The sequence below is a fragment of the Novosphingobium sp. GW835-FHT14H07 genome, from assembly GCF_058793515.1.
In genome coordinates, this window is the sequence record NZ_JBXAFX010000013.1 from 1 (window position 1) to 54,531 (window position 54,531).

The following is a 54,531-nucleotide window of genomic DNA, read 5'->3' on the forward strand; positions in this document are numbered from 1 at the left end:
CATCCGAACCCTACCGAAGATCGGCGATGGCCACCTCATCCAAGGCAGCTTCCTACACCACCCCGCGGGGCACTACCCCTGCTGACTCTGAACGCGCTGAGCCAACCCAAAAAATCGGGCGGCTTATTTGGCCTGCTGTCCAACCATACCTCAAATAGCAATGCTCAGGACTAGGGAGGAAATTAGAGCGAATTTTATCCGGCCGAAATACCGCAGCATTTTTTATCGGGTCGAAATAGCGACGAATTAAGTCGTCTTCCTGAAAATTCGGGCGCGCCATAACTGGCTGTCCCATGAAGTCCGTTGCACCTCCGCGCGGGCCAATTGGGACCAAATCCATGCAGTCCATCAAGCACGATCCCCCGAAGATCGGTTATAGCATTCGGGAAGCTTGCCATGCGTCCAGCCTTGGCCGGACGACTCTCTACAATCACATTTCAGCTGGTCGCCTTCGCGCTGTTCGTGTCGGTGGCAGAACGATCATTCCGGCAGAGGCATTGCACGCCCTGATCGCGGGGGAGGCCTGAGCCATGCCCCAGAAAAGCAAAACCCCGGCTGGCACCGGGGCTTCGCGCGATAGCTTTGCAGGCCTGTCGCTTCCTCTCTCTACCCCTCTCGCCATTCAGGCGCAATTCCTGATCGCAGCACACCACGTCCGGCCCGAACTGGCCGCGATGATCGCCGCGCTCGCATTCGGGGGAGGTGCCTATCATGGCTGATACCTTCCCCCGCTTCCCCGCTGCCGCACGCGCCTTGCTGGCCGTCGATTCCCTGTCCGAAAAGGAAGGGCAATTCTGCGGTGGCCTTGCTTTCCGCACTGCCCCGCTGAGCGACAAGCAGGCCAACTGGCTGCGCATCCTGCTTACCCGGCATGGCCTTCCCGCACTGGCTGAGGGAGGCGAGCATGTCTGATCGCTATCCCGAAATTCCCGGCGCGAAAGGCCCGGACGGCACCAGCCAGGACGCTGCCGAGGCTATCAAGCCATGCGTTTCCTACCTTCGCCGCGTCGCCATGCGCTCGCTAGATCGGCTGGGCGAGGCGACGGTGCTTGAAGCCGTCGCCTTTGCCGAGGTCGCCCGCGAAAGCCTGCAACCGCGTTTCTCCGAACTGCGAGCCATGGGCCTTGTGGAACCGACCGGCGTGCGTCGCCGCAATCCGTCCGGCAAGGGCGCGGCGGTGCTTCGCCTTACCGAAAAAGGGAGGGCCGCACTGTGACCGATCCCGTTTCGGATTTTCTCGATGCCATGGGGGCGGCTGGTATCCGTCCCGTGGAGCCGATTGCCGACAAGCTGGCTGCCGGTAATCCCGTCCGCTTCCGCGCCGATGGCGACAAGCCCGGACGGCGCAACGGCTGGGCATGGCTGCACCTCGATGGTTTGCCCGCTGGCGTGTTCCGGCATTACCGGCTGGGCGTGAGGACGGTATGGCGTGCGGGGAGCGATCCCCGTTCGCTGTCACCAGCCGAACGGCGCACGATCATGGCTCAGGCCCGCGAAAGCGAAGCCCGGCGCAAAGCGGAGACGCTGGCCAAGCAGGAAGCTGCGGCTGGCACTGCCCGCGATCTGTGGCGCGGCGCTGACAAACCCGATCCGGCGCACGGCTATCTGGCCCGCAAAAGCCTGCCCCCGTTCGGTATCCGGCAGCACGGCGACGCGCTGCTTGTCCCGATTGTCGATTGCGGTTTCCGCCTGTGGAACGTCCAGCGCATCTATCCGGACGGGCGCAAGCTGTTCCTGTCCGGCGGGCGCACCGAAGGCCTGTTCTGGTCGCACGGCGCGTTCGTGCAGGATGGCAGGCCATCGGCTGGGCCGCTGGTGATCGGGGAAGGCTTCGCCACCATGGCAGCGGTCCACCATGCGACCGGCCACGGCGTTGTCGCGGCCATGTCGGCGCGCAACCTCGAATCCGTCGCCCGCTCCATGCGCAAGCTGTTCCCCAATCGAGCGCTGATTGTGGCGGCGGACGATGACCGTCACCTATCGGAGAATATCGGCCTGAATGCCGCTCAGAAGGCCGCTGAGTCCATCGGCGCGCTTTTGGCCACTCCGCTGCCCCTTGGGCCAGAAATGCGCTCAGCAGACTCAGGAACCGATTTTGCGGATATTGCGCCTGCCGAGGTGGCGGCCCGGATTGCTCAGGCGGGAAGGTTTGGCCATGCGTAACGCAACCGCTCCCATGGACTTTGCCGATATGGAACCAGACGACGTGGCCAGCCGCATTGCCGGTGCCACGCCTACCGGCACGGCCATTCGCGCCACGCCCTATCGCTGGCCCGATCCCCGTTCGCTGCCAACCCGGCAATGGCTGCTTGGCCATTGGCTGCTGAGGGGCGAGGTTACGGCGATCATTGCGCCCGGTGGCACCGGCAAGAGCACAATCGGCACCGCGTTGGCGTTGTCCCTCGCTTCCGGGCAACCGCTGCTTGGCAAGCCGCTCCCGCGTGGGCCTCAATCCGCATGGATATACAACCTTGAGGATTCGCAATACGAGCTGGACCGGCAAGTGTCCGCTGCCTGCCTGTTCCACGGCATAGTGCCGGACGACTGCGGAAACCGGCTTTGCGTCGATAGTGGGCTTGTCCAGCCGCTCTGCACGGCAACCGAGGATCGCGACGGCTTTGCCATTGCCGAGGGCGTGTTTGCTCAGGTGGCGGCGACGGTGCTGGAGCGGGCAATCTCGGTCGTGATCGTGGACCCATTCGTGTCCAGCCATACCGTGCGGGAAAGCAGCAATGAGGCAATCGACGCCATCGCCAAGCGGTGGAAGCGGCTGGCTCAGGAAACCGGCTGCGCGGTCGTGCTGGTGCACCATACCAAGAAGCTGGGCGGGCGCGAGGTAACGGCGGAGGACGGGCGCGGCGCGGTCGCGTTGCGCGATGCTGCCCGCGTCGTGCTGCCGCTCAATGCCATGAGCCAGGCCGAGGCCGAGGAACTGGGCATTACCGATCCCGCGTTGCGCCGCTCGCTGGTGCGCGTCGATACCGGCAAAGCCAATCGCGCTCCCCCCGACGCGGCAACGTGGATCAAACTGGAAAGCCAGTGCCTCGATAACGGCGATGGCAGCGAGCCTGCCGATTATGTCGGCGTCGCCTGCCTTTGGGAAAAGCCGGACGTGTTCCACGGGCTGAGCACGTGGCACCTCTACCAAGTGCAATTGCGCGTCGCGGCAGGCCAGTGGCGGGACAGTGCGCAGGCCAAGGATTGGGTCGGCCATGCTGTCGCTCAGGTCGCCGGGCTGTCCGCCGACAAGGACAAGGCCCGTATCAAGGCGATCCTCAAGACGTGGAAGCGCAACGGCGCGCTCAAGGTGGAAAGCCTGCCCGACAAGAACGGCGATGAACGTCCGTTCGTCGTGGTCGGTGATCCCGTGGACCCGTCTCAGGTGAGTTACCCGCACTCTGAAAAGTGCGGTGCGGAAAGTGCGGAAAGTGCGGCTGGCGACCCGTGCTGAACCCGTCCGCACCTTCCGCACTTCCCTTATAGGGAGTGCAGGTGGTGCGGGTGCGGGTGAGCGGAGGTTTAGGGCCTAAATTAAAGGTGCGGAATGACGGCGAAAGATACCAGGAACAAACCGGCACGGCGGGCAAAGGCGACCGGATCGAAAGCCCCGGCCAAGGGCAACACGATTGAAATTGCGGTGCCGGAATCGGGCACGGCAGAGGAAGCTAAGGAGACGCTGGCCAAGGGCATTCCCGGCTGGGATGAAATGACCAAGGAACAGCAAACCGAACTGGCGGAGATTGCCGTTGCGCAGCGAAAGCAGCGCCAGCCGGTCAGGGTGACGCTCACGCGGAAGCCGGAAGGTGGCATGTCCATCGGCATCGCCGGGAAGTGCGAGGCACACGGCTTGCTCAAGTTGCAAAAGACGTTCGCGGCGGTTTCGATGGACCCGGTGAACGCTCGCGCCGATGAACTGCTGAAATACCTTGGCTCAGTCGGCGCGGACAATGCCGACCGCTACAACGCTGCGCTGTCGTTCATCGAAAGCATGGCCCCGCGCGATCAGGCGGAGGCGCTGTTGCTGGTGCAAATGTATGTCACGCATGACGCGGCAATCCGGGCGCTCAGCCAGCTTGGGTCGGCGGAATGGGTGCCGACTGCGCAGATGTTTGGCAACCTCGCCACAAAGCTGCTGCGCACCTCTCAGGGGCAAATGGAAACGCTAGCTCGGATGCGTCGCGGCGGGGAACAAGTCGTGCGCCATGTCCATGTCGATAATCGCGGCGGGCAGGCCGTCATTGCCGAGAACGTCCACACCGGGGGGAAGGGAAATGGAAAAATTGACGATCAATCCCATGCAACCGGAACGGCTGGCATCGGCCCCGCGCTGCTTGGCGCGGACCCGTTCGGGAACGGAGTGCCAATCCCCAGCCGTGAAAGGGCGGAAGCGGTGCCGTATGCACGGAGGCACGAATCCGGGTGCGCCTGAGGGCAATAGCAACGCCCGGAAGCATGGCGCGCGCTCAGCCAAGGCGATGGCAGCGGCTCGATACCTAAGGGAGATTGCGCGGCTGGTGCGCTAATCCAGAGGTTTCGTAAGTTCAAAGCTGTAAATCGGGAATGCCGTCTTTCCGTCTTTCCCGGTCACTCGCTTGTAGCCCAACGTGACGAGTTGTTCTGGATCACGGCGAACCTCCTCCAATGCGTGGCGTGCTAGTTGGTAGGGCAACCCTATGAAGCATTCGCAGCCGCCGCGATCATACGTCCTGATGCCGCCGATCCGCGATGATTGGAACCATTCGGGCATTGCGCCAATCTTCACACCAGTCCGCTTTCCGAACTCCGGTGGAGCGCTTGTTTTCTGATCGTCGGCGGGGATGACAGAGCCATACAGAGCAAAGGTGCGTCCCACGTCCCAATCGTCAATGAATGCAATTTTGAACTCATCTTCAAGGATCGTTTCAATCCGGAAGGTGACGTAATCGTCGGGAAGCTCGAACGTGTAGTCTCTATGCTTCCTTGGCTTTGGAAGCCGGTCTAGGACCATTCCACCATAGACCGCGATCAATGCCGCCAACGCGACGAACTGCCAGCTATTCACGCCACTATCCCCTGACGACTGCGGTCAGCGGCCATCTTCGCCCATTTATATGGGAAAGCACAATTCCCGAAAGTGACCCGAAACTGATTTGCCGCAAACCCGCAGAAAACCGGGCGTTTGGTCAAATCCAAGTCGCAAGTCATTTCTGACTGAGAAGCTGCCACCTCTCGAAACCCGCACAAACCAGCCATTTCCAGCCGCGATTTGTCGCGTTCGGTGTGTAGTCGTTTCCAGCTTCCATGACGGGCACCGGCAATTCCGCCCGAATGGCATTGCGGACGTTTGCCGCGCCCCTGTTGAGAAATGTTGAGGTGCGCGCCGATTGAGCGAATCCAGCCGCTGGCGTTCGCCTCAAGCGCCGGACCTATCGGGGAGCGGTTATGGGAACAGGCGTGCGATCTTGAAAAAATATCAATTAAATCAAGGAATAATGGCGGAGACGGAGGGATTCGAACCCTCGGTACCGGATTTACCAGTACGACGGTTTAGCAAACCGTTGGTTTCAGCCACTCACCCACGTCTCCGGATCGCAGCGGCGAGGGCGCGCTATAACGAGGGTTGTGGGGGGCGGCAAGGGGCTGTCGGGCAAAAATCCGGCCAAATCGAAAATCATGCCGCGCAGGCGGTTCGGCGCGTTTTGGACTCGGCTCATCGCCGGTTCATTGTCGTGGGCCCAGCCTTGGATTCTGCTTGAAGGGCAGGGGTGCGCAAATGCGTGCGAAGATCGGGACGGACGGGAATTCATGATTACGATGTCGAAAGCGCGCACCTTGGTAACCGGCCTTGCCGCTTGCCTTGCGCTCACCGCCAACGCCGCTTTGGCGCAGGTCCAGACAGTTGATCCCAATTCCGTGATCGACGGTGACCTTGCACCCCAGTCCAGTGCACCGGCCTCGACGCCAACGCCCGCAGCAGTGCCCGCCGGTGCGGAAGCGGGTTCGCTTCCGGCGCTCCCGGCCGATGCCCCGCCGCCGTCGACGCAGCCATATCAGCCTCCTGCACCTGCCACGCCGCAGGGCACAGTCGCCGCATCACCTCAGGCAGCAACCGGATCGACCTACAAGGACGATGACCTGATCGGCGCTGCCGAAGGCGTGTTCGGCAAGGGCGCTGCTGGCCTGGCCGACGTGATCAAGGACCTGCTCAAGAAGCAGGGCGAACCCAACGCTTACATCGTCGGCCGCGAAGCCGGTGGTGCGCTGGTTGTCGGCTTGCGCTACGGCTCGGGCACGCTGCATCACAAGGTCGAGGGTGAGCGCCCGGTCTACTGGACCGGCCCGTCGATCGGCTTCGACGCGGGCGCCAATGCTGCCAGCACCTTCGTTCTGGTCTACAATCTGTTCGACAGCGAGGAGCTGTACAAGCGCTTCCCCGCGGGCGAGGGCCAAGCCTACCTCGTTGGCGGTTTCCACGTCAGCTATCTGCGCAAGGGCGACACCGTGCTGATTCCCGTCCGCTCGGGGGCAGGACTGCGCCTTGGCATCAACGGCGGCTACATGAAGTTCTCGCGCAAGCAGAACTGGTTCCCGTTCTGACGGTTTCACGCAATATCGCTGCAAATTGTCTCCCGCATACCTTATAATTGAAATGTAGGGTTGCCCCGGAGGCCTTCCGGCGGCATGGAGCCGCCGCAATTTGCTCCCCGCAAAGGAAGGCCTCATGCTCGAAAATCTTGCCGCCCAGCCCGCCGACGCACTTCTGGCGCTGATCAAGCTCCACAATGCCGATCCGCGCGCTGACAAGATTGACCTCGGCGTGGGCGTCTACCGCACGGCCGAGGGCGACACGCCGGTGTTCAAGGCGATCAAGGCCGCCGAAGCCAAGTTGCTCGAAACGCAGGATTCCAAGGCCTACCTCGGCCCTGAAGGCGACATGGGCTTTGTCCACGCGCTGATCCCCTACGTCTTCGGCAAGGACTTCGACCGTTCGAAGGTTGAAGGGATGCAGGCTCCGGGCGGCACGGGTGCCGTGCGCCTTGCCATAGAGGTGGCCAAGCGTTCGGGCGTCAAGCGCGTATGGATGGGCACGCCCTCGTGGCCCAACCACGCCCAGATCATCGCGGCTGTGGGTGTCGAGCTGAAGACCTTCAGCCACATGACTGCCGATGGCTTTGCCGATCTCGACGCGCTCAAGGCTGCGCTCGCCCAGGCTGAGCCGGGCGATGCCGTCCTCCTTCACGGCTGCTGCCACAACCCGACCGGCGTCGACTACACCGACGCGCAGTGGGACGAGATCGCCCCGCTGCTGGTCGAGCGCAAGGTTCTGCCGATCCTTGACCTTGCCTACCAGGGCCTGGGCTATGGCATGGAGGCCGACGCCTATGGCCTGCGCAAGGTTCTCTCGGTCGTTCCCGAAGCGCTGGTCGCCTACTCATGCGACAAGAACTTCGGTCTCTACCGCGATCGCGTCGGCGCGTTCTATGCCGTCACGTCTGATGCTACCGCGCTCGCCAATGCCATGGCCAACGGTGCGACGATCGCCCGCGCTTCGTGGTCGATGCCGCCCGATCACGGTGCCGCTGCGGTTCGCCTGATCCTCGCCGACGAAAGCCTGACCGCGATGTGGCTGGCCGAGCTTGACGAGATGCGCGATCGCATGCGCTGGGTGCGTGATCGCCTCGCCGCCGCGCAGCAGGTCGGTCCGATCAGCATGGCGCCGCTGGGCGTGCAGAACGGCCTGTTCTCGATGCTGCCGCTCAACGGCGAACAGATCCTCGCCATCCGCGAGAAGCATGGCGTCTACATGGCAGGTTCGGGCCGCATCAACATTGCCGGCCTGACCACAGGCAATATCGACAAGTTCGTCGAGGCCCTGCGCGACGTCGCCTGAAGCGGCACGCCTGGTTCGACGAGGAAGGGGGGGGCCTCGCGGCTCCGCCCTATTCGTTTGCGCTCAGAAATCCGCAGCCCTTGACTGCCGCCGCGCTTCGGCAAAGCTGTCGGCGCGGAACTTCTCGAAGGCCACCCGCCGGTCATATCCGGGGTCCTTCGGGTAGTCCTGATACTCGGCGATGATCTCGTCGAATATCTCGCGCACTTCTTCCTTGTGGTCGGGGTGCGAGAAGATGTGCAGGCGGTTGGCCTTCATCGCCTCGATCACGCGGGCACCGATCACGTCGGGCTCCATGCCGAATTCGTGCAGGCCCTGCAGCCGCTCCACCGCACTAGGATCGACCGGCTTCATCGCGCCCTTCAGCGCCTCGGGCCGCACGTCGTCGCTGGCATAGATGTAGCTTTTCACCAAGCCGGGACACAGCACCGAGACGCCGATCTGATACTTCAGCAGCGAATAGTGCAGCGATTCCGAAAGCCCGCGCACCGCGAACTTGGTGGTGTTGTAGATGCCGGGGCTGCCCGCCGCGAGAAATGCCGCCATGGAGGCGGTGTTGACCACGTGACCGCCCTTCTGCTCGCCCGCCTTCACGCGCTCCACCATGCGCGGCACAAAGGTCATCACCCCGTTGATCACGCCGTGGAGGTTGACGCCCAGCAGCCAGTCCCAGTCGTCGTAGGAGGACTCCTCGATCGGCTGGAACAGGTTCACCCCGGCATTGTTGCACAGGATCGAAACCGGACCGAACTTCGCCTCGACCTCGTCCGCCGCAGCCTTGAAGCCATCGCGGCTGGCGACGTCCAGCTGCACGCCCATGACCTCGCGATTGTCGAGTGACGCCAGCGCCTTGTCGATCGAATCCTGCCGGATATCGGCAATGGCGACCTTGCACCCCTCGTTCAGCAGCTGGCGGACGAGCCCGATGCCCACGCCGTTCGCGCCTCCGGTGACGAAGGCGGTGCGTCCTGCGAAGTCCTTCACTTGGCGCGCCCTTCCTTCAGCCTGTTCTGCCGCGCGATCTCCTCGGTGATCGCGGGATTACGGAACAGCATGGCGAAAGTCTGCTTGTATTCAGGGTTCTCGGGCAGGTGGGTCTGCACCGCTGCCGTCGTGGCAAGGCCGCGCTCTTCCACGCCGGTCAGGAACTCGGAGTGGGTGAGGATATAGAGCTCGTCATTGAGGATGCCCTCCAGAACGCGTTCGCCCACCTGCTCCTTGGTCTGGTACAGATGCATGAAGTTGCCGCCCGATGCGCGGCGCTTGTCGGCCTCGGCATAGCCGGTGTCGGCCAGATCGGCCGGCCGCGTCTTGGCAGCATCGGCGATGTTCGATTGCACCGCGCCCGGGCAGAAGGCGCTGCAGATCACGCCGCGCGGTTCCAGTTCCGGGCGCATGCACTCCATCATCGAGGTGACCGCCGCCTTGCCCGACGAATAGATCGTGGTCATCCCCACCGGCACCAGCGCGCTCATCGATGCGGTGCAGACGATGTGCCCACCTTCGCCATGGGCAAGGATGCGCGGCAGCATCGTGACGATGCCGTTGATCGTGCCTCCTACGTTCACGCCCATGACCCAGTCCCAGTCGGCAAAGGTCGCCAGCTCGGTCGGCCCGACGACGGCAACGCCTGCATTGTTCACCAGGATGTGGATCTTGCCGAATTTCGCCTCGACCGCATCGGCCACGGTCGCGAACTGCTCGCGGTTGGTCACGTCCAGCTTCACCGCCAGCACGCGCTCGCCTCCGGCCAGCTCCTCGACCGCCGAATCGAGGTGATCCTGCCGGATGTCGGCGATGGTCACGTTCATCCCGGCACCCAGCAGCGCCTTGGCGATGCCGAGGCCGATGCCGCTGGCGCCGCCCGTCACGAATGCTGTCTTGCCCGGCAGATTCTGCATCAGATCCTCTCCATTCCTCGTCGTCCGCCGCCAGGTCTCGGTGGCGGGGAATCATTTTTCACCTTGTGTATTCACCAGCGCGAATTTGTATGCAAGACTAACAATATCGCTGCTTCGAAAAGGTCTGGCAAAGGACCGTCCCGAGAGCGGGCACGGCGAGAGAGGAGAGCACATGGCAGGTGTCGCAGTCACGGCAGTTCCCGAAGGCGGCGTTCAGCATGAACGTGCCGAGCATCCGGCAAGCGCAGCCTACTGGGCCCTGTTTGTCATCGTCCTGGCGACGTTCCTGACGTTCTTCGACGCGATCACTTTCGGCATGCTGGCAGAGCGGATCAAGCACGATTTCGGCCTCACTGATTCGCAGCTCGGGTTCCTCGCCGGGCCCGCCAGCATCATCTGCTACCTGTTCGTCGGCATTCCGCTGGCGCGCCTGGCTGACATCTACCCGCGCAAGTACGTGCTTGGCGCAGGTGCCGCGCTTGTCGGAGTGATCATATCGGCAGGCGGTCTTGCTCAAAGCTTCGGCCAGTTCGTCGGCAGCCGGGTATTCCTTGCTGCCGGCGGTTCCGCCCATGCGCCCGCGTCCTACTCACTGCTTGCCGATGCCTTTCCGCCCAGGAAGCTCACCCGCGCCTTTGCGCTGCTGCAGTTCGGCTTCATCGGCGGCACAACCCTTGGTCCGCTCATCGGCGGCATGCTGGTGATGATGACCGCGCCGTGGGGGCCGACTCACCTCGGCCCGCTGACGATCCTCGGCTGGCAGTGGATCCTGATATTCATGGGTATCCCTTCGCTCCTCGTCGGCCTGCTGTTCCTGACGATCAAGGAGCCCGCGCGCATGGCCCCTGCGGCTGACGCGCCGATGGTCCCGGTCAATGCCACGTTCGGGCGCAAGGTGCTGACCTTCATGGGGCTGGATGCCTTTCGCGCGATCAATGCCAAGCCGCGCGTCTATTATCCGCTGTTCGGCGCGCTGGCCCTCAGCGCGGTCGAAACCTTCGGCCTGCAGTTCTGGCGCGTGCCCTTCATGATCCGCACCTTTGGCTGGAACGAAGGGCAGATCGGTGCAGCACTCGGCATCACGGTGCTGATCGCCTCGCTGTCGGGCCTGCTGCTTGGCGGCCTGTTCGTCGAATGGCTGGCCAAGCGCTACAAGGACGCAAACGTCCGCGCCGCCACTTGCTGCGCGGCGGGCGTCACCGTCTGCACGATTACCGCCATCCTGATGCCTACGGCCTGGGGTTCGCTGATCATGTTCGGGCTTTCGGGCATGTTCGGCATCGCCGGCGCCGTGCCGCAGAACGCCGCCGTCCAGCGCGTTGCGCCCAATGACATGCGCGGGCAAGTCACCGCCTTCTACCTGTTCATGTTCACCTTCTTCGGCGCGATGGGCAGCTACGTCGTGGGCAAGGTGCAGGACGTTCTGATCGGTGATCCCACCCAGCTGTGGAAGGCCCTGCTGATCACTGCCAGCGTGCTCATGCCACTCGCTACATTCCTGATGTTCAAGGCAATTCGCCCCTATCGCGAGGAAGTGGAGCGCCTGGAGGCAATGGGGCGTTGACAGGACTCGCACAGCTCGTCAGATTGTTAGTAAGACTTACAAAATATAAGGGAGTTGGACGTGTCCGATAACAGCCAGATTGCCGCGCTCGAAAGCCGCCTGAATGATCTCGAAAAGCGCCTGACGGTGCGCGAGGATGAGCTTGATATCCGCAAGCTGCAGCATCTCTACGGCTACCTGATCGACAAGTGCATGTATAACGAGACGGTCGACCTGTTCACCGACGATGGCGAAGTGCGCTTCTTCGGCGGCGTGTGGAAAGGCAAGGAAGGCGTTCGCCGCCTCTATGTCGAACGCTTCCAGAAGCGCTTCACCTACGGCAACAACGGCCCGATCGATGGCTTCCTGCTCGATCACCCGCAGTTGCAGGACATCATCAACATCCAGCCCGATGGCGTCACCGCGCTGGGGCGCGCCCGCTCGATGATGCAGGCCGGCCGCCACAAGGACTACGAAGGCGATGCCCCGCACCTCAAGGCGCGCCAGTGGTGGGAAGGCGGCATCTACGAGAACACCTACAAGAAGGTGGACGGCGTGTGGCGGATGCACATCCTCAACTACATGCCGATCTGGCACGCCGATTTCGAAAGCGGCTGGGCCAACACCCCGCACGAATACGTGCCGTTCCCCAAGGTGACCTATCCGGAAGACCCGACCGGCCCGGACGAGCTGATCACCGATCACTGGCTGTGGCCCACGCACAAGCTCAACGCCTTCCACATGAAGCACCCGGTCACGGGTGAGGAAATGGTGGCGCAGCGCTGGCAGGGTGACATCGACCGCGAGAACGCGCGGAAGTAAGAGCTTGCGGGCAGGGGCCAATCCTCCCGGCTCCTGCCCGCAAACCATGGAACAGGCATGACCCAGTATCCCACGCTTCACATGATCATCGATGGCGAGCGCATTTCCGGCGCAGGCCGCCGTACCCACGCCGTCGTAAATCCCGCCACCGGCGAGACCATCGGCGAGCTGCCGCTGGCCGAAGCCGCCGATCTCGATCGCGCGCTTGAAGTTGCCGCCAGGGGCTTCCGCATCTGGCGCGAAAGCACGCCGCAACAGCGCGCTGCCGTGCTTCAGGGCGCGGCTCGTCTGATGATGGAGCGGCAGGAGGACCTCGCCCGCATCGCCACGATGGAAGAGGGCAAGACCCTGCCCGAGGCGCGCATCGAAGTTCTGATGAACGTCGGTCTGTTCAATTTCTACGCCGGCGAAGTCTTCCGCATCTATGGCCGCACGCTGGTCCGCCCCGCCGGACAGCGCAGCACGATCACCCACGAACCCGTCGGCCCTGTCGCTGCCTTCGCGCCATGGAACTTCCCGCTCGGCAATCCGGGTCGCAAGCTCGGCGCGCCGATTGCTGCAGGATGCTCGGTCATCCTCAAGGCAGCGGAGGAAACTCCTGCGTCGGCATTGGGCGTTCTGCAATGCCTGCTCGATGCCGGGCTGCCCAAGGAAGTAGCGCAGGCCGTGTTCGGCGTGCCCGATGAAGTCAGCCGCCACCTCCTCGGCTCACCCGTCATCCGCAAGCTGTCGTTCACCGGCTCGACCGTTGTCGGCAAGCACCTCATGCGCCTTGCCGCCGACAACATGCTGCGCACGACAATGGAATTGGGCGGCCATGGCCCGGTCCTGATCTTCGGCGATGCCGATGTGGACAAGGCCCTCGATACGATGGCCGCGTCAAAGTACCGCAATGCGGGGCAAGTCTGCGTCAGCCCCACACGCTTCATCGTCGAGGAGAACGTCTTCGAACGCTTCCGCGACGGCTTTGCCGAGCGCGTCGGCCGGATCAAGGTCGGCAACGGCCTTGAGGACGGCTCCCAGATGGGCCCGATGGCCAACGCCCGCCGCCCCGAGGCGATGGACCGTCTGATCGGCGATGCTGTCACGCGCGGCGCCCGCCTCCACACTGGTGGTGAGCGCATCGGCAATGCGGGCTACTTCTACGCGCCCACAGTCCTCTCTGAAGTCCCGCTCGACGCGGCCATCATGAACGAAGAGCCGTTCGGCCCGGTCGCCTTGATCAACCCCTTCAGCGGCGAAGAGGCGATGATCAACGAGGCCAATCGCTTGCCCTATGGCCTCGCCGCCTATGCCTGGACCGAAAGCGCCTCGCGCCAGAAGCGTCTGGCTCGCGAGATCGAGACCGGCATGTTGGGTCTCAACACCACCATGATCGGCGGCGCGGACTCTCCGTTCGGGGGCGTAAGGTGGTCGGGCCACGGCGCGGAAGACGGCCCCGAAGGCGTGCTCGCCTGCATGGTCACCAAGGCCGTGCACGAAGGCTGAAAGGCAGGCTTTGACGTGTTCTGGAAACCTGCGGGCAACATGCTGATACTAGCGCGAAAGGGTTACCCCCTGTTGCCCGGAGCTTCCCATGCGTCCATCGCGCGCCCTGCTGGCCGCCACCAGCCTCCTGTCCGCGCCCTGCGCCATGGCCGCGCAAGAGGACGAACAGGTCTGGCTGGCCCAGTTCTCGACGATCGAGGTCGGGCAGAAAGTCCTGCTCTTCACCGATGTGCAACTGCGCTTCACCGATGGCGCGGACCGGCTTGGGCAGGTGCTGCTGCGCCCCGCCGTCGGCTATCGCATCACGCCGAGCGACACCCTGTTCCTGGGCTACGCCTACGTCCGCACCGAACCGCTGAACGGCACACCGACCGACGAACACCGCATGTTCCAGCAGGCGCTGGTTCGCGTGGTGGGCGGCTTCGGCAGGACTACGGTGACCTCGCGCACGCGTCTCGAACAGCGCTGGCTCGAAGGTCGCTCGGGCACGGGCTGGCGCCTGCGCCAGCAGGTCAGGCTCGATGCGCCGGTGGCCAAGGGCCTCAATGCCATCGTCTGGGCCGAACCCTTCGTCAACCTCGACACGACCTCATGGGGCCAGCGCGCCGGGTTCGACCAGTTGCGCGGCTTTGCCGGGGTGGGCGTGCCCATCGCCAGGGGCATCGCCATCGAGGCGGGATATTCGGGCCAGTACGTCAATCGTTTCAACGTGCCCGATCGCATGAACCATATCGGCAGCCTGTCGCTCACCATCCGCAGATGATGGATCGCAGGCTGCCTTTCCCGGGAAGGAAGCCTGCATGACCACAGAACTCAAGACCGGAGGCGAGCAGGGTTACCTGCGCATCGCCACCGAAGAAGCCTTCGCCACGCGCGAGATCATCGACGTCTACCTGCGCATGATCCGCGATGGCACCGCCGACAAGGGCATGGTCTCGCTCTGGGGCTTCTATGCCACCTCGCCGTCCGAGCGCGCCACCCAGATTCTCGAGCGCCTGCTCGATCTGGGTGAGCGCCGCATCGCCGACATGAATGCCACCGGCATCGACAAGGCCATCCTCGCGCTGACCTCGCCCGGTGTCCAGCCGCTGCTCGATGTCGAAGAGGCAAAGACCCTCGCAGCCCGCGCCAACGACACGCTCGCGGCTGCCTGCGAGAAGTACCCGGACCGCTACATCGGCATGGGCACCGTTGCCCCGCAGGACCCGGAATGGTCGGCTCGCGAAATCCATCGGGGTGCGAAAGAGCTCGGCTTCAAGGGCATCCAGATCAACAGCCACACGCAAGGCCGCTATCTCGACGAGGAGTTCTTCGACCCGATCTTCCGCGCCCTCGTCGAGGTTGACCAGCCGCTCTACATCCACCCCGCCACGTCGCCGGATTCGATGATCGATCCGATGCTCGAAGCCGGGCTCGATGGCGCGATCTTCGGCTTCGGCGTTGAAACCGGCATGCACCTGCTGCGCCTCATCACCATCGGCATCTTCGACAAGTACCCGAGCCTTCAGATCATGGTCGGGCACATGGGCGAGGCGCTGCCGTACTGGCTCTACCGCCTCGACTACATGCACCAGGCCGGTGTCCGTTCGCAGCGTTATGAACGCATGAAGCCGCTCAAGAAGACTATCGCCGAATACCTCCAGTCCAACGTCCTCGTCACCAATTCGGGCGTGGCGTGGGAGCCGGCGATCAAGTTCTGCCAGCAGGTCATGGGCGAAGACCGCGTGATGTATGCGATGGACTACCCCTACCAGTACGTCGCCGACGAAGTCCGCGCGATGGATGCGATGGACATGAGCGCTGAAACCAAGAAGAAGTTCTTCCAGACGAATGCGGAGAAGTGGTTCAAGCTGTGATCCGCAGGCGCAGGGAGAGAATATGACCACCGAACCGCGCCGTACCCTGGCCCCCGGCGCATGGTACGCGCTGATCCTCGTCGCGCTGACCAACGCGATGAGCCTGCTCGACCGCCAGATCCTCGCCATCCTCGCGCCCGCGATCAAGAAGGACCTGGACATCGGCGATGCCGAGATGGGTCTGCTCTATGGCACCGTCTTCGCGCTGTTCTATGCGCTGTTCTCGCTTCCTGTCGGGCGCCTTGCCGATGGCTGGGTGCGCACGCGCCTGCTGGCCATCAGCCTGCTGTTCTGGTCTACCGCCACCGGCCTTGCCGGGTTCGCCTCAAGCTTCGCCATGCTCGCCCTGTCGCGCCTCGGCGTCGGCATTGGCGAGGCGGCGACGGCGCCGGCCGGCACCTCGCTGCTCTATGACTTCTGGCCCAAGCACCGCCGCGGCTTCGTCATGTCGGTCATCGCTTCGGCCATCGCTCTCGGCCTGGGCGGCTCGCTCATCCTGGGTGGCGTCGCCGCGGCATGGTGGGACGCCAGCCATGCGGCGGGCGGGCTCAAGGGCTGGCAATTCGCCTTCCTCGTCGCTGCTGCCCCCGGCTTCGTCCTTGCCGCTTTCGTGTGGATGCTGAAGGAGCCGCAGCGCGGGCAGATGGACGGCATCGAAACCGCACCCGAAGCCCATCCCTTCGCCCGGAGCCTCGCGCTGCTCGGCTCGGTCACCCCGGGCTTCCACTGGATTGGCATGAAGGGCAGGGGCGCCAACCCCGCCATGGTGCGCGGCAACCTTGTGGCGCTCACCCTCATCGCCGTGGCTGCTTACGCGCTCACGCTGCTGAGCAACGCGATCAGCCCCAAGCCGCCGATGCAACTCGGCAGCATAACGCTCAATCCCCACGCACTGCAGTGGAGCGTGATCGGCCTCGGCGTCTTCGTCATCGTCAACCTGATGCAGGGCATGAAGCTGGGCGATGCCCAAGCCTTCCGCGTCATCTCGCGCTCGCCCACGGTGATGATGTGCATTGCCGTGGGCACGCTGCAGTCGGTGATCAACTACGGCATGATGGCCTTCAACCCCAGCTTCCTGATCCGCACCTTTGGCCTGACCATGCAGGAAACCGCGCTGCAGTTCGGCCTGCTCTCGGCTGCCATGGGCATCATCGGCCCGCTGGCATGGGGCCCGCTGTCCGATTGGTTGAACCAGCGCTTCCCCGGCGCCGGTCGCGCATGGGTCGCCCTGTTCGCGATGGCAGCTTCGCCGGTCATGTCGTTCTGGGTCTATTTCGCCGCAGATCCCGGCAGCTTCTATGCCCGCTTCCTGATCTACAGCTTCATCCTCACCGGCTGGATGCCGCCACTCTATGCGATCATGTACGATCAGGTCCTGCCGCGCATGAGAGGGCTCACCGCCAGCCTCTACCTGCTGGTGATGACGATACTTGGCATGGGCATCGGTCCCTATGTCGTGGGCCTCCTGTCCGACGCCACCGGCAGCTTGCGCACCGCGATGCTCTCCATCAACGCGGTGGCAATTCCCATCGCGGTCCTGATGCTCTTCATCGCTCGCCGCGCGCAGAGGGACGAGGCAACGCTGCTGGAGCGCGCCGCGGCCTAGCGAGGCTTCTTGGTGATTGCCGCGTTGAAGTCTGGGTCCTTGTTTGCGACCCAGCTCACGAACTTAGCGATTGCCGGGTTGGCCAGCAGAACCGAAGCGTCCATCCCGGCGCGCTGCAGTTCCGAGTTTGTGAATGTGGTGATCAGCGTATTCTGGCAGATCGCATGCATCGGTACGGTCTCGCGCCCACCCCGGCTCTTGGGTACGGGGTGATGCCAGACGATGGTCGAACCGGTAGGACGCCCGCAGAGCCAACATGGCGGCGGCGGCGGCGCTTCGGCCTCGTCTTCGGTATCCTGCCAGGAACCGTGCTTGGAATGCTTGCGGGCCATCGGTGCGCCTTGGATCGAGGAGTCCTGCGCCCTTAGAGCGGTTTCCACCCATTCTGGTCAACCGTGACGGAGCCGATTTTCGCCCAGCGCGAGGAGCGAGGAGGGAGCCATGCCAACGCATAGTGACCGACGAGTGACGCTGTGATGGGCGAAAGGCGGCCCGCCCGGAGGGTGGCGTCAGGAATTCCGCTGGACAGCGTTGCATCGCTTGCAGGGGCAACCAGCCCCTGCTGCGCGCTGCGCCTAGCCAGCGGAACTCCTGACGCAATCACGGTGGACCAGAATGGGTGGAAACCGCTCTAACGACTTCTCAAGTCACCCGCCACACCCAAAGCTTGATCCCCAGCGGATAGCGTGCGCCCGAGCAGACGAATATCGACCGGTTCATCCAGTCATACTTCCCCTTGGGCGCGATGAACTCGGGCACCGTGCGGAAATAATACTCCGCCGGACTGACTTCCTGCCCTGATGCCAGCCGCTGCATGACCTCCGGAGGGCCGTGCCGCAGCCCGCGATTGCGGATCTGGATCACCACCTCGTCATCGGTCTCGAGCGCATAGATCGCATCGGCCACGGTCACCCCGTCAGGCCGCGTCACCTGCCAGTCCGCCGCATTTCCGATCAGCTTGCCCCTGATCAGCGGCCCTTCCACGCGACCGCCGCCGACGATCGGAATGATCCGCCGCGTCCCGTCAAAGGTCTCGCCTATCGCCACCGGCGGCTCCAGCTCGCCGGTAGCCTCATAGACGAACTCTAGGCCCGGTTGGATCACGCAGCCATCTCCTTCTCCACCAGCCCGATCTCATCCGCATTCGCCCAGTTGCCATGCAGGCCGAAGCGCAGGCGGATGGGGATGTGCACTGTGGCCACCGGGCCCTTCTCGATCTCCAGCGCGTCGAAGATCAGCAGGTCGCTGCGCTGCTCTTCCAGCCGGTTGCAAACCTGCACGATCCAGCCGTCGCCTTCGGGAGCATCCTTGGAGCGCGGCACGAAGCACGGTTCCTGCAGGCTCGATACCGGGCCGCACCACCAGTGCTGTTCGCGCCCCGTTTCGAAATCCTTGTGGAACAGGCAGTTCATCAGCAGTCCACCGGCACTGCCACCGCGCAGCTCGACCGGGCGTTTCATGTCCATCTCGAGGAACCAGCCGTGGCGGGTCTTGCGTCCCGCAAAGCGATCGTCGATGCGCGGGAACTCCGACGCCGTGTCCGAAAGCCTCACGATCTCGGCAAAGTCCTCGCCATTGCTTGCCATGTCGACCACCCAGTCCGTCGGGTAGCTCATCGCTTCCATGCCGTTGAACGGTGCACCGTGGACGTCGGGGAAGAACGGGAACATGTTGTTCTTCGCCTCGCACGTCACGAAGTGGACCTTCGTCCCTTCCTGCCAGGCGTTTAGCACGTGGCTTGCAAAGCAGTTGTCGCGTGTGAACCAGCGGATGTCTTCCTGACGGACGTCATCGCGGCGGGGAATGATGCCAAGGTGCACCGGCTTGGTCGTGTCGAAGCCAAAGTGCGGCATGCCCTTTTCCAGGCGGTCCCAGCTGCCGATCGAAGGCACGATGTGCAGCACCAGGTAATCCTCGGTGATGCCGAAGTCATGCATCATGCAGTAGTAGGGCACCTTGAACCACACCTCGCGGATCAGCTCGCCTGTCGGACTCACTTCCATGTAGGTCACATCGTCGGTGCACAGCCCGCTCGCGGCGTAGCCGATGGCGACCATGTTGCCGGTCCTGGGATCGACCTTGGGATGCGCGGTAAAGGTCTGCCCGGTCATTTTGCCGCCGAACTTCTCGAACCCGAACGTCTCCATCGTTGCCGGATCCATTACGAGGGCAGGGGAGTCCTCCTTCATCGCCCACAGCTTGCCGCCGAAGATGAAGGCGTTGGTGTTGGCGGTCGAACGGATCTCGCCCTTGACCGCTTCGTCATCGGTCAGCGGGTTGCGATAGGCGCCGAACAGGGCCTTTCCGGCTGCGTTCTCCAGCTTCCATTTGTCCGTCTTTGCCCAGCGTTGGCGGAAGTCCACCTGGCCGTCATGGATATGAAAGCGGGTGATCATGCCATCGCCATTGAACGCAATGTCGTCGGCAAGACGCGGAGGAAACTGCGGGTCGGGCTGGACGCGATAGAATGCGCCGTTTAACCCTTGCGGAATCGTGCCTTCGTGGGCCAGATCGGCGATATCCGCCTCGATCCGCGATGGCGTGTTGAATCCCGTGAAGCTGGGGGTGTTCGGAAATTGAGCCATGGCATCCTCCTCGCGATATTGTATGTAATGCTAACAATTAGACAAGCGCAATCGTTGGGGGCAGGGCATTGATCAAGGACAAATTCGCCGACGCCATCGCGCCCGTCGGCCACACCGACGAGGATGACGTCGGCGCGATCAACGATATTCTCGGCTTCCACATCCGTCTCGCCCACGGCGCGTGCCTCAGGCATTTCACCGAAACCTTCACCGATCTCGATCTCACGCAGAAGCAGGTGTCGGTGCTCTGGCTGGTCGACGATCACCCCGGCATCGCCCAGACCGATCTGGCGCAGCGCCTGCGGATGGACCGCGCCACGACCATGGCGATCATCAACCGCCTTCAGGCCAAGCATTTCCTGCGGCGTGATCGCTCGCCACGGGATGGGCGCAAGCAGGCGCTGTTCCTCGAGCCCGCTGGCGTCGAAATGCTGGCCCGGGCCAAGCAGGCCATCGGCGAGCACGAGGCTTGGGTGAAAAGCCGCTTTACCGACAAGGAAGTGCGGCAACTCATCGAACTGCTTTCCAGAATCCACGAATAAGTTATATCAGATAGCAATAAGCCATTCTTGGAGAGGATTCGGGCCGCATGTCACAAACCCCGCGCGAGGTGATCGAGCAGACGCCCATGGGTGTCCGCCAGTGGATCGTGGTGGTCCTGATGGTGCTGTTGAACGCGCTTGACGGGTTTGACGTGCTGTCGAGCGCCTTTGCCGCGCCGGGTATCACCGCCGATTGGGGCATTGCCCGCCCGGCGCTGGGCGTGGTGCTTTCGGCTGAGCTGCTCGGCATGGGCTTCGGTTCGGTGCTGCTCGGTGGGGCGGCAGACCGGTATGGCCGCAAGTTTACCATGCTTGCCTGCCTCGTGCTGATGGCGATTGGCATGTATCTGGCAAGCATCGCGACGGCGGTTCAGCCGATGGTTGCCTACCGGTTCCTCACCGGCATCGGCATCGGCGGGATGCTCACCACCACCAACGCGGTGGTCGCCGAAAGCACCAACAGCCGTTGGCGCTCTGTCGCCATCGCGGTCTATGTGGCGGGCTATCCGCTGGGCGCGATCGTCGGCGGAATTGCCGCATCGGAATGGCTGCTACCCACCTACAGCTGGCACGCGGTGTTTCTGTTCGGCGCCGCGGTGACCGCAGTCCTGATCCCGGTCATCCTGGTGCTGGTGCCCGAAACGGCGGCCTATCTGGCGACGAAGCGCAATCTGGCGGGCGTGAACCGCACGCTCGCCGCGTTCGGCAAGCCTGCCATCAGCGATCTGCCGGTGATCGTGGCGGGTACCGCCAAGCCTCGGGTAACCGATATCCTGTCCAACCCCAGACTGCGCCCGGTCACCTTGCTCCTGGCGTTCGGCTACACGTTTCATTGCATCACCTTCTATTACATCCTGAAGTTCGGGGTGCAGATCGTGTCCGATTATCCGCCGGGCTATCCTCCGGCGCAGGCGGCCACGGTGCTGACATACGCCAACATCGGCGGGTTCCTGGGCAGCGCGCTTTTCGGCTTCGTGATGGCGCGGCTGGGGGTGAGGTGGCCGACCGCGCTGATGCTGCTGATCGGCGCGATGCTGGTGGCCTGGTTCGGCACCGGGCGTGATACGCTCAATGCGTGGCAAATGGCGACGATGATCGCCGGTTTCTTCACCAATGCGGCGATCAGCGGCTACTATGCCGCCTTTGCGCGCGGCTTCCCGGCCTATGCGCGGGCCACCGGCACAGGTTTCGCGCTGGGCGTCGGGCGGCTGGGCGCTGCGGGCAGTCCGTTGCTGGCGGGCACCCTGTTCGGGTGGTTGGGAGATGACCAACTGCTGACGGTGTCGATCATCATGGCAATGGGCTCGGTTCTCAGCCTCGTGCTGTTCCTGATGCTGCCCGAGCGCGATGGCGACGACGTGATGGCGGATCAGCCTGCGGGGTAGGATCACTGCAATTCGGGGAGACGAAATGCGCGTGACCAGAAGCCTCGTTTCGCCCCTCGTCTGCATGGCCCTGTTGTGGGGGAGTTGCGGGGGAGTTGCCGCAGAGTCCCGCAAGAGTTCGCGAGAGTTGGAAAGCGGCTCGCCGTTGGTCTGGGACGGTCATAACGACGTCCCCGAACAACTCCGTGAACGGCGCAAGGATGTTCTGGAAGGCTTTGATTTCAATGACACGCGCAGCGTCGGGATGATGACCGACTTGCCCAGAATGCGCGCCGGAAATGTCGGCGCACAGTTCTGGTCGGTCTATGTCTCGGCCGATCTGCCCGAACCGCAGGCGGTGCAGGCGACGCTCGAACAGATAGACGTGATGAAGCGCCTGATCGCGCGGCATCCGGCCGAAATGCAGTTCTGCACCGACACGGCCTGCGTTGAAAAAGCGTGGAAATCAAAGAAGATAGCCTCACTCCTCGGCATGGAGGGCGGCCATTCGATAGGCGGCTCGCTGGGCGTCCTGCGCCAGATGCACGCTCTAGGCGCGCGCTACATGACGCTGACGCATTTCAAGAACAATGCCTGGGCGGACAGCGCCACCGACGCCCCCGCGCACGATGGTCTGACGCCGTTCGGAAGACAAGTTGTCAAGGAAATGCAACGGCTTGGCATGCTGGTCGACCTCGCCCACGTCAGCGAGGCGACCATGCGTGACGTGCTGGCGCTGGCCGGTCCGCCGCCGATCGTAAGCCACTCCAACGCCCGTGCGATCAACCACCACGCCCGCAATGTCTCGGACGAGACGCTGAAGGCGATCGGCGTTGCTGGCGGCATCGTCATGGTCAACTTCTATCCGCCCTATGTCGTTGAAGCGGCACGACAATGGAGCGCTGCGCGGGACGCCGAAGCGGCGCGCGCCAAGGAGCTCAATCGTGGCGATCCCGCCGCCGAGAAGGCGGCGCTCGCGGCATGGGACAAGGCTAACCCGATGCCGCGCGGCAGCGTCAAGGACGTCGCGGATCATATTGATCACATTGCAAAATTGATCGGCGTCGGCCACGTCGCACTCGGCGGAGACCTCGATGGTGTCGAGGCCACTGTACAGGGCATGGAAGACGTCTCGACCTACCCCGTGCTCTTCGCCGAACTGTCCCGGCGCGGCTGGTCGAAGGCGGATCTCGGGAAGCTTGCCAGCGGTAACATCCTGCGGGTGATGAAGGCTGCCGAGGCTTATGCCGCCGCGCACCGCAGCGATGCCCCGCTTGAAAGCGCGACGACGTTCTGACGTTTCATTTCGCCGCCATTTTCGCTCTCGACGCAAGGGCGGGAAGGCGGCAAGATAGTTTGGTTCAATAACAATCTGGACGGAGAGACCACCTTGTTTACCCACACTTTCCTTGGCACCAATGACATCGAAAAGTCGCGCAAGTTCTACAGCGCGGTAATGCAGACTCTCGGTCACAATGCGGTGGAACTGCCGCACGGCACGCTGTTCCCTTCGCCCAACGGCTCGCTGATCGTGGCGAAGCCAAGCAACGGCGAAGCGCACACCGTCTCCAACGGCTACACGCTCGGCTTCAAGGCGGCCGATTCCTCGGTGGTCGATGCCTGGCACGCCGCAGGCCTTGCCAACGGCGGCACCTGCGAAGGTCAGCCGGGCGTTCGCGAAAACTCGCCGGGCAAGCAGTATGGCGCCTACCTGCGCGATCCGGATGGCAACAAGATCTGCGCCTTTGCGCCCAATCCCAACGCCTGATCGCCAGCCGCCCCGGTATCGAGCCGGGGCGGCCTTCACATGTCCGTGATCCCGTAAGGCACCAGATCGCGGGCATGCGGGTCGACCACGATGGCGCGGTCGCTGGGCGGGAAGGCGCGCTGGTCGCACTTGTCGCGCGGGCAGATGCGGCAGGAAATGCCGATCCGCGTCACGGCCTCGGGCCGTGCAAGATTGATCCCGTCGGCATAGATGAACTCATCGGCCAACGCCGCCTCGCAGCCCAGGGCCACGGCGTAGCGGCGCGGTATGCGATAATAGCTGCCCGAAGGCTTCACCAGGCCCTTGGCAATCGAGACATAGCGCACGCCATCGGGCATTTCTGCGGCCTGTACGTGGATGCGATCGGGGATCGCCACGGCTTCGTGCACCACCCATAGCGGGCAGGCACCGCCGAAGCGGGCGAACTGAAGGCGCGTGGCCGAGTGGCGCTTGGTGATGTTGCCGGCCATGTCGACGCGGCAGAAGAACATCGGAATCCCGCGCGCCTGCGGGCGTTGCAGCGTCGACAGGCGATGGCAGACCTGCTCGAAGCTGGCCCCGAAAGTCAGGCGCAGCTGATCGATATCATGCCGCAGCGCACGGGCGCGGGTGCGGAACCATTCGTAGGGCATGATCAGCGCGCCTGCCGCATAATTGCCCAGGCCTACAGTCAGGAGCTGGCGCGCGGCGTCCGATTGCAGCGTTGCCTCGCCGACGATGGCGCTGATTTCATCGCGCAGGGCTTCGGCCGCCAGCTGGTATGCGATCTGGAACCGGGCGGATTCGATCGGCTGGTTGGGGTCTATGGTGAGGCGGCGCGCTTCGGGGTCGAAGCGCCGCATTGCCCCGCCGCTGACCTGTTCAACCGCGATGCCGCGACTCTCCAGCCAGCTTGCCATTTGCGCCGATGTCGGCGTCAGCCCGGTGCCGGATAGTCGCACCGCCAGTCGTTCGGCGGCGCGGTCGATGGTATCGACGTAGTTGTTGGCGTGGTGGAACCAGTCGCGCACTTCTTCCCACGGCAGGCGGCCGCCGGAGATACTGTCCGATCCCAGCGCCTCGTCGATGGCTTCGAGCCGCTGGACCGAGCGGCGGTGCTGGTCCCACAACTGGGCGAAGGCCTGGGCGAAGGCGGGGTATTGCTCTGCAACGCGCTCCACCTGATCGCCGGGAAGCATCTGGCCCAGCATCGGATCGGCGGTGGCATCGCGCAAGGCGGAAAGCACCGGCTCGACCCGGTCGGCAGCGAAGTCCTGCCATTCGACCGGAAAGCTCTGCTGCAACCGGTCGGTCAGCGCAGGGGTCAGGGGGCGCTCGTCATTCTCGATCTGCGAGAGATAGGAGGCGCTGATCCCCAGAAGCGATGCCATCTCGCCCTGGCGCAGCTTTCGCGTGACGCGCAGAGCCTTGAGTTGTTCGCCTGCAAACAAGCGGCGTCGCGCCATTTATCCCGTCCCCCAGCTCCGGCCGGTTTTGCAAAGTGATCCTTCGCAAGTTTGCAGAATAACATTGGACTTGGCAAGCGGCGTGGCGCAGTTGGAACGCCGATCCGCGCCCGGTGTCGTTCCGGCAGGGCGCGGGCGCGGCTCTGGCGTGGCGCCTCGGGGAGGAGGAGCAGGCCGGAGTCGCAGCAGAAAACGGTCCGCCAGTCAGAAGAAGGGATGCCACGCATGTCCGCCAATATCGCCGAAATGGAAAAGCGCCGGGAAGCCGCGCGGCTGGGTGGCGGGCAGAAGCGCATCGATGCCCAACATGCCAAGGGCAAGCTGACCGCACGCGAACGCCTCGAAGTGCTGCTGGATGAGGGCAGCTTCGAGGAAGTGGACATGTATGTCGAGCATAACTGCGTCGACTTCGGCATGCCCGACACCGTCATTCCGGGCGATGGCGTGGTCACCGGATCGGGCACGATCAACGGCCGTCTGGTCTATGTGTTCAGCCAGGACTTCACGGTGTTCGGCGGATCGCTTTCGGAACGGCACGCACAGAAGATCTGCAAGATCATGGACATGGCGCTGAAGGTCGGCGCGCCGGTGATCGGCCTCAACGATTCCGGCGGCGCACGCATCCAGGAAGGCGTGGCGTCGCTCGGTGGCTATGCCGAAGTGTTCCAGCGCAACGTGCTGGCCTCGGGCGTGGTGCCGCAGCTTTCGCTGATCATGGGGCCGTGCGCGGGCGGCGCGGTCTATTCGCCTGCCATGACCGACTTCATCTTCATGGTGAAGGACAGCTCGTACATGTTCGTCACCGGCCCGGATGTCGTCAAGACCGTGACCAACGAGGTCGTCAGCCAAGAGGAACTGGGCGGCGCGGTGACGCACACGACCAAGACCTCGGTCGCCGACCTCGCGCTGGAGAACGACATCGAGGCGCTGCTGGCGGCGCGCGATTTCTTCGATTACCTGCCGCTGTCGAACCGCCAGGACGTGCCCGAGCGGCCCACCTCGGATCCTTACGACCGCCTCGAGCCCAGCCTCGATACCATCGTGCCGGCTTCGGCGACGCAGCCCTATGACATGCACGAAGTCATCCGCAAGACAGTGGACGAGGGCGAGTTCTTCGAGATCCAGCCCAAGCATGCCGCGAACATCATCTGCGGTTTCGGGCGCGTCGAAGGCCGCACCGTGGGTGTGGTCGCCAACCAGCCGATGGTGCTGGCAGGTGTGCTCGACATCAACTCCTCCAAGAAGGCCGCGCGGTTCGTGCGCTTCTGCGATGCGTTCAACATTCCGATCGTGACCTTCGTCGACGTTCCGGGCTTCCTCCCCGGCACGGCGCAGGAGCACAATGGCATCATCAAGCACGGCGCCAAGCTGCTCTTCGCCTATGCCGAGGCGACCGTCCCGAAGATCACCGTCATCACCCGCAAGGCCTATGGCGGCGCCTATGACGTGATGGCCTCCAAGCACCTGCGCGGCGACCTCAACTACGCCTGGCCGACCGCCGAAATCGCGGTGATGGGTGCCAAGGGCGCGGTCGAGATCATCTTCCGCGGGCTTTCCGCCGAAGAGCAGGCGGTGAAGACCAAGGAATACGAGGACCGCTTCGCCAACCCGTTCGTGGCGGCGAGCAAGGGCTTCGTCGACGAGGTGATCCACCCGCACTCGACGCGCCGCCGTGTCGCGCTGGGTCTCAGGAAGCTCAAGAACAAGAGCCTCGAGAACCCGTGGAAGAAGCACGACAACATTCCGCTCTGATTTGCCCCACGGTTTTGGAAAGACTGACAATGACCGACATCTACATCGTCTCGGGCGCGCGTACCGCCATCGGCTCGTTCGGCGGCGGCCTTGCCTCGCTGCGTCCGGCCGAAACCGGCGCGATTGTCATCAAGGAAGCGATTGCCCGCGCCGGGATCACGCCTGACAAGGTGCAGAACGTGGTGATCGGCACGGTCGTGCCGACCCAGCCCAAGGATGCCTATGTCAGCCGCGTCGCGGCGGTAAACGCGGGCGTGCCGATCGAGGCTCCCGCCATGAACGTCAACCGCTTGTGCGGTTCGGGCCTTCAGGCGATCGTTTCGGCAGCGCAGGGCATTGCCCTTGGCGAGCAGGACATTGCCATCGGCGGCGGCGCGGAAAGCATGTCGAATGCGCCGCACATGGTGCTGACCGCGCGCAACGGCCAGAAGATGGGCGACCAGGTGCTGATGGACGCCATGCTCGGCGCGCTGCACGATCCGTTCGAGAACATCCACATGGGCGTGACGGCGGAGAACGTGGCCGAGCGCTGCGCGATCAGCCGCGAGGAGCAGGACGCGCTGGCGGTGGAAAGCCACAAGCGTGCGGCCGCAGCCATCGCAGCGGGCTACTTCAAGGAGCAGATCGTCCCGGTCGAGATCAAGACCCGCAAGGGCGTGACGGTGTTCGATACGGACGAGCACGTGCGCGCCGATGCCTCGGTCGAGGCGATGGCTGGCCTCAAGCCGGTGTTCAAGAAGGACGGCACGGTTACCGCCGGCAACGCGAGCGGAATCAACGACGGCGCGGCAGCGGTCGTGCTCGCCAGCGGCAAGGCGGTTGAAGAACATGGGCTGAAGCCGATGGCCAAGATCCTCGGCTGGGGCCATGCGGGCGTGGAACCGAACGTGATGGGCCTTGGCCCGGTCAAGGCCGTGCCGGTGGCATTGCAGCGCGCGGGTCTGACGCTCGACCAGATCGACGTGATCGAAAGCAACGAGGCTTTTGCGGCGCAGGCCTGCGGCGTGGCCAAGGAACTGGGCTTCGATCCGGCAAAGACCAACGTCAACGGCTCGGGCATCTCGCTCGGCCATCCGATCGGTGCGACCGGCGCGATCCTGACGATCAAGACGATGTACGAACTGCACCGCACCGGCGGACGCTATGGCCTCATCACCATGTGCATCGGCGGCGGTCAGGGCATCGCCATGGTCATCGAGAAGGTCTGAACATGAAACTGGGCCGCCTCAACCACGTGGGCGTTGCAACGCCGGACATCGACGCTTCCATCGCGTTCTATCGTGACGTGATGGGCGCAAGTGACATCACCGAGCCGTTCGTGCTGGAAAGCCAGCAGGTGCGGGTGTGCTTCGTCAATACGCCGGGCGAGAACGGCACGGCGGGGACGCAGATCGAGCTGATCCAGCCGACCAGCCCGGACAGCGCAGTGGGCAAGTGGCTCGCGGCCAATCCCTTGGGCGGGCAGCACCACCTTTGCTACGAAGTGCCCGATATTCACGAGGCCAAGGCCTGGTTCGAGGGGCAGGGCAAGCGCGTGCTCGGCGAACCCCGCATCGGTGCCCACGGAACGCTGATCTTCTTCGTTCACCCCAAGGACATGGGCGGGCAGCTGACCGAGATCATGGAGACGCCAAAGGGCGGGCATCACTGAGGGTGGGAGAACCGTCACCCTGAACTTGTTTCAGGGTCCATCGTGCGAATGGCACGGCGGTTCGAGTGGCAAAATGGATGCTGAAACAAGTTCAGCATGACGTGCGAGATGGCAAAATGACCGACAAGACACTGGCCGACTGGCAGGCCGCCGCCGCCAAGGAAGTGAAGGGCAAGGACCTGACCTGGCAGACGCCGGAAGGCATCGCGGTCAAGCCACTCTACACCGCCGAGGACGTGACCTCCGACCCCGGCCTTCCCGGTTTCGCCCCGTTCACGCGCGGCGTCCGCGCCTCGATGTATGCGGGCCGCCCCTGGACCATTCGCCAGTACGCCGGCTTTTCCACCGCCGAGGAATCCAACGCCTTCTATCGCCGCAACCTTGCCGCGGGTCAGAAGGGCCTCTCGGTCGCCTTCGACCTTGCCACGCACCGTGGCTATGACTCCGACCATCCGCGCGTGGTGGGTGACGTCGGCAAGGCGGGTGTTGCCATCGACAGCGTCGAGGACATGAAGATCCTGTTCGACGGCATTCCGCTCGATCAGATGTCGGTATCGATGACGATGAACGGCGCGGTCATTCCGATCCTCGCATTCTTCATCGTGGCGGGTGAAGAGCAGGGCGTAGATCGCAAGCTGCTCGACGGGACCATCCAGAACGACATCCTCAAGGAGTTCATGGTCCGCAACACCTACATCTACCCACCCGAGCCCTCGATGCGGATCATCTCGGACATCTTCGGCTACACCAGCCGCGAGATGCCGAAGTTCAACTCGATCTCGATTTCCGGCTACCACATGCAGGAAGCCGGGGCGACGCAGGTGCAGGAACTGGCCTTCACCATCGCCGACGGCATGGAATACGTGAAGTATGGCGTCGCCTCGGGGCTGGACATCGACAAGTTCGCCGGGCGCCTGTCGTTCTTCTTCGCCATCGGCATGAACTTCTTCATGGAAGTGGCCAAGCTGCGCGCCGCGCGCGTGCTGTGGCACCGGGTGATGACCAAGCTGGGCGCCAAGGACGAGCGCTCCAAGATGCTGCGCACCCACTGCCAGACCTCGGGCGTGAGCTTGCAGGAGCAGGACCCCTACAACAACGTCATCCGTACCACGATCGAGGCAATGGCCGCGATGCTGGGCGGGACGCAGTCGCTTCACACCAACGCGCTCGACGAAGCCATCGCGCTGCCGACCGACTTTTCCGCCCGTATCGCGCGCAACACGCAGATCGTGATTCAGGAAGAGACCGGCATGTGCAACGTGGTCGATCCGCTCGGCGGGTCGTACTACATCGAGGCGCTGACGCAGGAACTGGTCGACAAGGCCTGGGAAATCATCGAGCGCGTCGAGGCCGATGGGGGCATGGCCAAGGCCGTGGCCGCTGGCTGGCCCAAGGCGATGATCGAGGAAGCCGCCGCCGGGCGTCAGGCCCGCGTCGACCGTGGCGAGGACGTGATCGTCGGCGTGAACAAGTATCGCCTGGCGAGCGAGGACAAGCTCGAAACGCTGGAAGTCGACAACCATGTTGTCCGCGAAGCCCAGATCGCACGCATCAAGCGCGTGCGCGAGACACGTGACGAGACCAAGTGCCGCGCAGCGCTCAATGCGCTGACCGAAGGTGCGAAGACCGGCGGCAACCTGCTCGAACTCGCCGTCGAGGCCGCGCGCCACCGCGCCACGCTGGGCGAGATTTCGGATGCGATGGAAGTCGTGTTCGGCCGCCACGGCACTTTCCCGACCCCGGTGAAGGGCGTCTACGGCTCGGCCTATGCCGGGGATTCGCGCTACCAGCAGGTGCTGGATGGCGTCGAGGCGGTGACGCGCCGGCTTGGCCGCAAGCCCCGCATGCTCGTCGCCAAGATGGGCCAGGACGGGCACGATCGCGGTGCCAACGTGATTGCCTCGGCCTTTGGCGACATGGGCTTCGAGGTGACCTCCGGCCCGCTGTTCCAGACGCCCGAGGAAGCTGCCGCGCTGGCACTCGAGAAGGACGTCGATGCGGTTGGCGCATCTTCGCTCGCCGCCGGGCACAAGACGCTGATCCCCGAACTGATCGGCCACCTGAAGGCCGCAGGCCGTGCGGACATCAAGGTCGTGGCAGGGGGCGTGATCCCGCCGCAGGACTACGATTTCCTGCGCGAAGCCGGGGTGCAGGGCATCTACGGTCCAGGCTCGAACGTGGTCGAATGCGCCGCAGACATGCTGCGCCTGCTTGGCCACAACATGCCGCCGCCGGGTAGCGAGATCGACGCCGCCTGATAGTATTCGCGCCTTACAACGGGAGAGATGCGATGACACAGAAGCTCGAGACGCTGTCGGTCCACGCCGGGTGCGAGCCTGATCCGACCACCAAGGCGCGGATCACGCCGATCTACCAGACGGCCAGCTACGTGTTCGACAGTGCCGAGCACGCCGCGAACCTGTTCTCGCTGGCCGAGTTCGGCAACATCTACACGCGCATCATGAACCCGACCAATGCCGCGCTTGAAGCGAAGATTGCGGCGTTGGAAGGCGGCGTGGCTGCGCTGGGCGTGGCATCGGGCCATGCCGCGCAGTTCATCGTGTTTCACACCCTGATGGAGCCGGGCTGCGAGATCGTTGCGGCCAAGAAGCTCTATGGCGGCACGCTCAACCAGTTTGCGCACAGCTTTGCCAAGTTCGGCTGGAAGGCGGTTTTCGTCGATGCCGACGATCCAGCTGCCGTTGCCGCCGCAATCACCGACAAGACGCGTGGTGTCTTCATCGAAAGCCTCGCCAATCCCGGCGGCGTGGTGCAGGACATCGCGGCGATTGCCGAGGTTGCCCATGCGGCTGGTGTGCCGCTGATCGTCGACAACACGATGGCGAGCCCCGCGCTGTGCCGCCCGATCGAACATGGCGCGGACATCGTCGTCCATTCGTGCACCAAGTTCCTCAACGGCCACGGCAATTCCATCGGCGGGCTGATCGTGGATTCGGGCAAGTTCGACTGGGCGGCGAGTGCCAAGTTCCCCTCGCTGTCGCAGCCCAACCCGAGCTACCACGGCGCGGTGCTGACCGAGGCATTGAAGCCGGTCGGCCCCATCGCCTTCATCATCGGCTGCCGCGTGTTGGGCCTGCGCGATCTTGGTCCGTCGATGGCGCCGATGAATGCGTTCCTGACGCTGACCGGCATGGAAACGCTCGCACTGCGCATGGAGCGGCACTGCAGCAATGCGCTGCATCTGGCGCAGTGGCTGCAGGCCCACCCCAAGGTGGCGTGGGTCAGCTATGCGGGCCTGCCGGAAGACCCGTATCACCAATTGGCCCGCCAGTACCTTGGCGGCAAGGGCGGGGCGGTGTTCACCTTCGGCGTGAAGGGCGGCTACGAAGCGGGCGTCAAGCTGGTCCAGTCGGTCAAGCTGTTCAGCCACCTCGCCAACATCGGCGATACCCGCTCGCTGATCATCCACCCCGCCTCGACCACGCACAGCCAGTTGGGCGAGGAAGAGCTGGTGGCCGCGGGCGCGGGCGCGGACACCGTGCGCGTGTCGGTGGGCATCGAACACATCGACGACATCGTCGCCGATCTGGCGCAGGCGCTGGAGCTGGTGTGATCTTGGCACCTTCGCCTTGCCTCTTCCCCGTCACCGCGGGTTTGACCCGGGGTCCCGCTGCCTTTTGCGCGGTCACGGGATTAGCGGGACTTCGGGTCAAGCCCGGGGCGACGCTAGAAGTGGAGGCTTCGGCATGTCTCTAATGCTGATGCTCGCGGCAGTCAGCGTTTCGCCCGACTGCAAGAACACGTCCGTTCAAGCCGAACTCAATGATTGCGCTCATTCCGAATTCTTGAAAGCCGACCGGGCCTTGAATGCGCAGTGGAAGACTACGCTCCGTCTCTTCCGAGAGCGGTCGCCTGATGATGAGGCTCGGCTTCGTGCGGCGCAGCGCGCCTGGCTGACGTTTCGCGATGCCGAGTGTGAAGCACGCTGGCCTTTCGATCTGGGCGTTTCGCTAGACAAGATGCTTCATATCAACTGCCTGACCAATCTTACGATCGAGCGCACGGAAATGCTCGCCGAACTCGCCAAGGATATCTGAATGTTCAAGAAGATCCTCATCGCCAACCGTGGTGAAATTGCCTGCCGTGTGATCAAGACGGCGCGTCGCATGGGTATCCAGACCGTCGCGGTCTATTCCGATGCGGATGCGCGGGCGCCGTTCGTGCAGATGGCAGATGAAGCCGTGCATATCGGGCCGGCGCCTGCCGCGCAGTCGTACCTGATCGCGGACAAGATCATCGCGGCGTGCAAGCAGACCGGCGCCGAAGCGGTGCATCCGGGTTACGGCTTCCTGTCCGAGCGCACCTCGTTTGCCGAGGCGCTGGCGGCTGAGAACATCGCGTTCATTGGCCCCCCTGTCGGCGCGATTGCCGCGATGGGCGACAAGATCGAGTCCAAGAAGCTCGCCAAGGAAGCGGGCGTCAATGTCGTCCCCGGTTTCGTCGGCGAGATCGAGGATACCGAGCATGCCGTGCGCATTTCGGACGAGATCGGCTATCCGGTGATGATGAAGGCCTCGGCCGGCGGTGGCGGCAAGGGCATGCGCCTTGCCTACAGCGAGAAGGACGTGCGCGAGGGCTTCGAGGCCGTGAAGCGCGAGGGCCTGAACTCGTTCGGCGATGACCGCGTGTTCATCGAGAAGTTCATTCTCAACCCGCGCCACATCGAGATCCAGATCCTCGGCGACAAGCACGGCAACATTCTCTACCTCAACGAGCGCGAATGCTCGATCCAGCGCCGCCACCAGAAGGTGGTGGAAGAAGCGCCTTCGCCCTTCGTCACCCCGAAAATGCGCAAGGCCATGGGCGAACAGTGTGTCGCGCTGGCCCGCGCGGTGGGCTATTACTCCGCAGGCACAGTGGAACTGATCGTGTCGGGCGCTGACCCCTCTGGCGAGAGCTTCTACTTCCTTGAAATGAACACCCGCCTGCAGGTGGAGCATCCCGTCACCGAGGCGATCACCGGCATCGACCTTGTCGAGCAGATGATCCGCGTCGCCTATGGCGAAAAGCTGCAGATGACGCAGGACGACATCAAGATCGACGGCTGGGCGATCGAAAACCGCGTCTATGCCGAAGATCCCTATCGCGGCTTCCTGCCTTCGACCGGGCGCCTGATCCGCTACAACCCGCCGCTGGCCGGATGGACCGATGACGGGCAGGCCAACGGGCGGCGCGGCGTGGATGGCGTGCGCGTGGACGACGGCGTATATGAAGGCGGCGAAGTCTCGATGTTCTATGACCCGATGATCGCCAAGCTGATCACTTGGGGCAAGACGCGCGACGAGGCGGCGGACAAGCAGATCCAGGCGCTCGATGCGTTCGAGATCGAGGGGCTTGGCCACAACATCGACTTCGTCAACGCGATCATGCAGCATCCGCGCTTCCGTTCGGGCGAGCTGACCACGGGCTTCATTGCCGAGGAATACCCGGATGGATTCCACGGCGCGGCAACGTCTGACGAACTGAAGCAAACGCTGGCGGCGCTGGCAGCATTTCTTGCCACCGCGCGGTCGGACCGGGCGCGGCAGGTCGACAACCAGCTTGGCCACGATCTCGATCCGCCGTCGGAATGGGCGGTGAAGATCGGTGGTTCGACCTATGCGGTGGAACTGACCGAGGACGAGATCAGCGTTGACGGCAAGGCCATCGACATCGCGCTGGAATACACGCCGGGCGACCGCATGGTGCATTGCGAGGTCGACGACAAGCCGCTGTCAGTGAAGGTCGAGACCACGCGCGCCGGGTTCAAGCTGACGACGCGGGGCGCAATCCATGACGTGCAGGTCCTGCCCGCCCACATCGCGCACCTGACCAGGCACATGATCGAAAAGATCCCGCCCGATCTTTCGAAGTTCCTGATCTGCCCGATGCCGGGCCTGCTCGTCAGCCTCAACGTGGGCGAGGGCGATACCGTGGAAGCAGGCCAGCCGCTCGCCGTGGTCGAAGCGATGAAGATGGAGAACATCCTGCGCGCCGAAAAGGCGGGCAAGGTCAAGTCGGTCAACGCCAAGGCGGGCGACAGCCTGGCGGTCGACGCGATCATTCTGGAAATGGAGTGAGGCCGGGCGGGGCGGCGCCATGTGCCCACCCCGCTGCGACTAGAATCGCTTCGCTCTCCAAGTCTCGCGGCCCTCCCGTTTACGGGGGGCAGGAACAGGTTCTTCAACTCCCCTTCCGCACGCGGGAGGGGTTGGGGGTGGGCTGTCTCAGCTCCGGAAAATCTTGCCCGGATTGAAGATGTTGCCCGGGTCCAGCACTTGCTTGAGCGAGCGCATCACGTCCACCGCGTCCTCGCCCAGTTCATCGATGAGGCATTGCTGCTTGCCAATGCCGACGCCGTGCTCGCCGGTGCAGGTGCCGTCCATGGCCAGCGCCCGGGCGACCATGCGGTGGTTGACCGCTTCCACTTCTGCCATTTCGTGCGGCGCATTCGGGTCAATCGAGAAGACGAGGTGGAAGTTGCCGTCCCCGACGTGGCCAAGGATAGTTGCGGGCACACTGCAGCTGTCGAGATCGGCGCGGGTGGCAAGGATGCATTCGGCCAGCCGGCTCATCGGCACGCAGACGTCGGTGGTCAGGCCGATGGCGCCGGGCCGCAAGTTGACGGCAGCGTAATAGGATTCGTGCCGCGCGCGCCACAGGCGGTTGCGATCTTCGGCCAGTGTTGCCCACTGGAACGCGCCACCGCCGTTGGCCGAAGCCAAGCCCTTGACCGTCTCGACCTGCTCGGCAACCCCGTTGGGGGTGCCGTGAAATTCGAAGAACAGCGTCGGCGCTTCGGGCAGACCCAGCTTGCTTCGCAAATTCACCGCATGGACCTGCATGGCATCGAGCAGTTCGATCCGCGCCATCGGCACGCCGCAATGGAAGGCCTGCACCACCGTTTCGATCGCGCCGGACAGCGTCTCGAATGGGCAGGTTGCGGCCATGATCGCTTCCGGCACCGGATGAAGTCGCAGGGTGATGCCGGTGATGACGCCCAACGTGCCTTCGGAGCCGATGTAGAGCCGCGTGAGATCGTATCCGGCGGCAGACTTCTTGGCGCGCTTGCCAGTGCGGATAACCTTGCCCTGCGGCGTCACCACCTCCAGGCCCAGCACGGCCTCGCGCATCGTGCCATAGCGGACTGCGTTCGTGCCCGAGGCGCGCGTCGAGGCCATGCCGCCGATCGAGGCGTTCGCACCCGGATCGATCGGGAAGAACAGGCCGCTGTCGCGCAGGTGCGCATTGAGCGCCTCGCGGCGGATGCCGGGCTGCACGGTGCAGTCGAAATCGGCATGGTTTACAGCCAGGACTGCGTCCATCGGCGTCAGGTCCAGACTGACCCCACCTTCGAGTGGCAAGGTGTGGCCTTCCAGCGATGTGCCGGCGCCAAAGGGAACGATGGCCACGCCGGCTTCGCGGCACAGGTTGACGCAATCGACCACGTCCTGCGTTGACCGGGCAAAGACCACGGCATCCGGAAGAACGGTGGGATATTGCGATTCGCTGGCGCCATGCTGGGCGCGGATTGCTTCGCTCGTCTGACATCGCAGGCCGAAGCGGGCCGAAAGACGGTCGAGAAAGCCGTTGGGCAAAGGGCGGGCATGCGGGACAGACAGGGTTTCCATGTTTACGGCCTAACCCATCGACACCCTTTTTGCAGCAACTGCCCTAATTGATATAGCGCCTGCGCGTTCAGCCGCGATAAAGCGCGAATGCGGAATTCTCTTCGTGCGTTCGAGCTTTGCGGCTCTGGCGGCTTCTGGAACTGAACAGGGTGTATCGATGAAGAAGATGATGGGTGCGATGATCGTTGCAGGGCTGGCCGCCTCGGCGCTGGCGGGCGGAACCGCCTTTGCCCAGGCCAAGGGCGATCCGGTTGCGGGCAAGAAGATTTTCATGCGTTGTATCGCCTGCCATGCCGTGCAGCCGGGCGCCGGTGCCAAGATGGGTCCCAACCTTGCGGGCGTTGTCGGGCGCAAGGCCGCGGCGGCTCCGGGCTTCAAGTATTCCGCGGCGATGCAGAAGGCCAAGATCAAGTGGGATGATGCCACGCTCGACAAGTGGCTCACGCGCCCTGCCGCGGTTGTTCCCGGCACTTCGATGGCGTTTGCGGGCCTGCCCAATGCTGCAGACCGCGCCAACGTGATCGCCTATCTCAAGAAGCCCAACTGAGCTTGCCTATTAGGGCGTCACGATATTGAATGCAGGGTCCGGCTTGTCGAGCCAGCCGATGAGGCGGGCGAAGGCCGCCGGATCCCCTTCGATCTTCGCCTCGCCGGAGGCAACCTTGGCCGCAAGCGGCTGACCTGCAAACAAGGCTGACAGCAAATCGGCATAACGCACCGTCAGCGTCGCCTGCCGCCCTTCGCGCAGGCCCTTGCGGTGAACCAGCACGCCATTGGCGATCGTTACGGTCCAGTCCTGATCCTTGTCAGGAAAGACGAACCCGAGCGAGGCAGAGCCGTCTCCAGCCTTGGCCGGATCGAGCCGCACCGCAAGGACTTCGAACAAGTCTGACGGCGGGAGTTGGCTGATCAGGGCTGCACCGCCGGTGGGATCGGTTGCGGTGACGCCCATTTCCAGTTCGGTCGCGCCGGTGAGATACATGTTCCGCCACAGTGCGTTCTCGCTCTGATAGGCGAGCTGGCGATAGGTACGGGCAAGCAGGCTCTTTGCCGCAGCATCATTGCCATCGGCGAAAATCACCTTGTCGAGCAATTCCGCCGTCCAGCCGTAATCGCCCTTGGCGAAGGCGTCCTCTGCCAGGGCGCGCACCCGCGCTGCACCGCCCAATGCCTCGACATATCGCCTTCCGCCCTGTTCCGGGGGCAGGGGAGCGAGGTGGACGGGATTGCCATCGTACCAACCCATGTAGAACTGATAGACGGCGCGGGCATTGAAACTGTAGGAGCCGTAATAGGGCCGGTCGTACCACTTTGCCGCCAGCGCAGGGGGCAGCGTGAGCTGCGCCGCGATTTCAGGCCCGGTCAGGCCCTTGTTCATCAGCCGCACGGTCTGATCATGAAGGTAGGCATAGGCATCGCGGTGCTTGGCGAGATAACTGGTGATCTCGCCTGCACCAAAGCGGGGCCAGCCATGGCTGGCGATCAGCACTTCGGACCCTGCAAAGAAGTCGATCGCCTCGGTCAGCCCTTGCGCCCAGGCCTTGGCATCGCGGATCACTGCCCCGCGCGGGGTGAGGATGTTGTGCTGTGTGACGTTGGCGTTCTCGGCCAGGTCGGCAACCTTCCAATCTGGGAAGCCGAAGTTCATCTCGGCAGGGGCTTCGGTTCCGGGCGTGATCTGGAAGCGCACGCGCACGCCGTCGAGCACGAGTTCCGTGCCGGTCTCGCCGATTTCGCGCGTTGGCGGGATCAGGCTGCGCCCGCCTGCCGCCACACCCATGCCGATGCCCGAGCCCATCGAGCCTTCCGGGCCCTTGGGCAAGCCCAGGCCGAACTGATAGGAGGCGCGACGCCCCATTGCGGGACCTGCAATGACGTTCTCGCTGACGGCAGCGCGGGTGAAGCCCTGCGGAGCAATGATCGGCGCGTCCTTGGCCATGACCGAGGTGAACGCACCCGCGCCGCCGAAATGATCGACGTGGCTGTGAGTGTAGATCATGGCGGTGACGGGGAGCCTTGCCACCTTCTCGGAGATCAGCGCGTAGGCGGCGGCCGCAGTCTCGGTGGCAGTCAGCGGGTCTATCACGATCCAGCCCTGGTCCCCACGCACGAAGGTCACGTTGGCGACGTCGAACCCGCGCACTTGCCAGATGCGGTCCGTCACCTTGAACAGGCCGGCCTTGCCGAGCACCTGGGCATGACGCCACAAACTGGGGTTCACGGTGGCAGGGGCAGGGCCATTGGCAAAGGCGAAGGCGGCGGTGTCCCACACCGGCTTGCCCGCGGCGTCGCGGATCACCGGGTCTTTCAGCGTTGCCACGAACCCGCGGGATGCGAAATCGAAGTCCTGTCGGTCGGCCATCGGCAGGTCGGCGAGGGCCGCGGCGTTGGCCTTGCGGGTGGCGTCGGTCGGTGCATCGGCCCGGGCCGGGCCTGCAACGAGCAGCAGTGACGCGCTGGCGGTCAGGGCGCGGCAAAAGTTCGTGAAACGCATGTCCTCTCCCGGCTCCGTTCCATGTGGAGTTTCGGGTGCAGAGTGACTTTAATCGCGCGATTAGGAAAGCCCGAATAAGGAATCCCTGGCGGAAGAAATCTGTTCAACCTGCGTGGACAGTTCCGAAGCGTATCGGCACTCTGCGGGCTCCATTGCGTTAAGGCGTTTTCATGATCCTGCGGAAGCTCTTGCAAATTGCGGCCTTCATCGCCCTGCCCACGTGGGCGTGCGCGGAAGACAGGCAGGCCACCTTCGTCAAGGATATGGTGCGCCTGGTCGGCAAGGCTCATCCGTCTGGCGAGGTAAAGCCATCGGGAGATGACTGGCAGGAGCTCCGCATTGATTTCCCCGGCGAGGACAGTGACCGGATCGTAAATATCGGCCGCATCTGGACATTCTGTCAGTCCGCAGAGAAAGCCGACTGCAAGGTTGCCAAAGAGGAGTTCGCACGAAAGACAGCACTGCTGCCACCTGAAGGCAAGATCAGCGATCTTCGGGTTACTGTCCGAGACAAGGTCTATTACGACTATGTGAAAAGCCCTCCATCGCGTGGCGATGTTTCCGGTGCCAAGGTAATCGACGCTCTCGCGCGCCAGATCGGCGAGGATCTGTACGAGTTTCTGGTACTTGACTCACCCGACACGATCGCCCTTGCCGGACGCGAAGCGTTGCAGAAACTCTCGCTTTCGGAAGAAGAGGCGTGGCGCATTGCCGAGCGGCAGACTGCCGAGAGACTTCCGCCGCTGCCAACCGTAGCTCAACTCCGAGAAAATGCGGTGGCGTTCGAGGAGTACGAGTATCTCGGCAGCTTGCTGGTGCAGAGAGACGGATTTGCCGCGCTGGCAGAGGAACTTGGTCCCGATCTGTTTGTCACAGCCGTGTCGGATGGCTTCGTCTTTGTCGGTCTGATGCCTGATGGAGAGGGCCTGCAGCGGTTCTCGAAGACCGTCGCCGAGGACTGCGCCGCACAGCAGCGTTGCATCTCGCCAAACATCTACCGGTTTCGTGATGGGCAGTGGCGCATCGCGACTGGTAGCATCGTTCCCTAACCGAACAACCTCTGCCACAGGGTTCGCCGCCGCCTTGGCGGGAGCTGCTGGCCGGTTACACGCATGAGGTAATTGGCAAGCAGCAGGGCCTGGTTGCGCGTCATCAGCAGGTGGTGCGTGTCGATCGCCTCGGGTGTGGGCCGGGGGGTCTTGCTCGATTGTACGGTCAGATGGATATTGCGTGCGAAAGCGCGATGTTTCCAGCCAACGACAACGCCCGAAAGCTCGTGCGGTGTATCATCGCTCGGCGAGTTTGCCGTTGCCATAAACCCTCTCCCAATTCCCCGCAACACATGGAATCGGAAGATGGCAATTTCGTCAAGCTATTGAGTCGGACATTCGTTTCGGATTGGAACGGTCAGGCGGCGAGCTGGTATGGCGCGATCTCGCCCGCGAGGTAGAGCTTCTTGGCCTTCGCGCGGCTGAGCTTGCCCGAACTGGTGCGCGGCAGCGTGCGCGGCGGCACAAGTTCGACCACGCAGTTCATGCCGGTGATCGAACGCACCTTGTCGCGGATCTGGTCGCGCAGCTTGACGCGTTCGACCGGGTCGGACACGCGGCAATGCACGAGCACGGCGGGCGCTTCCTCGCCATTTTCGGTCTCTACCGAGAACGCGGCGATGTCGCCCTGGTGGAAGCCGGGAAGCTGCTCCACCGCCCATTCGATGTCCTGCGGCCAGTGGTTCTTGCCGTTGATGATGATCATGTCCTTGGCGCGGCCGACGATGAACAGGTAGCCCTTTTCATCGACGTAACCCATGTCGCCCGTATCGAGCCAGCCATCGACCATGCAGGCGTCGGTCGCTTCCGGGTCGCGGAAATAGGAGTGCATCACCGACGAGCCGCGGCACCAGACCTTGCCGATGTGGTGATGCGAAAGCGAGTTGCCGTTCTCGCCCCGGATCGCGACCTCCATGCCAAGAACGGGCACGCCGCAATTGACCATGGCGCGATAGCGGGCAGGGCGCGAAAGATCGCGCGGCGTGCCCGACAGGCGCTCTTCCTCGACCAGCTCGACGCGAATGCCTTCTCCCGGCGGCATTATGGTGACGGCCAGCGTCGCCTCGGCAAGGCCATAGCTAGGCAGGAAGGCCTCGGCCTTGAAGCCGGCTTCGGCAAAGGCGTTGACGAAGTTCTGCATCACGTCGGGGCGGATCATGTCGGCCCCGTTGCCGGCAACGCGCCAGCGCGACAGGTCGAAACGGTCCGACACGTGGGTCTGGCTGGAGATGCGGCGGGCGCAGATGTCGTAGCCGAAGGTGGGCGAATAGGAGAGCGTCGTGCCCTTGTTGCGGCTGATGAGATCAAGCCACGCCAGCGGACGGCGGGCGAAGTCCTCGGTCTTGAGGTAATCGACCGAGACGCTGTTGGCGATCGGCGAAAGGAAGCAGCCGACAAGACCCATGTCGTGATACCACGGCAGCCACGAAACCGCACGATCCGGATCGGCGATCTTCATGCCGTGCGAATGGCCGGCGAGGTTGGCCAGCAATGCGCGGTGCGTGACGGCAACGCCATGCGGAAAGCGCGTCGAGCCGCTGGAATACTGAAGGTAGCTGATTGCGTCAGGATCAGGCGTGGGCAGGGCGGCGTCGGACTGATCGCCCGCACGGAATTCGTCCCACGAAAGACCGGCGCAGCCCTGACGCGCGGCGGCGGCGCGTGCCATTTCGGCAATCTCGCCGGGATAGACCAGCATCTTCGGGTCCGAACTGGCAAGCTGGACGGCGAGCTGGTCGATATAGCTTTCCTTACCGCCGAAGCTGGTCGGCAGGGGCAGGGGGACGGGCCACGCGCCTGCATACATCGCGCCGCAGAAGATCGCGGCGAAATCGGGACCGGTTTCTGCTACCAGTGCCACGCGGTCACCGGGAACGACGCCCATCGCCATCAGGCGGCGGGCGGCCACCAGCGCGTCCTCGCGCAGTTCGGAATAGGGATAGACTCGCGAAAGCGTGCCGCGCGGATCGTGGAAGTTGAATCCGAGCACGCCCTTCGCGGCATAGTCCAGCGCATCGCAGAAGGTATCGAAGTCCGCATACCGACGTGGCTGCACGTCGATGTTGGGCGTGGGAACGAGAATCGCCTTGTCAGCGACAGCGTTCGAAACAGTCATGCGATACCCCGATGTTCTCTTCATTCGTCCTGCGGGCCTGTGCAGACCCGCCGATGAACGGTCCATTAGCTCGAACGGCCCATTACTGGTCCGTGACGCGAAAACAACGCCACCACGGTACGGACGTTCTCATTTAGCAGGGACTGTGGCACGAATGTGGCGGATGGACCGCAATTCCCCTGATGGCCGTGGCAACCGCCGCGAAAGGAAACCGCCAAGGCCGCTCGATGCCGCGCGGCTTGACGAAATGGCGCTGGCCTATGTCGCGCGCTTTGCCACCAGCGCGGGCAAGCTTTCCGACTACCTGAAGCGCAAGTTGCGCGAACGGGGCTGGGAGGGGGAAGGCGAAGCCGATCTTCACGCGATCGTCAGCCGATTCGTCGAACTCGGCTATGTCGACGATGCCGGATTTGCCCGCGGCAAGGCGCAAAGCCTGCTGCGGCGAGGCTATGGGGCGCGGCGCATCGAGCAGGCGCTGGGCGCTGCGGGAATCGCCGAACCGCTGCGCGAGGAGGCACGTGGCACCGATGCGGAGCGACGCCGGGCTGCACTCGTCATGGCGCGAAAGCGGCGCTTCGGCCCGTTTGGCGGGGGCAGCGGGCTTGACCCGGCCCTGCGCGAGAAGCAGGTCGCAGCCATGCTCAGGGCCGGACACCCCCTTGCCTATGCGCGCGAGGTGGTGAATGCATCCAGCCCCGAAGCTCTGGAAGAGTGGATCGATGAAGCAGCTGACTAGACTAGCCGTTCTTTCTGCCCTTGCGATGATCGCAGGGTGCTCGCCAGGTGCGGCCGACGCCGGGGCCAAGGCGCAGCCCCAGGCGTCAGCAGCGGCGGTTCATCCGGTCTCGGGCCTCCAGATCACGCCCGTGACGGTGACCAGCGGCAACGGGGCCCACGTGTTCAAGTCGGAAGTTGCACGCACCTCTGCCGAGCAGGCCAAGGGGCTGATGTTCCGAACCGAGATCGGCGATGACGAGGGCATGATCTTCCTGCGCAATCCGCCGGATATTGCTTCGTTCTGGATGCGCAACACGGTGATTCCGCTCGACATCATCTTCGTCGGTCTCGATCGCCGCATCATCAACATCGCGGCCAATGCCAGACCTTATGACGAAACCCCGCTCCCTGCGGACGGGCCGACGCTGGCGGTGCTGGAAATCAATGGCGGGCTGGCCGCAAGGCTCGGCATCAAGCCGGGCGACAAGGTTGACTGGTAAGATGAGGGCAGCGGCATCAACGCGCTTGCCGACTCCCCCCATCAGCGGCTAAGCGCCCCCTGATATCCAAGGCAGGTAGCATGAGCATCCTCGGCAAGATCTTCACGTGGTGGAATGGTGCCACCGTCACCACCATGCTGTTCAGCGCACTCAATGGTGAGCAGGTGGGCACCGATGCGCAAGGGAACACCTATTTCCGCGCCAAGAAGCCCTATCCCAAGGGCCACCCCTTTGCCGGGCGCGAACGCCGCTGGGTGATCTACAATGGCGCCAACGATGCCAGCCGGGTTCCCTCGGAATGGCATGGCTGGCTGCACGGGGCGTTCGATGGCGTGCCCGAAAGCAACCTGCCGCCACCGCGTATCTGGGAAGCGGACTTCACGCCGAATGCCACGGGGACCTCGCAGGCCTATCGTCCGCAGGGCGCGCTGGAGCGCGGTGGCAAGCGCGCCGCCGCAACCGGTGATTACGAAGCCTGGGTTCCGGAAGCCTGATGCCATCTGTCGCATCGCCGGCAATGCGTTCACTCGCACTTGCGGGTCTGCTGACGCTTGCTGGTTGCGGCGAGAAGGCTCCCGCTCCGCCGCCAGAGGCCACGGAAACAGGTGCGGCGATTGCCAGCGCATCCGGTGCCGCAGTGGAAAGCGAATTCGGCACGCCGATCAAGGACCGCGTGGCGACCCTCGGCCTGCTCAACAAGCGCAACAACATCACGCAGGACATTGTCCTCAAGAGCGGCGAATCGCGGCGGATCGGCAATGCCATCGTCAAGCTCGCCACCTGCGAGAAGACCGCGCCTTGGGAAGACCCGCCCGAGACCGGCGCCTTCGTCCAGCTGTTCGTCGAGGAGCGGGCGAGCACCGATCAGCCACTGGCGTGGCGCAAGGTGTTTTCAGGCTGGTTGTTCCGGAACGCCCCGTCGTTGAGCGTGGTCGAACACCCTGTCTATGACGTCTGGGTCAAGGACTGTGCGATGACCTTCCCCGGCGAGGAAGAGCCGGTCGCTTCCGCGCGCAATGCGGCAAAGCCCAGCGGCAACGCCAGCGCGGCGGCATCCCCCAATCCCGGGCCGAAGCCCGCGACCAGTCCATCACCGACCGCTTCGGCAAGCGCGCGACCTGCAGCCACTTCAGCCGAAGAATAGGGCCGCTGCGCCTGTGACAGCAGTTGCAGGTACTGGCTCTGCGGAATCTCGATTGCGCCCAGAGACGCCAGGTGGGTCGTGGTGAACTGGCAGTCGAGCAATTCCGCGCCCACCGTGCGCAGCGACGCGACCAACCAGGCCAGAGCGACCTTGGATGCATCGGTCTGGCGGCTGAACATCGATTCGCCACAGAACACGCGCGCGAATCCCACGCCATAAAGTCCGCCGACCAGCCGCCCCTCGTTCCAGCATTCGATGGAATGGGCATGACCATGTTCGTGAAGCCCGATGTAGCTTTCGCGAATCCGCGCGCTGATCCAGCTTTCCTCGGCACCGGGGCGGGGCGCAGCGCAGGCGTCGATCACGGCTTCGAAAGCGGCGTTGCAGGTGACGGTGAATTTGCCCCGGCGCAATGTGCGGGCCAGGGATTTGGAAAGATGAAAGCCCTCCAGCGGCAGAATCGCCCGCATCCGCGGCTCCACCCAGAAGACTTCGGGATCATCCCGGCTGTCGGCCATCGGGAAAATCCCGGCGCGATAGGCCTTGAGCAGGAGCTCGGGCGGGATGGCGTGGGGATCGTTGCGGGCCATAATCTTCAATAATGTGTTTCGGTCGGTTGCGCTCCCGCCGTCAAGTCTTTAAGGGGCCGCTCAGAGCACAGGAGTGTAGCTCAGTTGGTAGAGCATCGGTCTCCAAAACCGAGGGCCGTGGGTTCGAGTCCCTCCACTCCTGCCACTCGCCACCAAGGCGAGGTTTGGCGCCGCGAATCACCTTGAAGACAGCGCAATCCGCCAGCAGCTTTTTTGCCGCTGCGCAGGATTCGTCGTGCCGATGGTCACGCAATCGAATTAGGCGCAATGCCTAGGCAAAAAAGAGGCGGTACGCCTTTAAGCGCCCGCCCCCAGTCGTCTCATGCGTCTGGTTCGCTTGAGAGTGACAGGATGCTAGCATCGCGACTGCGCAACGCCAGCGTCAAAGTCCGGTGAGCCGACGAAACCGGCACGAAAAAGGGCGAGCCGTCTGCGGCCCGCCCTCTTCATGCCGGTTTGAGGCTGGTGCTTACCTGCGATGAAGGCCGCCCAGCGCACCGCCCGCGGTTCCCGTCACGCCGCCCTGGAGCGACCCGGCAGCGCCGGCTCCGGTCTGACCGAGGCTGCCACCGAGGGATCCACGGCCGGAGACTGCGGCATCGACCGCGCCAGACGTTGCCACGTCATCGAGAGTGTCGGTGGTACGATCCTTCAACCGACCAGTCGTCCTCTCGGCCGAGCGCCTGGTTTGCTCCGCCGTAGCTTCGGCCTTGCGCTTGGTGCGCTCGGCCGTCGCCGTGGCCTTGCGTTCTGCCCGGTCCACCGCCCTCGTGTCTGCGCGAGCCTCGTTGCGGGTACGGGCTGTAGTGGAAACCTCTCCACCCAAGCCCTTGGTGGCTGAGTCGCGCTGCGCGGTGGCGGACGTGCTCACTTCGGCGCCCACACCGGTATTGGCATTGACTGCGCCATTGCCCGTCGAAACCTGCGCGCCGGCATTGGAGGAGCCTTCAGCCTTGGCCTGGCCGCTCTGGGCCTGCGCAGTCCCGGCCATGGCAAGGGCCACTAGCGGGAGAATGATCTTTTTCATGGTTCTCGTTCCTTTCGCCCCATTTCGCGCCCCCGTTTTCGTGCAGGCGTTCAACGGTGCGCCGTCAGCTGCGTTCCTGCCGATGGCTCGGATTGCCGGGGGCAGGGAGCGGGCCATCCCGTTTGTCCTCCATGGCGGCCCCATTGCCACCCTTGCCAACCGGCCCGGCGCGGACTAAATGAACGGAACTTCCGACATCGGAAAATCGCCAGCCCCTCCCGGACTTGTCCGGGGCGGCGATGACCCCTAGCCGGAAGAAACGAAATTCCACGCGGCTCCGGCCGCAGCAAGCAAGGCACCAGAGCAATGGCCAAGACCAGCCCCGGCGAGTTCTTCAATCAGGTGAAGGCCGAAGCACGCAAGGTTGTCTGGCCGACCCGCCAGGAAACCACTACCACCGCGATCTTCGTCGGCATCATGATGCTGATCCTCGCAGTGTTCTTCCTCGGCATCGACTCGCTGTTCAGCGCGGTCGTCCGCTTCCTGCTCTCGCTCGCCTGATCACCTAAAGGACCAAGAGAAACGATATGGCCCGCTGGTACATCATTCACGCCTATTCCGGTTTCGAGAACAAGGTGAAGGAAGCGATCATCTCCGAAGCCGAGCGTATCGGCCTTTCGCAGCTGGTCGAAGCGGTCGAAGTGCCGACCGAGACGGTCACCGAGGTAAAGCGCGGCAAGAAGGTCCAGGTCGAACGCAAGTTCATGCCGGGCTACGTGCTCGCCAAGCTGGCGATGAACGACGACATCTACCACCTCGTCAAGAACACCCCGAAGGTGACCGGCTTCCTCGGCACCAACAACAAGCCGCAGCCGATTTCCGACAAGGAAGCCGCCCGTTACTTCGGTGCGCGCGAGCAGGCCGCCGCCGAACCGCGCAAGAACGTCTCGGTCGATTACGAGATCGGCGATCAGGTCAAGGTCAACGCGGGGCCTTTTGCCTCGTTCAACGGCGTGGTCGAGGAACTGGACTTCGACAAGAGCCGCGTGAAGGTCTCGGTCTCGATCTTCGGGCGTGCGACGCCGGTGGAACTGGGCTTCGAGGAAGTCGAACTCGTTCGCGGCTAAAGCACCAGAGCTTGCATTTGCGGGCCGATAGCCTTATCGGCCCGCGCTTCGCTGCCTGAAAGGGCAGTGATTCCGTGCGGGAGTTCCGGTTTCGGAGCGTTTGACCGCTCACTCTGAGGCTTCGCTCCATCGGGCGGGCCGACAGGAAGAAAGGAGGCCATCGTGGCCAAGAAGATTGAAGGCTATATCAAGCTGCAGGTTGCAGCCGGTGAAGCAAAGCCTGCTCCGCCGATCGGTCCTGCGCTGGGTCAGCGCGGCGTCAACATCATGGAATTCTGCAAGCAGTTCAACGCTGCCACGCAGGAAGTCGAAAAGGGCACCCCGCTGCCGACCGTGATCACGGTCTATGCGGATCGCTCGTTCACCTTCGTGACCAAGACCCCGCCCGCAACCTTCTTCATCAAGAAGGCCGCTGGCATCAAGTCGGGTTCGAAGACCCCGGGCAAGGCTTCGGCCGGTTCGATCAAGCGTTCGCAGCTGGCGGAAATCGCCCAGGCCAAGATGAAGGACCTGAACGCGAACGACATCGACGCCGCAACGAAGATCATCGAAGGCTCCGCGCGCGCGATGGGCCTCACCGTGGTGGAGGGCTGATTCCATGGCCAAGCAGACCAAGAAGCAGAAGGCCCTTGCCACCAAGCTGGGCGACAACCAGAAGCTTTACGCAGTCGATGAAGCCATCGCGCTGCTCAAGGACCTGAAGTCCGCCAAGTTCGACGAGAGCCTTGAAGTCTCGCTGAACCTCGGCGTCGATCCGCGCCACGCCGACCAGATGGTCCGCGGCATGGTCACGCTGCCCTCGGGCACCGGCAAGGACGTCAAGGTTGCCGTGTTCGCCCGTGGCGACAAGGCTGAAGCCGCGCTGGCCGCCGGTGCCGACAAGGTCGGTGCCGAAGACCTGCTCGAGGACATGCAGAACGGGAACCTCGACTATGGCCGCGTGATCGCGACGCCCGACATGATGGGCATCGTCGGCCGCCTCGGCAAGGTGCTGGGTCCCAAGGGCCTGATGCCGAACCCGAAGCTCGGCACCGTCACGCCGAACGTCGCTGATGCGGTCAAGGCTGCCAAGAGCGGTCAGATCGAATTCCGCGTCGAAAAGGCCGGCATCATCCATGGCGGCATCGGCAAGCTCTCGTTCTCGGACGAAGCGCTGCGCGCGAACTTCGACGCATTCGTCGATGCGATCGTCAAGGCGAAGCCTGCTGGCGCCAAGGGCAAGTACCTGCGCAAGGTCGGCCTGTCCTCGTCGATGGGCCCCGGCCTCAAGATCGACGTTGCCCAGGTTCACGGCGGCTGATCATGCTGCGTCCCCGCGAACGCGGGGACCTCGTGCACTGATGCACCAGAAAAAGAAGGCCGGGGAGGGATACCTCTCCGGCCCTTTTTCTGTCGGCGTCACTCGTCTAGGAGCGGCGGATGCCCGATCCCGAAATCGCCCAGAACCCGGTCACCGTCGCCCGCCTGCAGGTGGAGGCGATCATTCCGCCCGAAAAGCGCGGGCCCGGCTGGGATCGCCACTGGCGTGAACTCGAAGCCTATGCCGATGCCGCCATGGAAGGCGCGGTTGGCGACTGGACGGTCAGCCCGGATCGAACTCGAGGCTGACCCGAAAGCCAGGGTTGGCACTCTGGGCGCAGATCGAGGCGCCAAGTCCGCGCGCCATGGCCTTGACCAGGCGCTGCCCAAGGCCGGTACCCTTGGTTTCGGCGTTCTCGCCAAACCCTGCGCCATCATCTTCCACGGTCAGGCGAACGTGGCCGGCCGCGCCGGTTGACAGGATGATCCGCACTTCGCCGGCGCAATCGGCGCCGTAGGCGTACTTGCAGGCATTTGCCACCAGCTCGCAGATGATGATGCCCAGGGTGACTGCCTTGTCGGTCTGCAATTCCATCGGTTCGGTCCTGGCCACGACATTGCGCGGCGCATGCGGCGACGTCCAGGTCTCGGTCAGATCGCGGGCGAGGTTGGCGAGATATTCGTCCAGCGCCACGCTCTCGACATTGCCGGTAGCATAGAGGTGGCGGTTGACGTGCGCGATGGCGCCAATGCGCTGTTGCGAGGCCAGCAGCGCGTTGCGCGCCTCGCCTTCGGGCAGGACCGAAGCCTGCATGTTGATGAAGCTCATCGTCATCTGCAGGTTGTTGGCCACGCGATGGTTGACCTCGCGCAGGAGCGCGGCGAGCCGCTCGTTGCTGGCAATCAGGTCGCGCTCGGCCTGTTCCTTGGCGCGGCGCAGGCGTACCCTTTCGAGCGATTGCGAGAAGGCCGAGCGCAGCAGCTCGATGAAGTCCTCGCCGATCGTCTTGACGACATAGTCTTCGGCACCGGCACGCAGCGCGGCGGCGGCAAGACGGCCATCATCGGCCCCGGTGACGTAGACGACCGGAGGGCAGGAGGGCAGGGCGAGCAGTCGCTCCAGCGTCTGCAAGCCATCCATGCCCGGCATGTGATGATCCACCGCGATAACGTCGAACTCTTCGCCCTGCGCCGTGGCAAGGCCCTCGTGCCCGTCGGCCGCGAGCGTGATCTCGAAGCCCAGCGTGCCAAGGCGACGTTGTACCAGCCGGCGCAGCGCCGGATCGTCGTCGATATAAAGGAGGCGGACGGGATCCGCGCTCAATGGGCCTCCTCGGCGTCCGGCACCTGGATGACCGAGAGGAACAGGCCGAGCTGGCGGATCGCCTCGGCGAAGTTCTCGTAGTTGACCGGCTTGGTGATATAGACGTTGCAGCCCATGTCGTAGCAACGCTGAATCTCCACCTTGTCGTCGGTCGTGGTGAGCACCACAACCGGCGTGCGCCGCAGATGCGGATCGCTCTTGATCTTGGACAGGATGTCGATCCCGCTCATGTCCGGCAGGTTGAGGTCCAGCAGGACAAGGGCCGGGCCGTTGTGTGCCGGGCCGTGCGGATCGTTCCACAGATAGTCGAGCGCGCTGGTGCCATCGGTGAAATGATGGATGGTGTTCGAGATACCGGCGCGCCGGATGTTCTTCTCGATCAGACGGGCATGGCCTTCGTCATCCTCGACCATGACGATGTTGACGGCGAGTTGATCAGGCATCGGCTACTCCGGATTGAAACTTGAGCGGCAGGCTGACCGTGAAGGTCGAACCCTGTCCTTCCTCGGATGATACTTCGACGAGCCCTCCAAGGCGATAGGCCAGCGCGCGCACGTGGGCGAGCCCGATGCCTTCGCCCGGCTGGTCCTGCATGCCCGACCGGCGGAAGAGATCGAAGATGCGATCGTGGTCACGGGCGGATATGCCACGGCCGTTGTCCGTCACCGTTATGATCGCGCGGCCGTGGGATGTGCTGCCCGCAATGCGAATCTCGCCGGGGCGGCCCGGTTGCAGGTACTTCAGCGCATTCTCGATCAGGTTCGACAGGATCTGTTCGATCGCCAGCCGGTCGGTCTCGACTACGGGCAGTTCACCCAGTTCCACGCGCGTTTCGGTTTCGTCGATCCGGTGCTGGAGGGACTCGATAATGGATTGCACCACATCGGCAATCGCAACGTGCGCCGGGGAGAGCGTGCGGCGGCCCTCGCGCGAAAGGCGCAGGATCGCGTTGATCAGGCGGTCCATCTTCTGCGTGGACGACCGGATGAAGCCGATGGATTCGGGCAGGTCCTCCTCCACCGCCAGACGCACCTGCTGCGGCACTTCCTCGCCATCCTTCAGCACGTGTTCGCCGATAACCTTGCGTGCTGCATCAAGCTCTGCGGTAAAGCCCATGACATTGACCAGAGGCGAGCGCAGGTCATGGCTGACGATGTAGGCGAAGCGCTGGATCTCGGCATTGGCGCGCTGCAATTCGGCCGTGCGCTCGTCGACGAGCGTTTCCAGTTCCTGATTGAGCAAATGGAGTTCGCGGCGCTTGCCGTCGATTTCGGCGATGTTGCGGCGGATGATCTGGATGGCGGCTATCGCAACGCCGATGACCAGGGCGGCACAAAGCGCCAACATGGCCGAAAGCAGGGTGCGCGTGCTGTCCTGCGCGAGGTTCCGTTCGCGCAGGAGCTTGTCCTCGCGCACCAGCATCTCGTCGGCATAAGTGCGAATGTGGCGAATGGCCGCAACGGTGCTGTCGCGGTCAAGCGAATCCACCTTGAGAATGCCGAGCTTGGCCTCCGCCTCGGTGGTGCGTGCCTGTTCGGCGTATCCGTCAAAGGCCTTGCGCAGGCCAGCCACCGACCGGACTTGGGAGCTGTTGTCCTTCACCAGCGTTTCGAGCGTGGTCAGCTCGTTGCTGGCATCGGCGATGGCCTTCTCGGCAATCGTGATGAAGTTTGTTTCGGTCGGCGCGATGATGATCCCGCGCCGCGCTGTCTCGGTCCGCTCGGCGTGGCGGACGAAGCGATTTAGCGACGCTTCCACGTCAAGCGTGTGCTCTACCCAATAGGCATCGCGCTCGGCCTGCCGCTGCACGATGACCACGGCGGCAACCGCCGCGACGACGGCTGCGAAGCCGATCGCGAGCAGCAGCAGGATAAGCCGGTTGTTCCCCGCATCGCGCGAGAAAGCGTAAGTCGGCGTCGTCGGCATCGTAAGGTAGCACTCCCGTCGACGCAGGAACTCCTCAAGCCGCCATTGCGTTCCCGCTCTGTGTAAAGAAATGTTACCGGATGTTTTCGGTTGTATAGCACTCGGCGACCAGGCTGATCACTTGGCCCTCAGCCGTGCGCAGCCGGGCCCGGTGCGAAAGGACTGTCCCCTGCGGGCACTGCTCCATCGCCCCGCGCCGCTGTGCCAGACGCTCCCGCTGGAAGCGGAGCGGCGCAACGACTTTCCCGAAGGGCGTGTCGGTCGTGGCCAGCGCGCGGTTCATCTCGGGCGTCAGGCGTGACGGGACATACCAGTTGTGCGCTACCGAGAGCGTGCGGTTCCCGCAGACCAATCGCACATGGCGGTATGCCACCGGCTCGTCGGAGGAAATCTCGAGGCTCTGGCGGACTGCGAGGGAGACCGGTGCGGCGGCGGGATCGGAGATGGCCCGGATCACCGGGGGCTGGGCAAGCCCCCGCCTTTCACACCACTGGCCCAACGCCGCCGTCGCGCTGTCATCGGCGGCAAGCGTGCGCTCGAAATCGGTCAGGGTCGCGGAGCATCCCGCCAGCGCTGGCAGCAGCAGTGCCAGCAGCATCCCATCAAGGTGCGGGCGGAGCATCGGGCGCAGCAACGGCCACGCGCCGGGCCGAGAGAATCTTCACCGGCTTTGCCAGGATCTGCCCCCGCATGATCCCTTCGCCCTCGGTCTCCGAGATCGGTGCAGCGAAGATGGCCTTGACCACTTCCATGCCTTCGACAACCTGACCGAACGCGGCATATCCTGCCTTGGCCTCGGGATCGGTCGAGTCCGGCTGGGCATCGAGGCCCGGCTGGTCCGATACCATGATCGAAAAGTCGCCGGTTGCCGTGCCCGGTGCATAGCGCGCCATCGAAAGCGTGCCGGCCTTGTGCAGGATGCCGGTCACGTTTGTCGGCTCATGCGCGACAGGCGGCAGGTTGCGCCTGGGGTCGCCGCGCGTTCCGGCCTGGATGAGACCGTTCGGCTGCTCGCCCCAGTTGAGATGCATCGCGCGGTAGAAGACCGTGCCATCAAGGCGCTTCGTCTCGGCATATCGGACGAAGTTAGTCGCCGTCGCGGGCGCATGCTTGACGTCGACCTCGACGACAATTCGCCCGGCCTCGGTCTCCAGCGCGACCCGGACCGTGTCGGGCAGGGGAGCAGTCGACGGCGCGGGATAGGCTGGCGCTGCTGCGCGCGGCGCGGGCGCGCGCTTCTTTATCGGCGCGGCGGCAACGAGGGCAAAGGCGATCGGTGCCAGCACGGCAAGGCGACGGGTCAGCACGGCTTCAGATTCCCCCCGCAACGGGGAAACGGCCGATTGCGGCCAGCCCCTCTTCCAGCGCATGGGCGCAGGCCTTGAGCGTCGTCTCGCTGACCGAGCGGATCACGAAATTCGCCCCGGTCTTGCCTTCCCGGAAGAACGGGTAACTGCCGATCTGCACACCATCGAACGCCTTTTCCGTCTCGCGCAGAAGGTCGGCGATCTCGCTTTCTGCCACCCAGCAGCCGACTGTTGTCGAGAGCAAGGGCAACCCACCTTCGAGTTGACCGGTCAGGCCATCGAGCATCTGTGCGGTTATGCCCGGCACACCTGCCATCAGGAAAACGTTGCCGATGCGGATGCCGGGGGCGCCGGAAACGCGGTTCTCGATCAGGTCCGCGCCGGCCGGCACGCGCGCCATGCGCAGGCGCGCATCATTCAGGCCACCGCGCGTGGCGTAGTAGCTTTCCAGAATCGCCCGGGCCTTGGGGTGAATCACTACGTCCACGCCCAGCGCCGCCGCTACTGCGTCAACCGTGATGTCGTCGTGCGTGGGGCCGATGCCGCCGGTGGTGAAGAGGTAGTCGTTGCGGGCGCGCAGGGCATTGACCGCTTCGATGATGGCCACCATGTCGTCTGGCACGACACGCACCTCGCGCAGGCGTATGCCCTGGACGCCAAGCCAGGTCGCCACCTGGGCGATGTTCTTGTCCTGCGTGCGGCCGGACAGGATTTCGTCACCCACGACAATCAGCGCGGCGGTCCAGATGCGGGATTCGTCAGTCATCGCGGGTGTGGTATCGCAACGGGACGTCCCGCAAAAGCGCTTATTCCGCTGCCGCCATGTGCGCCTTGTGCGCGGTTGCGGGGCGGGGATGGCTGAACTGCAGCACGCCATCCTCGATCGGGTCATCGCGCATCCACGTCACGTCCCGCACGTAGTCCTGGTTCAGTCGCCAGCGCATGTCGCTTGCCGACTTGGGCAGGAGATGGCGGGCCCGTTCGATATAGCCCGAGGAGAAGTCGTAGATGTTGTCCTCGTCCAGATGGTGGTTGGGCGCCAGTTTCGGAACGGCCACTTCCATCCCGCGCGATTTCATCGTGTTGAGCACGTCACAGATGTAGCGCGCGTTGATGTCGGCCCGCAGCGTCCACGAGGCGTTGAGATAGCCAAAGACCGCCGCTAGGTTCGGCACGTTCGAGAACATCGCGCCCTTGTAGTAATAGCGGTCGGCGAAATCGACCGGCAGGCCGTCCACGCTGATCGCGATCTTGCCGGCCATTACCATCTTCAGGCCGGTGGCTGTCACGATCACGTCGGCATCGAGATGCTTGCCGGATTGCAGCTGGATGCCGGTCGCATCGAAGCGCTCGATCCGGTCGGTCACGACGCTGGCCTTGCCCGCCTTGATGGCCTCGAACAGGTCGGCGTCGGGCACCAGGCACAGTCGCTGCTCCCACGGATTGTACGGCGGCGTGAAGGCTTTTTCGTCGTATTTGTCGCCCAGAAGGGACTTCAGCCGCTTGGTCAGGAACGCGGCGACCTTGTCCGGCCGGGTGCGTGCCCGCTTGAAAAACAGGTTCTGCAGCTTGACGTTCTTGAAGCGGGTGATCCGGTACGCGGTCTCCTCCGGCAGGAACTTGCGCAGGAAGTTGGCGATCGCGTCCTTGGCCGGCCGGGTGACGTACCACGTCGGCGTGCGTTGCAGCATCGTGACGTGCGCGGCCTTGTCGGCCATCGACGGCACGATCGTCACTGCGGTCGCGCCCGATCCGATGACTACAACCTGCTTGCCCGTGTAATCGAGGTTCTCCGGCCAGAACTGCGGGTGGACGATCTCACCCTTGAAGTCCTCGCGCCCGTCGAAATGTGCTTCGTAAGGCTTGTCGTAATCGTAATAGCCGGATCCGAGATAGAGCCAGCCCGCCGTCACCCGGCTGCGCTGCCCATCCTTGCCTTCAAGGGTCACCACCCAATAACCGGCGGCACTGTCAAAATCGGCGCTGACCACCTTGCTGTCGAAGCGGATATGGCGGCGGATGTCGCGTTCGTCGGCAATCCGGTTGAGGTAGTCGAGGATGGAAGGCCCGTCGGCAATCGACTTCTCGTGCTTCCAGGGTTCGAACACGAAGCCCAGCGTGTGCATGTCCGAATCGGAACGCACGCC

General features: G+C 63.8%; 58 protein-coding genes, 2 tRNA genes and 1 pseudogene (1 of these 61 only partly in view). 40 read left to right on the forward strand and 21 right to left on the reverse strand.

All coding sequences use genetic code 11. The annotated features are described in order from the left end of the window. Positions 1-338 precede the first annotated feature (338 nt). The 8 genes from AC1Q5P_RS12850 (at position 339) to AC1Q5P_RS12885 (ending at position 4,523) form a co-directional block, all read left to right on the forward strand. A complete protein-coding gene (locus tag AC1Q5P_RS12850; RefSeq protein ID WP_231467629.1) occupies positions 339-527 on the forward strand; it encodes a helix-turn-helix domain-containing protein in 189 nt (62 codons plus the stop codon). Positions 528-530: 3 nt separating this feature from the next. After that, positions 531-719 carry a hypothetical protein gene (locus tag AC1Q5P_RS12855; RefSeq protein ID WP_492519146.1) on the forward strand — a complete coding sequence of 63 codons (189 nt, stop codon included), beginning with the start codon at positions 531-533 and terminating at the stop codon, positions 717-719. Next, positions 712-912 (forward strand): hypothetical protein, encoded by a 201-nt coding sequence (locus AC1Q5P_RS12860; protein ID WP_492519147.1) that lies wholly within the window; start codon positions 712-714, stop codon positions 910-912. The genes AC1Q5P_RS12855 and AC1Q5P_RS12860 overlap by 8 nt, the downstream gene beginning before the upstream one ends. After that, positions 905-1,216, forward strand: a complete 312-nt coding sequence (locus AC1Q5P_RS12865; protein WP_492519148.1) for a hypothetical protein — start codon at positions 905-907, stop codon at positions 1,214-1,216. The genes AC1Q5P_RS12860 and AC1Q5P_RS12865 overlap by 8 nt, the downstream gene beginning before the upstream one ends. Further along, positions 1,213-2,163, forward strand: coding sequence for a toprim domain-containing protein (locus AC1Q5P_RS12870; RefSeq protein ID WP_492519149.1), 951 nt, complete (start codon positions 1,213-1,215; stop codon positions 2,161-2,163). Before AC1Q5P_RS12865 ends, AC1Q5P_RS12870 begins: the two co-directional genes overlap by 4 nt. Then, positions 2,156-3,451 carry an AAA family ATPase gene (locus AC1Q5P_RS12875; protein ID WP_492519150.1) on the forward strand — a complete coding sequence of 432 codons (1,296 nt, stop codon included), beginning with the start codon at positions 2,156-2,158 and terminating at the stop codon, positions 3,449-3,451. The genes AC1Q5P_RS12870 and AC1Q5P_RS12875 overlap by 8 nt, the downstream gene beginning before the upstream one ends. Before the next feature lie 93 nt (positions 3,452-3,544). Beyond that, on the forward strand, positions 3,545-4,429 hold the full coding sequence (locus tag AC1Q5P_RS12880; RefSeq protein ID WP_492519151.1) for a hypothetical protein: 885 nt from the start codon (positions 3,545-3,547) through the stop codon (positions 4,427-4,429). Further along, on the forward strand, positions 4,374-4,523 hold the full coding sequence (locus AC1Q5P_RS12885) for a hypothetical protein (protein WP_492519152.1): 150 nt from the start codon (positions 4,374-4,376) through the stop codon (positions 4,521-4,523). Before AC1Q5P_RS12880 ends, AC1Q5P_RS12885 begins: the two co-directional genes overlap by 56 nt. On the opposite strand, the gene AC1Q5P_RS12890 is transcribed toward AC1Q5P_RS12885, so the two are convergent. Continuing rightward, positions 4,520-5,041 (reverse strand): hypothetical protein, encoded by a 522-nt coding sequence (locus AC1Q5P_RS12890; protein WP_492519153.1) that lies wholly within the window; start codon positions 5,039-5,041, stop codon positions 4,520-4,522. The two genes, AC1Q5P_RS12885 and AC1Q5P_RS12890, sit on opposite strands and share 4 nt — an antisense overlap. Before the next feature lie 431 nt (positions 5,042-5,472). Beyond that, positions 5,473-5,565 (reverse strand) — tRNA-Ser (locus tag AC1Q5P_RS12895). Between the two features lie 228 nt (positions 5,566-5,793). On the opposite strand from AC1Q5P_RS12895, the gene AC1Q5P_RS12900 reads away from it, so the two are divergent. Together AC1Q5P_RS12900 and AC1Q5P_RS12905 are read left to right on the forward strand one after the other, a co-directional pair. Next, on the forward strand, positions 5,794-6,576 hold the full coding sequence (locus AC1Q5P_RS12900) for a DUF1134 domain-containing protein (RefSeq protein ID WP_230487860.1): 783 nt from the start codon (positions 5,794-5,796) through the stop codon (positions 6,574-6,576). A gap of 124 nt (positions 6,577-6,700) precedes the next feature. Next, positions 6,701-7,870 carry an amino acid aminotransferase gene (locus AC1Q5P_RS12905; RefSeq protein WP_427463926.1) on the forward strand — a complete coding sequence of 390 codons (1,170 nt, stop codon included), beginning with the start codon at positions 6,701-6,703 and terminating at the stop codon, positions 7,868-7,870. 63 nt (positions 7,871-7,933) lie between these two features. On the opposite strand, the gene AC1Q5P_RS12910 is transcribed toward AC1Q5P_RS12905, so the two are convergent. Both AC1Q5P_RS12910 and AC1Q5P_RS12915 read right to left on the reverse strand, forming a co-directional pair. Continuing rightward, the gene (locus AC1Q5P_RS12910; protein ID WP_193827109.1) at positions 7,934-8,854 is read right to left on the reverse strand and encodes an SDR family NAD(P)-dependent oxidoreductase; all 921 of its coding nucleotides are present in this window, start codon (positions 8,852-8,854) and stop codon (positions 7,934-7,936) included. Further along, positions 8,851-9,771, reverse strand: coding sequence for an SDR family NAD(P)-dependent oxidoreductase (locus AC1Q5P_RS12915; protein WP_039331793.1), 921 nt, complete (start codon positions 9,769-9,771; stop codon positions 8,851-8,853). Before AC1Q5P_RS12915 ends, AC1Q5P_RS12910 begins: the two co-directional genes overlap by 4 nt. A 172-nt stretch (positions 9,772-9,943) precedes the next feature. Here AC1Q5P_RS12915 and AC1Q5P_RS12920 point away from each other — a divergent pair, with 172 nt between their 5' ends. The 6 genes from AC1Q5P_RS12920 to AC1Q5P_RS12945 all read left to right on the forward strand — a co-directional run bounded on the left by AC1Q5P_RS12920 (position 9,944) and on the right by AC1Q5P_RS12945 (position 17,086). Then, positions 9,944-11,335 carry an MFS transporter gene (locus AC1Q5P_RS12920; protein ID WP_492519154.1) on the forward strand — a complete coding sequence of 464 codons (1,392 nt, stop codon included), beginning with the start codon at positions 9,944-9,946 and terminating at the stop codon, positions 11,333-11,335. A gap of 60 nt (positions 11,336-11,395) precedes the next feature. Then, positions 11,396-12,136, forward strand: a complete 741-nt coding sequence (locus tag AC1Q5P_RS12925; protein WP_492519155.1) for a nuclear transport factor 2 family protein — start codon at positions 11,396-11,398, stop codon at positions 12,134-12,136. 57 nt (positions 12,137-12,193) lie between these two features. Beyond that, positions 12,194-13,624, forward strand: a complete 1,431-nt coding sequence (locus AC1Q5P_RS12930) for an NAD-dependent succinate-semialdehyde dehydrogenase (protein WP_492519156.1) — start codon at positions 12,194-12,196, stop codon at positions 13,622-13,624. Between the two features lie 88 nt (positions 13,625-13,712). Beyond that, positions 13,713-14,387: a DUF2490 domain-containing protein gene (locus AC1Q5P_RS12935; RefSeq protein WP_492519157.1), complete on the forward strand. Its 675-nt coding sequence runs from the start codon at positions 13,713-13,715 to the stop codon at positions 14,385-14,387. Positions 14,388-14,424: 37 nt separating this feature from the next. Next, a complete protein-coding gene (locus tag AC1Q5P_RS12940; RefSeq protein WP_062342700.1) occupies positions 14,425-15,480 on the forward strand; it encodes an amidohydrolase family protein in 1,056 nt (351 codons plus the stop codon). A 22-nt stretch (positions 15,481-15,502) separates the two neighbouring features. Further along, a complete protein-coding gene (locus AC1Q5P_RS12945; protein WP_492519158.1) occupies positions 15,503-17,086 on the forward strand; it encodes an MFS transporter in 1,584 nt (527 codons plus the stop codon). Here the strand turns inward: AC1Q5P_RS12945 and AC1Q5P_RS12950 are convergent. From AC1Q5P_RS12950 to nov1, 3 genes are all read right to left on the reverse strand, one after another. Beyond that, a complete protein-coding gene (locus tag AC1Q5P_RS12950) occupies positions 17,083-17,418 on the reverse strand; it encodes a hypothetical protein (protein ID WP_492476828.1) in 336 nt (111 codons plus the stop codon). The two genes, AC1Q5P_RS12945 and AC1Q5P_RS12950, sit on opposite strands and share 4 nt — an antisense overlap. 310 nt (positions 17,419-17,728) lie before the next feature. Next, positions 17,729-18,190, reverse strand: a complete 462-nt coding sequence (locus tag AC1Q5P_RS12955) for a DUF3237 domain-containing protein (protein ID WP_492519159.1) — start codon at positions 18,188-18,190, stop codon at positions 17,729-17,731. Further along, a complete protein-coding gene (gene nov1, locus AC1Q5P_RS12960; RefSeq protein ID WP_062342694.1) occupies positions 18,187-19,671 on the reverse strand; it encodes a lignostilbene-alpha,beta-dioxygenase NOV1 in 1,485 nt (494 codons plus the stop codon). Before nov1 ends, AC1Q5P_RS12955 begins: the two co-directional genes overlap by 4 nt. A 68-nt stretch (positions 19,672-19,739) precedes the next feature. Here nov1 and AC1Q5P_RS12965 point away from each other — a divergent pair, with 68 nt between their 5' ends. The 4 genes from AC1Q5P_RS12965 to AC1Q5P_RS12980 all read left to right on the forward strand — a co-directional run bounded on the left by AC1Q5P_RS12965 (position 19,740) and on the right by AC1Q5P_RS12980 (position 23,345). Next, positions 19,740-20,213: a Saro_0803 family transcriptional regulator gene (locus tag AC1Q5P_RS12965; RefSeq protein ID WP_039331808.1), complete on the forward strand. Its 474-nt coding sequence runs from the start codon at positions 19,740-19,742 to the stop codon at positions 20,211-20,213. 47 nt (positions 20,214-20,260) lie between these two features. Beyond that, the gene (locus AC1Q5P_RS12970; RefSeq protein ID WP_174544566.1) at positions 20,261-21,598 is read left to right on the forward strand and encodes an MFS transporter; all 1,338 of its coding nucleotides are present in this window, start codon (positions 20,261-20,263) and stop codon (positions 21,596-21,598) included. 25 nt (positions 21,599-21,623) lie between these two features. Then, on the forward strand, positions 21,624-22,874 hold the full coding sequence (locus tag AC1Q5P_RS12975; RefSeq protein WP_492519160.1) for a dipeptidase: 1,251 nt from the start codon (positions 21,624-21,626) through the stop codon (positions 22,872-22,874). 93 nt (positions 22,875-22,967) lie between these two features. Further along, the gene (locus AC1Q5P_RS12980) at positions 22,968-23,345 is read left to right on the forward strand and encodes a VOC family protein (protein WP_039331812.1); all 378 of its coding nucleotides are present in this window, start codon (positions 22,968-22,970) and stop codon (positions 23,343-23,345) included. A 35-nt stretch (positions 23,346-23,380) separates the two neighbouring features. Here AC1Q5P_RS12980 and AC1Q5P_RS12985 read toward each other — a convergent pair whose 3' ends face one another. Continuing rightward, a complete protein-coding gene (locus AC1Q5P_RS12985; RefSeq protein WP_039331814.1) occupies positions 23,381-24,790 on the reverse strand; it encodes a helix-turn-helix domain-containing protein in 1,410 nt (469 codons plus the stop codon). A 225-nt stretch (positions 24,791-25,015) separates the two neighbouring features. On the opposite strand from AC1Q5P_RS12985, the gene AC1Q5P_RS12990 reads away from it, so the two are divergent. The 7 genes from AC1Q5P_RS12990 (at position 25,016) to AC1Q5P_RS13020 (ending at position 34,273) form a co-directional block, all read left to right on the forward strand. Beyond that, positions 25,016-26,542 (forward strand): acyl-CoA carboxylase subunit beta, encoded by a 1,527-nt coding sequence (locus AC1Q5P_RS12990; RefSeq protein ID WP_039331816.1) that lies wholly within the window; start codon positions 25,016-25,018, stop codon positions 26,540-26,542. A 29-nt stretch (positions 26,543-26,571) separates the two neighbouring features. Next, a complete protein-coding gene (locus AC1Q5P_RS12995) occupies positions 26,572-27,750 on the forward strand; it encodes an acetyl-CoA C-acyltransferase family protein (protein ID WP_492519161.1) in 1,179 nt (392 codons plus the stop codon). Positions 27,751-27,752: 2 nt separating this feature from the next. Beyond that, on the forward strand, positions 27,753-28,193 hold the full coding sequence (gene mce, locus AC1Q5P_RS13000; RefSeq protein WP_427463901.1) for a methylmalonyl-CoA epimerase: 441 nt from the start codon (positions 27,753-27,755) through the stop codon (positions 28,191-28,193). A 116-nt stretch (positions 28,194-28,309) separates the two neighbouring features. Further along, complete coding sequence (scpA, locus tag AC1Q5P_RS13005; protein ID WP_427463899.1) at positions 28,310-30,451, forward strand: methylmalonyl-CoA mutase; 2,142 nt, start codon at positions 28,310-28,312, stop codon at positions 30,449-30,451. Between the two features lie 32 nt (positions 30,452-30,483). After that, complete coding sequence (locus AC1Q5P_RS13010) at positions 30,484-31,767, forward strand: O-acetylhomoserine aminocarboxypropyltransferase (RefSeq protein ID WP_492519162.1); 1,284 nt, start codon at positions 30,484-30,486, stop codon at positions 31,765-31,767. Positions 31,768-31,900: 133 nt separating this feature from the next. Further along, on the forward strand, positions 31,901-32,251 hold the full coding sequence (locus AC1Q5P_RS13015; RefSeq protein ID WP_039331824.1) for a lysozyme inhibitor LprI family protein: 351 nt from the start codon (positions 31,901-31,903) through the stop codon (positions 32,249-32,251). Then, on the forward strand, positions 32,252-34,273 hold the full coding sequence (locus tag AC1Q5P_RS13020; protein ID WP_062342683.1) for an acetyl-CoA carboxylase biotin carboxylase subunit: 2,022 nt from the start codon (positions 32,252-32,254) through the stop codon (positions 34,271-34,273). Between the two features lie 147 nt (positions 34,274-34,420). On the opposite strand, the gene AC1Q5P_RS13025 is transcribed toward AC1Q5P_RS13020, so the two are convergent. Continuing rightward, on the reverse strand, positions 34,421-35,824 hold the full coding sequence (locus tag AC1Q5P_RS13025; protein ID WP_492519163.1) for an FAD-binding oxidoreductase: 1,404 nt from the start codon (positions 35,822-35,824) through the stop codon (positions 34,421-34,423). A gap of 157 nt (positions 35,825-35,981) precedes the next feature. Here AC1Q5P_RS13025 and AC1Q5P_RS13030 point away from each other — a divergent pair, with 157 nt between their 5' ends. Beyond that, complete coding sequence (locus AC1Q5P_RS13030) at positions 35,982-36,371, forward strand: c-type cytochrome (protein ID WP_369820982.1); 390 nt, start codon at positions 35,982-35,984, stop codon at positions 36,369-36,371. A gap of 9 nt (positions 36,372-36,380) precedes the next feature. Here the strand turns inward: AC1Q5P_RS13030 and AC1Q5P_RS13035 are convergent, their stop codons facing one another. Further along, on the reverse strand, positions 36,381-38,318 hold the full coding sequence (locus AC1Q5P_RS13035) for an alkyl/aryl-sulfatase (RefSeq protein WP_492519164.1): 1,938 nt from the start codon (positions 38,316-38,318) through the stop codon (positions 36,381-36,383). A 170-nt stretch (positions 38,319-38,488) separates the two neighbouring features. On the opposite strand from AC1Q5P_RS13035, the gene AC1Q5P_RS13040 reads away from it, so the two are divergent. Then, the gene (locus tag AC1Q5P_RS13040; protein ID WP_039331828.1) at positions 38,489-39,367 is read left to right on the forward strand and encodes a hypothetical protein; all 879 of its coding nucleotides are present in this window, start codon (positions 38,489-38,491) and stop codon (positions 39,365-39,367) included. Here the strand turns inward: AC1Q5P_RS13040 and AC1Q5P_RS13045 are convergent. Both AC1Q5P_RS13045 and AC1Q5P_RS13050 read right to left on the reverse strand, forming a co-directional pair. Next, positions 39,364-39,633 (reverse strand): hypothetical protein, encoded by a 270-nt coding sequence (locus AC1Q5P_RS13045; RefSeq protein WP_193827092.1) that lies wholly within the window; start codon positions 39,631-39,633, stop codon positions 39,364-39,366. The genes AC1Q5P_RS13040 and AC1Q5P_RS13045 overlap by 4 nt on opposite strands. A gap of 92 nt (positions 39,634-39,725) precedes the next feature. Next, positions 39,726-41,483: a fatty acyl-AMP ligase gene (locus AC1Q5P_RS13050; protein ID WP_492519165.1), complete on the reverse strand. Its 1,758-nt coding sequence runs from the start codon at positions 41,481-41,483 to the stop codon at positions 39,726-39,728. A gap of 163 nt (positions 41,484-41,646) precedes the next feature. On the opposite strand from AC1Q5P_RS13050, the gene AC1Q5P_RS13055 reads away from it, so the two are divergent. The 4 genes and pseudogenes from AC1Q5P_RS13055 to AC1Q5P_RS13070 form a co-directional block, all read left to right on the forward strand. Beyond that, positions 41,647-42,219 carry a regulatory protein RecX gene (locus AC1Q5P_RS13055; RefSeq protein WP_492519166.1) on the forward strand — a complete coding sequence of 191 codons (573 nt, stop codon included), beginning with the start codon at positions 41,647-41,649 and terminating at the stop codon, positions 42,217-42,219. Continuing rightward, positions 42,203-42,700, forward strand: coding sequence for a DUF192 domain-containing protein (locus AC1Q5P_RS13060; protein ID WP_492519167.1), 498 nt, complete (start codon positions 42,203-42,205; stop codon positions 42,698-42,700). The genes AC1Q5P_RS13055 and AC1Q5P_RS13060 overlap by 17 nt, the downstream gene beginning before the upstream one ends. 80 nt (positions 42,701-42,780) lie before the next feature. After that, positions 42,781-43,194, forward strand: a complete 414-nt coding sequence (locus AC1Q5P_RS13065) for an NADH:ubiquinone oxidoreductase subunit NDUFA12 (protein ID WP_039331838.1) — start codon at positions 42,781-42,783, stop codon at positions 43,192-43,194. Between the two features lie 23 nt (positions 43,195-43,217). Next, a pseudogene (locus tag AC1Q5P_RS13070) lies at positions 43,218-43,610 on the forward strand (DUF2155 domain-containing protein); the annotation flags it as partial. A 35-nt stretch (positions 43,611-43,645) separates the two neighbouring features. Here the strand turns inward: AC1Q5P_RS13070 and aat are convergent. Beyond that, a complete protein-coding gene (gene aat, locus AC1Q5P_RS13075; protein ID WP_082013268.1) occupies positions 43,646-44,434 on the reverse strand; it encodes a leucyl/phenylalanyl-tRNA--protein transferase in 789 nt (262 codons plus the stop codon). A 69-nt stretch (positions 44,435-44,503) separates the two neighbouring features. On the opposite strand from aat, the gene AC1Q5P_RS13080 reads away from it, so the two are divergent. Further along, a tRNA-Trp gene (locus AC1Q5P_RS13080) sits at positions 44,504-44,579 on the forward strand. A 324-nt stretch (positions 44,580-44,903) separates the two neighbouring features. On the opposite strand, the gene AC1Q5P_RS13085 is transcribed toward AC1Q5P_RS13080, so the two are convergent. After that, complete coding sequence (locus tag AC1Q5P_RS13085) at positions 44,904-45,461, reverse strand: hypothetical protein (protein ID WP_492476814.1); 558 nt, start codon at positions 45,459-45,461, stop codon at positions 44,904-44,906. Here AC1Q5P_RS13085 and AC1Q5P_RS13090 point away from each other — a divergent pair. From AC1Q5P_RS13090 to AC1Q5P_RS13115, 6 genes are all read left to right on the forward strand, one after another. Continuing rightward, positions 45,460-45,639, forward strand: a complete 180-nt coding sequence (locus AC1Q5P_RS13090; protein ID WP_193827088.1) for a hypothetical protein — start codon at positions 45,460-45,462, stop codon at positions 45,637-45,639. The two genes, AC1Q5P_RS13085 and AC1Q5P_RS13090, sit on opposite strands and share 2 nt — an antisense overlap. Before the next feature lie 128 nt (positions 45,640-45,767). Continuing rightward, positions 45,768-45,962, forward strand: coding sequence for a preprotein translocase subunit SecE (gene secE, locus AC1Q5P_RS13095; protein ID WP_039331848.1), 195 nt, complete (start codon positions 45,768-45,770; stop codon positions 45,960-45,962). Positions 45,963-45,988: 26 nt separating this feature from the next. Beyond that, positions 45,989-46,528, forward strand: a complete 540-nt coding sequence (nusG, locus tag AC1Q5P_RS13100; RefSeq protein ID WP_039331850.1) for a transcription termination/antitermination protein NusG — start codon at positions 45,989-45,991, stop codon at positions 46,526-46,528. Between the two features lie 162 nt (positions 46,529-46,690). Next, a complete protein-coding gene (gene rplK / locus AC1Q5P_RS13105; RefSeq protein ID WP_039331852.1) occupies positions 46,691-47,122 on the forward strand; it encodes a 50S ribosomal protein L11 in 432 nt (143 codons plus the stop codon). A gap of 4 nt (positions 47,123-47,126) precedes the next feature. Beyond that, a complete protein-coding gene (rplA, locus tag AC1Q5P_RS13110; protein ID WP_039331853.1) occupies positions 47,127-47,828 on the forward strand; it encodes a 50S ribosomal protein L1 in 702 nt (233 codons plus the stop codon). Positions 47,829-47,947: 119 nt separating this feature from the next. Further along, on the forward strand, positions 47,948-48,136 hold the full coding sequence (locus tag AC1Q5P_RS13115; RefSeq protein ID WP_039331855.1) for a hypothetical protein: 189 nt from the start codon (positions 47,948-47,950) through the stop codon (positions 48,134-48,136). Here the strand turns inward: AC1Q5P_RS13115 and AC1Q5P_RS13120 are convergent. The 7 genes from AC1Q5P_RS13120 to AC1Q5P_RS13150 form a co-directional block, all read right to left on the reverse strand. Beyond that, entirely contained in the window at positions 48,111-49,151 is a 1,041-nt protein-coding gene (locus tag AC1Q5P_RS13120) for a sensor histidine kinase (protein WP_193827087.1), read from the reverse strand. The two genes, AC1Q5P_RS13115 and AC1Q5P_RS13120, sit on opposite strands and share 26 nt — an antisense overlap. Next, positions 49,148-49,594 carry a response regulator gene (locus AC1Q5P_RS13125; protein WP_039331857.1) on the reverse strand — a complete coding sequence of 149 codons (447 nt, stop codon included), beginning with the start codon at positions 49,592-49,594 and terminating at the stop codon, positions 49,148-49,150. Before AC1Q5P_RS13125 ends, AC1Q5P_RS13120 begins: the two co-directional genes overlap by 4 nt. Then, the gene (locus AC1Q5P_RS13130) at positions 49,587-51,077 is read right to left on the reverse strand and encodes a sensor histidine kinase (RefSeq protein ID WP_492519168.1); all 1,491 of its coding nucleotides are present in this window, start codon (positions 51,075-51,077) and stop codon (positions 49,587-49,589) included. Before AC1Q5P_RS13130 ends, AC1Q5P_RS13125 begins: the two co-directional genes overlap by 8 nt. A 73-nt stretch (positions 51,078-51,150) precedes the next feature. After that, complete coding sequence (locus AC1Q5P_RS13135) at positions 51,151-51,699, reverse strand: hypothetical protein (RefSeq protein ID WP_492519169.1); 549 nt, start codon at positions 51,697-51,699, stop codon at positions 51,151-51,153. After that, positions 51,680-52,384, reverse strand: coding sequence for a peptidylprolyl isomerase (locus AC1Q5P_RS13140; RefSeq protein WP_193827084.1), 705 nt, complete (start codon positions 52,382-52,384; stop codon positions 51,680-51,682). The genes AC1Q5P_RS13135 and AC1Q5P_RS13140 overlap by 20 nt, the downstream gene beginning before the upstream one ends. A 4-nt stretch (positions 52,385-52,388) precedes the next feature. Next, positions 52,389-53,150 carry a competence/damage-inducible protein A gene (locus tag AC1Q5P_RS13145; protein ID WP_492519170.1) on the reverse strand — a complete coding sequence of 254 codons (762 nt, stop codon included), beginning with the start codon at positions 53,148-53,150 and terminating at the stop codon, positions 52,389-52,391. Positions 53,151-53,190: 40 nt separating this feature from the next. After that, positions 53,191-54,531 carry the 3' portion of a flavin-containing monooxygenase gene (locus AC1Q5P_RS13150; RefSeq protein ID WP_492519171.1) on the reverse strand. It continues 183 nt past the right edge of the window, so the window shows 1,341 of its 1,524 coding nt (coding positions 184-1,524); its start codon lies off the right edge, out of view; the stop codon is at positions 53,191-53,193.

What these genes read in the sequence shown, in the direction of transcription:
- AC1Q5P_RS12990 (WP_039331816.1), top strand. Translation starts at nt 25,016, where the DNA reads ATGTCCGCCAATATCGCCGAAATGGAAAAGCGCCGGGAAGCCGCGCGG.
- AC1Q5P_RS12905 (WP_427463926.1), top strand. Translation starts at nt 6,701, where the DNA reads ATGCTCGAAAATCTTGCCGCCCAGCCCGCCGACGCACTTCTGGCGCTG.
- AC1Q5P_RS13030 (WP_369820982.1), top strand. Translation starts at nt 35,982, where the DNA reads ATGAAGAAGATGATGGGTGCGATGATCGTTGCAGGGCTGGCCGCCTCG.
- AC1Q5P_RS13145 (WP_492519170.1), bottom strand. Translation starts at nt 53,150, where the DNA reads ATGACTGACGAATCCCGCATCTGGACCGCCGCGCTGATTGTCGTGGGT.
- AC1Q5P_RS12900 (WP_230487860.1), top strand. Translation starts at nt 5,794, where the DNA reads ATGTCGAAAGCGCGCACCTTGGTAACCGGCCTTGCCGCTTGCCTTGCG.
- AC1Q5P_RS12975 (WP_492519160.1), top strand. Translation starts at nt 21,624, where the DNA reads ATGCGCGTGACCAGAAGCCTCGTTTCGCCCCTCGTCTGCATGGCCCTG.
- AC1Q5P_RS12865 (WP_492519148.1), top strand. Translation starts at nt 905, where the DNA reads ATGTCTGATCGCTATCCCGAAATTCCCGGCGCGAAAGGCCCGGACGGC.
- AC1Q5P_RS13130 (WP_492519168.1), bottom strand. Translation starts at nt 51,077, where the DNA reads ATGCCGACGACGCCGACTTACGCTTTCTCGCGCGATGCGGGGAACAAC.
- AC1Q5P_RS13090 (WP_193827088.1), top strand. Translation starts at nt 45,460, where the DNA reads ATGGTTCTCGTTCCTTTCGCCCCATTTCGCGCCCCCGTTTTCGTGCAG.
- AC1Q5P_RS13115 (WP_039331855.1), top strand. Translation starts at nt 47,948, where the DNA reads ATGCCCGATCCCGAAATCGCCCAGAACCCGGTCACCGTCGCCCGCCTG.
- AC1Q5P_RS12920 (WP_492519154.1), top strand. Translation starts at nt 9,944, where the DNA reads ATGGCAGGTGTCGCAGTCACGGCAGTTCCCGAAGGCGGCGTTCAGCAT.
- AC1Q5P_RS13055 (WP_492519166.1), top strand. Translation starts at nt 41,647, where the DNA reads ATGGACCGCAATTCCCCTGATGGCCGTGGCAACCGCCGCGAAAGGAAA.
- AC1Q5P_RS13050 (WP_492519165.1), bottom strand. Translation starts at nt 41,483, where the DNA reads ATGACTGTTTCGAACGCTGTCGCTGACAAGGCGATTCTCGTTCCCACG.
- AC1Q5P_RS12880 (WP_492519151.1), top strand. Translation starts at nt 3,545, where the DNA reads ATGACGGCGAAAGATACCAGGAACAAACCGGCACGGCGGGCAAAGGCG.
- AC1Q5P_RS13060 (WP_492519167.1), top strand. Translation starts at nt 42,203, where the DNA reads ATGAAGCAGCTGACTAGACTAGCCGTTCTTTCTGCCCTTGCGATGATC.
- AC1Q5P_RS12850 (WP_231467629.1), top strand. Translation starts at nt 339, where the DNA reads ATGCAGTCCATCAAGCACGATCCCCCGAAGATCGGTTATAGCATTCGG.
- AC1Q5P_RS12985 (WP_039331814.1), bottom strand. Translation starts at nt 24,790, where the DNA reads ATGGCGCGACGCCGCTTGTTTGCAGGCGAACAACTCAAGGCTCTGCGC.
- AC1Q5P_RS13025 (WP_492519163.1), bottom strand. Translation starts at nt 35,824, where the DNA reads ATGGAAACCCTGTCTGTCCCGCATGCCCGCCCTTTGCCCAACGGCTTT.
- AC1Q5P_RS12875 (WP_492519150.1), top strand. Translation starts at nt 2,156, where the DNA reads ATGCGTAACGCAACCGCTCCCATGGACTTTGCCGATATGGAACCAGAC.
- AC1Q5P_RS13065 (WP_039331838.1), top strand. Translation starts at nt 42,781, where the DNA reads ATGAGCATCCTCGGCAAGATCTTCACGTGGTGGAATGGTGCCACCGTC.
- nov1 (WP_062342694.1), bottom strand. Translation starts at nt 19,671, where the DNA reads ATGGCTCAATTTCCGAACACCCCCAGCTTCACGGGATTCAACACGCCA.
- AC1Q5P_RS12855 (WP_492519146.1), top strand. Translation starts at nt 531, where the DNA reads ATGCCCCAGAAAAGCAAAACCCCGGCTGGCACCGGGGCTTCGCGCGAT.
- mce (WP_427463901.1), top strand. Translation starts at nt 27,753, where the DNA reads ATGAAACTGGGCCGCCTCAACCACGTGGGCGTTGCAACGCCGGACATC.
- AC1Q5P_RS12935 (WP_492519157.1), top strand. Translation starts at nt 13,713, where the DNA reads ATGCGTCCATCGCGCGCCCTGCTGGCCGCCACCAGCCTCCTGTCCGCG.
- AC1Q5P_RS13045 (WP_193827092.1), bottom strand. Translation starts at nt 39,633, where the DNA reads ATGGCAACGGCAAACTCGCCGAGCGATGATACACCGCACGAGCTTTCG.
- AC1Q5P_RS13085 (WP_492476814.1), bottom strand. Translation starts at nt 45,461, where the DNA reads ATGAAAAAGATCATTCTCCCGCTAGTGGCCCTTGCCATGGCCGGGACT.
- AC1Q5P_RS13135 (WP_492519169.1), bottom strand. Translation starts at nt 51,699, where the DNA reads ATGCTCCGCCCGCACCTTGATGGGATGCTGCTGGCACTGCTGCTGCCA.
- AC1Q5P_RS12945 (WP_492519158.1), top strand. Translation starts at nt 15,503, where the DNA reads ATGACCACCGAACCGCGCCGTACCCTGGCCCCCGGCGCATGGTACGCG.
- AC1Q5P_RS12995 (WP_492519161.1), top strand. Translation starts at nt 26,572, where the DNA reads ATGACCGACATCTACATCGTCTCGGGCGCGCGTACCGCCATCGGCTCG.
- AC1Q5P_RS13035 (WP_492519164.1), bottom strand. Translation starts at nt 38,318, where the DNA reads ATGCGTTTCACGAACTTTTGCCGCGCCCTGACCGCCAGCGCGTCACTG.
- scpA (WP_427463899.1), top strand. Translation starts at nt 28,310, where the DNA reads ATGACCGACAAGACACTGGCCGACTGGCAGGCCGCCGCCGCCAAGGAA.
- AC1Q5P_RS12970 (WP_174544566.1), top strand. Translation starts at nt 20,261, where the DNA reads ATGTCACAAACCCCGCGCGAGGTGATCGAGCAGACGCCCATGGGTGTC.
- AC1Q5P_RS13015 (WP_039331824.1), top strand. Translation starts at nt 31,901, where the DNA reads ATGTCTCTAATGCTGATGCTCGCGGCAGTCAGCGTTTCGCCCGACTGC.
- AC1Q5P_RS13125 (WP_039331857.1), bottom strand. Translation starts at nt 49,594, where the DNA reads ATGCCTGATCAACTCGCCGTCAACATCGTCATGGTCGAGGATGACGAA.
- nusG (WP_039331850.1), top strand. Translation starts at nt 45,989, where the DNA reads ATGGCCCGCTGGTACATCATTCACGCCTATTCCGGTTTCGAGAACAAG.
- AC1Q5P_RS12930 (WP_492519156.1), top strand. Translation starts at nt 12,194, where the DNA reads ATGACCCAGTATCCCACGCTTCACATGATCATCGATGGCGAGCGCATT.
- AC1Q5P_RS13020 (WP_062342683.1), top strand. Translation starts at nt 32,252, where the DNA reads ATGTTCAAGAAGATCCTCATCGCCAACCGTGGTGAAATTGCCTGCCGT.
- AC1Q5P_RS12915 (WP_039331793.1), bottom strand. Translation starts at nt 9,771, where the DNA reads ATGCAGAATCTGCCGGGCAAGACAGCATTCGTGACGGGCGGCGCCAGC.
- secE (WP_039331848.1), top strand. Translation starts at nt 45,768, where the DNA reads ATGGCCAAGACCAGCCCCGGCGAGTTCTTCAATCAGGTGAAGGCCGAA.
- AC1Q5P_RS12940 (WP_062342700.1), top strand. Translation starts at nt 14,425, where the DNA reads ATGACCACAGAACTCAAGACCGGAGGCGAGCAGGGTTACCTGCGCATC.
- AC1Q5P_RS12950 (WP_492476828.1), bottom strand. Translation starts at nt 17,418, where the DNA reads ATGGCCCGCAAGCATTCCAAGCACGGTTCCTGGCAGGATACCGAAGAC.
- aat (WP_082013268.1), bottom strand. Translation starts at nt 44,434, where the DNA reads ATGGCCCGCAACGATCCCCACGCCATCCCGCCCGAGCTCCTGCTCAAG.
- AC1Q5P_RS12860 (WP_492519147.1), top strand. Translation starts at nt 712, where the DNA reads ATGGCTGATACCTTCCCCCGCTTCCCCGCTGCCGCACGCGCCTTGCTG.
- AC1Q5P_RS13040 (WP_039331828.1), top strand. Translation starts at nt 38,489, where the DNA reads ATGATCCTGCGGAAGCTCTTGCAAATTGCGGCCTTCATCGCCCTGCCC.
- rplA (WP_039331853.1), top strand. Translation starts at nt 47,127, where the DNA reads ATGGCCAAGCAGACCAAGAAGCAGAAGGCCCTTGCCACCAAGCTGGGC.
- AC1Q5P_RS13010 (WP_492519162.1), top strand. Translation starts at nt 30,484, where the DNA reads ATGACACAGAAGCTCGAGACGCTGTCGGTCCACGCCGGGTGCGAGCCT.